This window comes from Rhizorhabdus antheiae (assembly GCF_049889055.1).
GTDB lineage: Bacteria > Pseudomonadota > Alphaproteobacteria > Sphingomonadales > Sphingomonadaceae > Rhizorhabdus.
The window spans coordinates 226,886-284,556 of record NZ_JBLTWO010000001.1; the positions used below are offsets into that span (position 1 = coordinate 226,886).

49 protein-coding genes (2 of these 49 running past the window's edge) are annotated in these 57,671 nt (G+C 66.1%); 25 read left to right on the forward strand and 24 right to left on the reverse strand.

What is annotated here, in order from left to right; genetic code table 11:
- Positions 1-1,060, reverse strand: partial view of a DUF885 domain-containing protein gene (locus ACNI3R_RS01000; RefSeq protein WP_426179151.1) — the 5' portion only. 674 nt of this gene lie to the left of the window's left edge; only the first 1,060 of its 1,734 coding nucleotides appear in the window; the start codon lies at positions 1,058-1,060; its stop codon lies off the left edge, out of view.
- A 73-nt stretch (positions 1,061-1,133) separates the two neighbouring features.
- On the opposite strand from ACNI3R_RS01000, the gene ACNI3R_RS01005 reads away from it, so the two are divergent.
- From ACNI3R_RS01005 to ACNI3R_RS01015, 3 genes are read left to right on the forward strand one after another with little or no spacing between them, the layout of a single operon-like run.
- Entirely contained in the window at positions 1,134-2,696 is a 1,563-nt protein-coding gene (locus ACNI3R_RS01005) for a peptide ABC transporter substrate-binding protein (protein ID WP_426179153.1), read from the forward strand.
- Positions 2,693-4,189: an ABC transporter substrate-binding protein gene (locus ACNI3R_RS01010; RefSeq protein ID WP_426179154.1), complete on the forward strand. Its 1,497-nt coding sequence runs from the start codon at positions 2,693-2,695 to the stop codon at positions 4,187-4,189. Before ACNI3R_RS01005 ends, ACNI3R_RS01010 begins: the two co-directional genes overlap by 4 nt.
- Positions 4,190-4,223: 34 nt before the next feature.
- Complete coding sequence (locus ACNI3R_RS01015; RefSeq protein ID WP_426179156.1) at positions 4,224-4,658, forward strand: DUF4112 domain-containing protein; 435 nt, start codon at positions 4,224-4,226, stop codon at positions 4,656-4,658.
- A 61-nt stretch (positions 4,659-4,719) separates the two neighbouring features.
- Here the strand turns inward: ACNI3R_RS01015 and ACNI3R_RS01020 are convergent, their stop codons facing one another.
- The 4 genes from ACNI3R_RS01020 to ACNI3R_RS01035 form a co-directional block, all read right to left on the reverse strand.
- Positions 4,720-4,899, reverse strand: coding sequence for a CsbD family protein (locus ACNI3R_RS01020; protein WP_426179158.1), 180 nt, complete (start codon positions 4,897-4,899; stop codon positions 4,720-4,722).
- Between the two features lie 105 nt (positions 4,900-5,004).
- The gene (locus ACNI3R_RS01025) at positions 5,005-5,745 is read right to left on the reverse strand and encodes a DsbA family protein (RefSeq protein ID WP_426179159.1); all 741 of its coding nucleotides are present in this window, start codon (positions 5,743-5,745) and stop codon (positions 5,005-5,007) included.
- A 14-nt stretch (positions 5,746-5,759) separates the two neighbouring features.
- Entirely contained in the window at positions 5,760-7,133 is a 1,374-nt protein-coding gene (locus ACNI3R_RS01030; RefSeq protein WP_426179160.1) for a M48 family metalloprotease, read from the reverse strand.
- Between the two features lie 82 nt (positions 7,134-7,215).
- A complete protein-coding gene (locus ACNI3R_RS01035; RefSeq protein ID WP_426179162.1) occupies positions 7,216-9,930 on the reverse strand; it encodes an Rne/Rng family ribonuclease in 2,715 nt (904 codons plus the stop codon).
- Positions 9,931-10,408: 478 nt separating this feature from the next.
- Between ACNI3R_RS01035 and ACNI3R_RS01040 the strand changes: the two genes are divergently transcribed.
- The 9 genes from ACNI3R_RS01040 (at position 10,409) to ACNI3R_RS01080 (ending at position 23,107) form a co-directional block, all read left to right on the forward strand.
- A complete protein-coding gene (locus tag ACNI3R_RS01040; RefSeq protein WP_426179164.1) occupies positions 10,409-11,641 on the forward strand; it encodes an N-acetylmuramoyl-L-alanine amidase in 1,233 nt (410 codons plus the stop codon).
- Positions 11,642-11,712: 71 nt separating this feature from the next.
- Positions 11,713-14,187 carry a penicillin-binding protein 1A gene (locus tag ACNI3R_RS01045; RefSeq protein ID WP_426179165.1) on the forward strand — a complete coding sequence of 825 codons (2,475 nt, stop codon included), beginning with the start codon at positions 11,713-11,715 and terminating at the stop codon, positions 14,185-14,187.
- Positions 14,188-14,290: 103 nt separating this feature from the next.
- On the forward strand, positions 14,291-15,418 hold the full coding sequence (gene prfB, locus ACNI3R_RS01050) for a peptide chain release factor 2 (protein WP_426179167.1): 1,128 nt from the start codon (positions 14,291-14,293) through the stop codon (positions 15,416-15,418).
- A 129-nt stretch (positions 15,419-15,547) separates the two neighbouring features.
- Positions 15,548-15,832: a hypothetical protein gene (locus tag ACNI3R_RS01055; RefSeq protein ID WP_426179169.1), complete on the forward strand. Its 285-nt coding sequence runs from the start codon at positions 15,548-15,550 to the stop codon at positions 15,830-15,832.
- 383 nt (positions 15,833-16,215) lie between these two features.
- The gene (locus ACNI3R_RS01060; RefSeq protein WP_426179170.1) at positions 16,216-17,373 is read left to right on the forward strand and encodes an efflux RND transporter periplasmic adaptor subunit; all 1,158 of its coding nucleotides are present in this window, start codon (positions 16,216-16,218) and stop codon (positions 17,371-17,373) included.
- Positions 17,374-17,383: 10 nt separating this feature from the next.
- Positions 17,384-20,530, forward strand: coding sequence for an efflux RND transporter permease subunit (locus ACNI3R_RS01065; protein WP_426179172.1), 3,147 nt, complete (start codon positions 17,384-17,386; stop codon positions 20,528-20,530).
- Positions 20,530-22,002, forward strand: coding sequence for an efflux transporter outer membrane subunit (locus ACNI3R_RS01070; RefSeq protein WP_426179173.1), 1,473 nt, complete (start codon positions 20,530-20,532; stop codon positions 22,000-22,002). Before ACNI3R_RS01065 ends, ACNI3R_RS01070 begins: the two co-directional genes overlap by 1 nt.
- A gap of 217 nt (positions 22,003-22,219) precedes the next feature.
- On the forward strand, positions 22,220-22,639 hold the full coding sequence (locus ACNI3R_RS01075) for a hypothetical protein (RefSeq protein WP_426179175.1): 420 nt from the start codon (positions 22,220-22,222) through the stop codon (positions 22,637-22,639).
- A 72-nt stretch (positions 22,640-22,711) separates the two neighbouring features.
- On the forward strand, positions 22,712-23,107 hold the full coding sequence (locus tag ACNI3R_RS01080) for an EF-hand domain-containing protein (RefSeq protein WP_426179176.1): 396 nt from the start codon (positions 22,712-22,714) through the stop codon (positions 23,105-23,107).
- A 45-nt stretch (positions 23,108-23,152) separates the two neighbouring features.
- On the opposite strand, the gene ACNI3R_RS01085 is transcribed toward ACNI3R_RS01080, so the two are convergent.
- Positions 23,153-25,246: a malate synthase G gene (locus ACNI3R_RS01085; protein WP_426180236.1), complete on the reverse strand. Its 2,094-nt coding sequence runs from the start codon at positions 25,244-25,246 to the stop codon at positions 23,153-23,155.
- 120 nt (positions 25,247-25,366) lie between these two features.
- Between ACNI3R_RS01085 and ACNI3R_RS01090 the strand changes: the two genes are divergently transcribed.
- A complete protein-coding gene (locus ACNI3R_RS01090) occupies positions 25,367-26,026 on the forward strand; it encodes a hypothetical protein (RefSeq protein WP_426179178.1) in 660 nt (219 codons plus the stop codon).
- Here the strand turns inward: ACNI3R_RS01090 and ACNI3R_RS01095 are convergent.
- From ACNI3R_RS01095 to ACNI3R_RS01110, 4 genes are all read right to left on the reverse strand, one after another.
- A complete protein-coding gene (locus ACNI3R_RS01095; protein ID WP_426179180.1) occupies positions 26,010-27,389 on the reverse strand; it encodes an alginate export family protein in 1,380 nt (459 codons plus the stop codon). The two genes, ACNI3R_RS01090 and ACNI3R_RS01095, sit on opposite strands and share 17 nt — an antisense overlap.
- A gap of 119 nt (positions 27,390-27,508) precedes the next feature.
- A complete protein-coding gene (locus ACNI3R_RS01100) occupies positions 27,509-28,093 on the reverse strand; it encodes a Smr/MutS family protein (RefSeq protein ID WP_426179182.1) in 585 nt (194 codons plus the stop codon).
- Entirely contained in the window at positions 28,071-29,315 is a 1,245-nt protein-coding gene (gene mltA / locus ACNI3R_RS01105) for a murein transglycosylase A (RefSeq protein ID WP_426179183.1), read from the reverse strand. Before mltA ends, ACNI3R_RS01100 begins: the two co-directional genes overlap by 23 nt.
- Entirely contained in the window at positions 29,312-29,962 is a 651-nt protein-coding gene (locus ACNI3R_RS01110) for a Tim44/TimA family putative adaptor protein (RefSeq protein ID WP_426179184.1), read from the reverse strand. Before ACNI3R_RS01110 ends, mltA begins: the two co-directional genes overlap by 4 nt.
- 226 nt (positions 29,963-30,188) lie before the next feature.
- Between ACNI3R_RS01110 and secB the strand changes: the two genes are divergently transcribed.
- The 3 genes from secB (at position 30,189) to trpS (ending at position 33,386) form a co-directional block, all read left to right on the forward strand.
- On the forward strand, positions 30,189-30,689 hold the full coding sequence (gene secB, locus ACNI3R_RS01115) for a protein-export chaperone SecB (protein ID WP_426179186.1): 501 nt from the start codon (positions 30,189-30,191) through the stop codon (positions 30,687-30,689).
- 66 nt (positions 30,690-30,755) lie between these two features.
- Positions 30,756-32,333: a murein biosynthesis integral membrane protein MurJ gene (murJ, locus tag ACNI3R_RS01120; protein WP_426179188.1), complete on the forward strand. Its 1,578-nt coding sequence runs from the start codon at positions 30,756-30,758 to the stop codon at positions 32,331-32,333.
- 57 nt (positions 32,334-32,390) lie between these two features.
- Positions 32,391-33,386 carry a tryptophan--tRNA ligase gene (gene trpS / locus ACNI3R_RS01125; protein WP_426179190.1) on the forward strand — a complete coding sequence of 332 codons (996 nt, stop codon included), beginning with the start codon at positions 32,391-32,393 and terminating at the stop codon, positions 33,384-33,386.
- Positions 33,387-33,425: 39 nt separating this feature from the next.
- Here trpS and topA read toward each other — a convergent pair whose 3' ends face one another.
- The 3 genes from topA to plsY form a co-directional block, all read right to left on the reverse strand.
- Positions 33,426-36,002 (reverse strand): type I DNA topoisomerase, encoded by a 2,577-nt coding sequence (topA, locus tag ACNI3R_RS01130; RefSeq protein WP_426179192.1) that lies wholly within the window; start codon positions 36,000-36,002, stop codon positions 33,426-33,428.
- A gap of 114 nt (positions 36,003-36,116) precedes the next feature.
- The gene (gene dprA / locus ACNI3R_RS01135; protein WP_426180237.1) at positions 36,117-37,211 is read right to left on the reverse strand and encodes a DNA-processing protein DprA; all 1,095 of its coding nucleotides are present in this window, start codon (positions 37,209-37,211) and stop codon (positions 36,117-36,119) included.
- 1 nt (position 37,212) lies between these two features.
- A complete protein-coding gene (plsY, locus tag ACNI3R_RS01140) occupies positions 37,213-37,800 on the reverse strand; it encodes a glycerol-3-phosphate 1-O-acyltransferase PlsY (RefSeq protein WP_426179194.1) in 588 nt (195 codons plus the stop codon).
- Positions 37,801-37,919: 119 nt separating this feature from the next.
- Between plsY and murI the strand changes: the two genes are divergently transcribed.
- Together murI and hemA are read left to right on the forward strand one after the other, a co-directional pair.
- On the forward strand, positions 37,920-38,714 hold the full coding sequence (murI, locus tag ACNI3R_RS01145) for a glutamate racemase (protein ID WP_426179196.1): 795 nt from the start codon (positions 37,920-37,922) through the stop codon (positions 38,712-38,714).
- Between the two features lie 128 nt (positions 38,715-38,842).
- Positions 38,843-40,057, forward strand: a complete 1,215-nt coding sequence (gene hemA, locus ACNI3R_RS01150; protein ID WP_426179197.1) for a 5-aminolevulinate synthase — start codon at positions 38,843-38,845, stop codon at positions 40,055-40,057.
- A gap of 25 nt (positions 40,058-40,082) precedes the next feature.
- On the opposite strand, the gene ACNI3R_RS01155 is transcribed toward hemA, so the two are convergent.
- Positions 40,083-41,633 (reverse strand): methyl-accepting chemotaxis protein, encoded by a 1,551-nt coding sequence (locus ACNI3R_RS01155; RefSeq protein ID WP_426179199.1) that lies wholly within the window; start codon positions 41,631-41,633, stop codon positions 40,083-40,085.
- Between the two features lie 276 nt (positions 41,634-41,909).
- Here ACNI3R_RS01155 and rimP point away from each other — a divergent pair, with 276 nt between their 5' ends.
- The 6 genes from rimP to rbfA all read left to right on the forward strand — a co-directional run bounded on the left by rimP (position 41,910) and on the right by rbfA (position 48,132).
- Positions 41,910-42,434 carry a ribosome maturation protein RimP gene (gene rimP, locus ACNI3R_RS01160; RefSeq protein ID WP_426179200.1) on the forward strand — a complete coding sequence of 175 codons (525 nt, stop codon included), beginning with the start codon at positions 41,910-41,912 and terminating at the stop codon, positions 42,432-42,434.
- 6 nt (positions 42,435-42,440) lie between these two features.
- Positions 42,441-44,039, forward strand: coding sequence for a transcription termination factor NusA (gene nusA / locus ACNI3R_RS01165; protein ID WP_426179202.1), 1,599 nt, complete (start codon positions 42,441-42,443; stop codon positions 44,037-44,039).
- 6 nt (positions 44,040-44,045) lie between these two features.
- Entirely contained in the window at positions 44,046-44,276 is a 231-nt protein-coding gene (locus ACNI3R_RS01170; protein ID WP_426179203.1) for a tautomerase family protein, read from the forward strand.
- Entirely contained in the window at positions 44,263-45,000 is a 738-nt protein-coding gene (locus ACNI3R_RS01175) for a DUF448 domain-containing protein (RefSeq protein ID WP_426180239.1), read from the forward strand. Before ACNI3R_RS01170 ends, ACNI3R_RS01175 begins: the two co-directional genes overlap by 14 nt.
- 28 nt (positions 45,001-45,028) lie before the next feature.
- Entirely contained in the window at positions 45,029-47,614 is a 2,586-nt protein-coding gene (gene infB / locus ACNI3R_RS01180; RefSeq protein ID WP_426179205.1) for a translation initiation factor IF-2, read from the forward strand.
- Positions 47,615-47,721: 107 nt separating this feature from the next.
- Entirely contained in the window at positions 47,722-48,132 is a 411-nt protein-coding gene (gene rbfA, locus ACNI3R_RS01185) for a 30S ribosome-binding factor RbfA (protein WP_426179207.1), read from the forward strand.
- A gap of 119 nt (positions 48,133-48,251) precedes the next feature.
- On the opposite strand, the gene ACNI3R_RS01190 is transcribed toward rbfA, so the two are convergent.
- A complete protein-coding gene (locus tag ACNI3R_RS01190) occupies positions 48,252-48,908 on the reverse strand; it encodes an HPP family protein (protein ID WP_426179208.1) in 657 nt (218 codons plus the stop codon).
- 205 nt (positions 48,909-49,113) lie between these two features.
- Between ACNI3R_RS01190 and ACNI3R_RS01195 the strand changes: the two genes are divergently transcribed.
- A complete protein-coding gene (locus tag ACNI3R_RS01195) occupies positions 49,114-49,713 on the forward strand; it encodes a thymidine kinase (protein WP_426179210.1) in 600 nt (199 codons plus the stop codon).
- A 28-nt stretch (positions 49,714-49,741) separates the two neighbouring features.
- Here ACNI3R_RS01195 and ACNI3R_RS01200 read toward each other — a convergent pair whose 3' ends face one another.
- The 9 genes from ACNI3R_RS01200 to ACNI3R_RS01240 form a co-directional block, all read right to left on the reverse strand.
- Positions 49,742-50,767 carry a sensor histidine kinase gene (locus tag ACNI3R_RS01200; RefSeq protein WP_426179211.1) on the reverse strand — a complete coding sequence of 342 codons (1,026 nt, stop codon included), beginning with the start codon at positions 50,765-50,767 and terminating at the stop codon, positions 49,742-49,744.
- A 146-nt stretch (positions 50,768-50,913) separates the two neighbouring features.
- Complete coding sequence (gene pnp, locus ACNI3R_RS01205; protein WP_426179212.1) at positions 50,914-53,238, reverse strand: polyribonucleotide nucleotidyltransferase; 2,325 nt, start codon at positions 53,236-53,238, stop codon at positions 50,914-50,916.
- Between the two features lie 197 nt (positions 53,239-53,435).
- Positions 53,436-53,705, reverse strand: a complete 270-nt coding sequence (rpsO, locus tag ACNI3R_RS01210; protein WP_426179213.1) for a 30S ribosomal protein S15 — start codon at positions 53,703-53,705, stop codon at positions 53,436-53,438.
- Positions 53,702-54,622, reverse strand: coding sequence for a tRNA pseudouridine(55) synthase TruB (gene truB, locus ACNI3R_RS01215; RefSeq protein WP_426179214.1), 921 nt, complete (start codon positions 54,620-54,622; stop codon positions 53,702-53,704). Before truB ends, rpsO begins: the two co-directional genes overlap by 4 nt.
- Before the next feature lie 67 nt (positions 54,623-54,689).
- Positions 54,690-55,652 (reverse strand): MBL fold metallo-hydrolase, encoded by a 963-nt coding sequence (locus ACNI3R_RS01220; protein ID WP_426179215.1) that lies wholly within the window; start codon positions 55,650-55,652, stop codon positions 54,690-54,692.
- 12 nt (positions 55,653-55,664) lie between these two features.
- Positions 55,665-56,000 (reverse strand): STAS domain-containing protein, encoded by a 336-nt coding sequence (locus ACNI3R_RS01225; protein WP_426179217.1) that lies wholly within the window; start codon positions 55,998-56,000, stop codon positions 55,665-55,667.
- A 69-nt stretch (positions 56,001-56,069) separates the two neighbouring features.
- Positions 56,070-56,681 carry an arylesterase gene (locus tag ACNI3R_RS01230; protein ID WP_426179219.1) on the reverse strand — a complete coding sequence of 204 codons (612 nt, stop codon included), beginning with the start codon at positions 56,679-56,681 and terminating at the stop codon, positions 56,070-56,072.
- Between the two features lie 103 nt (positions 56,682-56,784).
- Positions 56,785-57,393, reverse strand: coding sequence for a M23 family metallopeptidase (locus ACNI3R_RS01235; RefSeq protein ID WP_426179221.1), 609 nt, complete (start codon positions 57,391-57,393; stop codon positions 56,785-56,787).
- A gap of 7 nt (positions 57,394-57,400) precedes the next feature.
- Positions 57,401-57,671, reverse strand: partial view of a L,D-transpeptidase family protein gene (locus ACNI3R_RS01240; protein WP_426179223.1) — the 3' end only. It continues 719 nt past the right edge of the window; the window shows 271 of its 990 coding nt (coding positions 720-990); the start codon falls outside the window, past its right edge; its stop codon occupies positions 57,401-57,403.

Sequence of the window (57,671 nt, forward strand, 5' to 3'; positions counted from 1 at the left end):
AACGTCCGCGCGGCATCCGACCGAACCACTGGGCCGCCTTGCCGTCGAACTGCTTGGAGATCCACGCCGCCCGATCGAGCAAGGCCTGCGGCGTCTTCACATAGAATTGGGGATCGGTGCGCAGGAAACGCAGGAAGGCCGGGAGGTCCCCCTCGAACTTCACCTCCTTCATGATGTCGAGCATCTGCGCACGGATCTTCGCGACCTCGGCCAGGCCGATCGCATGGATTTCCTCGGGGCTTAGATCGACCGTGGCATAGGCGCGGATCTGCGCGCGATAATAAGCTTTGCCTTCAGGCCACGCTTCGGCCGCCAGCCCTTCGCGCAGCTTCGGCAGATAGTCCTTGCGCATGAACGTCAGCAGCTTCGCATAGGCAGGGATGATCGACGTCGTGATGATCGTCTCCGCCTCGGCGCGCAGCGCATCCTGCCGCGCCTGCGCGATCGACGCCGGCAAACTCCTGAACGGCGTGAACCACAAAGTGTCGCGCGGCGATTTCGCCTCTGCGATCAGCGCGATCGACTGGTCGCGGCCGGCCATGGTGATCCGGGGTGGGGTGAAGCCGCGCTTGAGACCGGCGCGCATATTCTCGCTATTCTGATCGAAATAGCGGGGGATGTCGCGCATCAGTGAGAGCATCGCCTGCGCATCGGCCTCGGTCCGGATCGGCTGTCGCGCGACATAGCCGAGATCGGCCCAGAAGCTGCTGTCGGAGTTCAGCGGCTTTTCGAAGTCGCGGAAGCGCTGGGTGTCGAGCAGCGTCTGCACCTGGACGCGGTAGACTCCGTAATCCTCCTGCTTGTCGGGGGACAGCGTGGCGGGGTCGATCGCATCGAGCGCGCGGATCGTGTCGGTCCAGGTCGCCAGCCGCTCGCGCTGAGTCGCCGGGCTTTCGTCGGGCAGATGGCTGGGAATGCCGCCCTTGTTCGACTCCGCGCTCTGGAAGCTCTTCTGCCGCCATGTCCATTCCCTGCCGCTCAAGGCGTCGAAGCGGTCGTCGGCGGGGTTGGCGTGGAGCGGGGTCGCCAACAGCAGTGCGCAGCCCAGCAGCAATCTCATCCCTACTCTCCCAGGCGGCCAAGCGCTTCATCTTGGCGGCGATCCTGCGCATTTGCAAAGAAGGGTTGAGCCGGTGGGCCGGATCGGTCCACATCGGGCGGAGATGCGCTGGCTAACGATCTTTCTCCTGCTTCTGCTCGCCGCCTGCGGCCAAGCCAATCGATCCGCCCCGCCCGGCGAGCGTATCGTTCGGCTGGCCGACGACGAGGTCAAAAGCCTGGATCCCCAGAGGAGCACCGACCTGGCGACGCTGCGCGTAGCGACCGACCAGTTCGAGGGGCTGACCCGCATCGACGGGCACGGCCGGGCCGAGCCGGGCCTCGCGAAAAGCTGGTCGGTTTCGGGCGACGGGCTCGACTGGACGTTCGACCTGCGGCCCGGCCTGCGCTTCTCCGACGGCATGCCGATCGACGCCACCGTGCTGGCGGGCAGCTTCGCACGGTTGCGCGACCCGGCGGTCGCCTCGCCGGGCGCGGCGCTGTTCGACGCGGTGGACGGTATCGCGGCGGATGGACCGAACCGGGTCCATGTTCGTCTCAGGAACCCCCTGCCGTCACTGCCCGAGCTCATGGCGCTTCCGGCGGTGGCCGCACTGCCGCTACACAGGATCGCGGCGCGCGGCGAGGACTGGACATCGGACCGGCCTCTCGTGACCTCGGGCGCCTATCGGCTGGTCGAATGGCAGCTCAACGAACGGCTGCGGCTCGAACGAAACCCCTATTGGCATTCGGGCCGCGCCCCGATCGCCTCGGTCGAATGGCGGCCCGTGACCGATCGGCTGACCGCGCTGCGCAGCTTCGCCGCAGGCGAGGCCGACACCACCAACGAGTTGCCGCAGACCCGCCTGCACTGGATCGAGGAACGGCGACCCGGCACCGCGCGTATCGCCCCCTATAATGGAAGCTATTATTTCGTCTTCAACACCACGCGCGCGCCGTTCGACGACGTTCGGGTGCGCCGTGCACTGTCGCTGGCGATCGACCGGCGCTGGATCGCGCAGCGCTTGATCGGGCTGGGCACCCAGCCCGCCTGGGGCGTGGTCCCACCCGCCGTTGCCGGGCCGGTCGGTGCGCTCGCTCCGCCCGACGCGGCATGGAGCGCGGAGCGGCGCATGGCCGAAGCGCGACGACTGCTCGCGCAAGCCGGCTATGGACCACGGCGCCCGCTCGTCTTCGACATCCGCTTCAACAGCGACGTCGACCACCGCCGCGTCGCGGTGGCGATGGCGGCGATGTGGCGCCCGCTGGGGGTGACCGCGCACCTGCTGAACAGCGAAGCGTCACTGCATTTCGCCGGACTGCGCCGTCGCGACTTCGCTTTCGCCCGCTCCGGCTGGATAGGCGACATCGCCGCCCCGGAAAATTACCTCGCGATCCACCGCTCGGACGCCGGTGCGGTCAACTATTCGGGCTATGCCAATCCGGCCTTCGACCGCGCGCTCGACCAGGCGATGGCAACGGCGGATGCGTCGAAGCGCGCCATCGCGATGCGAAGGGCCGAAGCTATATTGATTGCCGATGCGCCGCTGCTGCCGCTCTATCATTATGTCAGCCGCTCGCTGGTTGCCCCGCGCGTCGGGGGATGGCACGACAATGCGCCTAATGTTCACCCCTCGCGCACTCTGGTCCTGAAATGACGCGCCGGCTGCCTGCCCTTCTCGTGTTGGCGCTTATCCTGTCGGGCTGCGACCGCAATACCCAGGACGAGAGGATCGACGTCAGCGTGATCGGTCCGCCCGCCAGGTTGCGCGATCCTGCGATCGGCATCGAACGGCTTCCCGACATCGCCCTGACCGGTGCTGTATCGCAGGGGCTCGTCAGCCTGGATGCGGCCGGGCAAGTCGTGCCGGGCATCGCCCAGCGCTGGGCGATCTCCGACGACGGGCTCTACTACACCTTTCGCATCGCCGACGAGATCATCGACGCCGACCGTGTCGCGGCACAGCTGCGCCGCCAGTTTCGCCGCCTCGACGAGACCGATCCCTCCGCCATATCGGATGCCGTAAGGGAAGTCGTCGCGGTCACCCCCGAGGTGATCGAGATCCGCCTGTCCGCGCCGCGCCCCGATCTTCTGGCTCTGCTCGCCGGCCCCGATTTCGCCCTGACGAAGAAGAGCGGCGGCACCGGCCCGCTGCTGATGGTCGGTAAGCCCGGCCGCATGGTGATCCTGCGACCGGCGGAAGCCACGGCAGGTCCGGAGCGCGATGGTGAAGAAGCCGACGCTCCCGATCCCCGCCGGATCCATCTGCGCGGAGAGCGCGCCGCACTCGCGGTCGCGCGCTATGCCGATGGCGGCGCCACGCTGGTCACAGGCGGGACCTTCGTCGACATAATGTTGCCGGCCATTGCCAAAATCTCTCCGCGTGATCTGCAGTTCGATCCCGCTAATGGCCTGTTCGGCTTTCGCGTCGGACGCGCCTCGCCGCCGATGATGGCTGCAGAAATCCGGCAGGCCCTGTCGATGTCGCTAGACCGCGACGCGATCGGTACCGCGCTCGGCATCGCCGGGTGGCGGCCCTCGCTCGACATCCTCCCGCCGGGATTGACCGACGTGGCACAGCCCAGCCGCCCCTTCTGGGCGCAGGCCTTCGCCGACGTGCGCGGCGCGGACCAGCGGGCTCTGGCCGCACGGGCGGCAAGCGCCCGTCAGATCGTGGCGAACTGGCAGAAGCGCGCTGGGGCGACGGGTCCGTTGCGGCTCTCCGTCGACCTGCCCGCGGGCCCAGGTGCGAGAATAGTCTTCGCCGAACTTGCCAGGCAATGGCGCGCCATCGGCGTCGAAATGGTGCGCGCAGGCCCCGGTCAGCCTGCCGATCTGCGGCTGATCGACGAGGTCGCCCCGGTCGACCAGGCAGACTGGTATCTCGCCCATTTCCGCTGCGCGCGCGGGCGCCCCTGTAGCGAGGAAGCCGATACCGCGCTCGACGAAGCCCGCCGCGCCACCGACCCCGCCGCCCGCGCGCGCTTCGTGGCGGAGGCGGAGCAGCGGCTGACCGCGCTGGGTCCCTTCATCCCCCTCGCTCAACCGGTGCGGTGGTCGCTGGCAGCGCAAGGTCTGAACGGCTTTCAGACCAATTCACGGGCCGTTCACCCGCTTGCGCCGCTTATGGGGAACCAGCGGCGCCGATGAGCGCTGTGACGGCATGACAACGGGAAGAGACAGGATGCGGACCACCTCCGCCACGTTCGAAGAGCTTCAGAAGCGGGTGCCCGGCATGGGCTCCGACCCCGCCTCGGTCCGCCGCCGGATCGAAGCGATGGAGGGATTGCTCGAACGCATGTTCGTGGTCCCCGGTATCAACCGTCCCGTGGGGCTGGACGTGATGCTCGATCTGATTCCGGTGGTGGGGCCCGCGATCGCCGCCGTGATGGGCAGTTGGCTCGCTTGGGAGGCGCGCAATCTCGGCATGTCGAAATGGCAGATGACCCGCATGTTCGGCAATGTCGGCATCGATCTGCTGCTCGGCGCCATACCGTTCGTCGGCGCTATCCCCGATTTCTTCTTTCGGTCGAACAGCCGCAACCTGAAGATGATCAAGCGGCACCTGGAAAAGCATCACCCCGCCCATGTCACCATCGACGGTGTCGTGAACCGCTGATCCGGCCGCTGTTGGGTAATATCCGAAAAAGGGAAGGCGGCCCCGCAGGGCCGCCCTCGCTTCAGACTCGGTTGATCGCACCCTTCACGTCGCCCTTGGCTTTTTGCAGATCGCCCTTGGTTTCCTGCGCATCGCCCTCGGCAGTGATATCGGGCCGGTCGAGCGCCTCGCCGACGGCGCGCTTCGCCTTGCCGATCAGTTCGTTGGTGTGACCCTTGATCTTGTCGCTCATCTCACCCATCGCAACTCTCCACCAGACCGCGAACCATTTCAGCGGTCCGAGGTAGAACGCCCGAACCGGTTTCGGGCTCCAATGCGCTGGAAAATGAGCGAGCGAGCGCCCCCTTCAGGCTTTTGCGCGGGCGTCCGCAATCGCTTTTTTCAAGGCGTCATAGCCCACCGCGCCCTTCAGCATCTGACCGTTGACGACGAAGGTCGGCGTCGCCAGCGAGTCGTCGATCCGCCCGGCGAGGGTGAGATTGTTACGCAGTTCCGCAGTCACTGCGTCGCTCTCGACATCCTTCTGAACCTTCGCCAGATCGAGTTTCATCGACCGCAGCACCTGAGAGACCTTGTCCCCATCAGGGCGCCCGGCGGCGAACATCTTCTCGTGAAACTCGCGGAAAGCGCCCTGCTGCGCGGCTGCCAGACTGGCCTTGGCAGCGATCTCGCTGCCCGGACCGAGAATCGGGATCTCGCGCCAGACGACCCTGAGCTTGGGATCGTCGGCGAGCAGGCGGTCGACATCGGGAACGCTGGTCCGGCAATAGCCACAGGCATAATCGCTGAACATCACCAGGGTGACATCGCCCTTCGGATTGCCGGCCCAGGCCGATGCGAAGGGGGTTTCCAGCGCAGCTTTGTTCGCCGCATAGGCACCTTCGCTCTGCTTCTCGCGGTAACGCTCGATCGCCTGTGGAATGATCTCGGGATGTTCGAGGATATAATCGCGCACGATCGCCTCGACATCGGCCTTGCGCGATATGCGCGGCGATGCGCCCGATTGCGCATACCAGAGCGAGGCCGCGCCGACGGCGATGACGGCGCCGGTCACGATCGAAACGGCAATGCGGCTGTTGTTCTGCATGGTGATCCCGAAGCTCAGCGCTTGCGGTCACGCGCCGATGCGCGCGCCGCAAGGGCGATGTCCTCGGCCCGGATATAGTCCGACGTGCCGCGCGGCAACCGCGACATGGCCGCTTCCGCGCTAGCGACCGCCAGTCCCATATTACCGGTCAGCGCATAGCGCTCGGCCGTGGCGAGCTGTGCGCGTGGCTCGTCGCCCAATCGGGCATAGGCCATGCCGAGCGTGTACCAGGCGAAAGGATTGTCCCGATCGCGTGCGACGGCAACCTTCAGCACATCGCGCGCTTCGTCGAGATTGGCGCGATCCTCGGTCGCGAGCAGGGCATGGCCGAGCAGCGAGGCAATCAGCGGCGAGGCGCGCGAGCCCTGCACCGCCATCCGCAACGGTCCGATCGCTTCCTTGGGCTTGCCGGACTCAAGCAGGATCTGCCCCTGCAATTCGCGAAAATAGGGGTCGGCGGGTGCCATGGCGACCAGCTTGTCGACCTCCTGAAGCGCCTTGTCGGGATAGGCGCCGCGATGCCAGGCATAGGCCCGCGCATAATGCGCCGCCATGCTCTGGTCGCTTTCGGGATATTTGCGCAGCGCCGACGTGGGATCGTCCATATAACCGATCAGCTTGGCCTTGATCCGCAGGAAGCGCGCCTCGAGCGCGGGATCGGTTCGCTTCTCATAAGCTGGGGACTTCAAAACGTCGGCCTTCAGCGTCGCCTCGCGGTCGCCCGACAGGGGGTGGGTCTGCATGAAAGGGTCGACCTGGGCATAGGTCGAGGCGTAGCGATACTCCTCCTGCTTCAGCTTCAGGAAGAAGCTGAGCATTCCCTTTCCCGAGATATTGGCCTTCTCGAGGAAACTGACACCGGCGGCATCGGCGCTGGCCTCCTGAACGCGGTTGAAGGCGAGATATTTGCCCATGGCCGCTTGCTGGCCCGCCATCATCACGCCCATGCCCGCCTCGCCCGCGCCGGCGACGGCAGCGGCCGCGCCGATCAGCAACGACAGGATGGAAATGCCGGTGGCACCCTTGGCGCCTTCACCGTTACGGATGATGTGGCCACCGGTGATGTGGCCGAGTTCGTGCGCAATGACGCCCTGGATTTCGTTGGTGTTGTCGGCCCGCTCGATCAGGCCGCTGTGAATATACACCGCCTGTCCGCCGGCGACGAAGGCGTTGATCTCCTTGTCGCCGATCAGGATGATGTCGACATTGCCCGGCTGGAGCCCGGCGGCGGCGATGATCGGTGCCGCGATGTCCTTGAGATAGGCCTCGGTTTCAGCGTCGCGCAGGATCGACTGGGCAGCGACCGGCTGGGCGGTCAGCGACAGGGCGAGCGCCGCAATCAGCAGACTCCGTAACAGGCCGAACAGCGATCCTTGCCGATGCTTCATGCCTATTGTCTCTCCGGGCGCGGGCCTTAACCCGGCGTGAAGCGTGGAGGCGGGCTCCGCATAGGAAGCCCGCCCCGCACGATCAGGCGCCGAACGTCCGCTGCCACCAGCCGCGGCGCGGCGGCGACGAGGGCTCGTCCTCGGCCTCGGCGGCAGGCGCGCTTTCGGTCTGCTCCTCCTGGACCCGTGCCGACGGCACAGGCTCGGATGCCGGTGCGACAGCAGCGGCCTCCTCGCTGGGCGCGTCGACCACCGCTTCGGCGGTCAGTTCGGCATTTGCCGGGGTGCTCTTGGCCTTGGCACGGCTGCGACGCTTGGGCGCAGGCTTCGTCTCGGCCTCGACAGGCGCATCGGCAGTATCGGCAACGGCTTCCTCCGTAGCCGGTGCTTCAGCGTCAGCCTTCTTGCGGCGACCGCCACGGCGCGGCTTGGGCGCGGCTTCGATCGCTTCCGGTGCCGGAGCATCTTCGGCAGCGACCTCGACCGGTGCTTCGGCCACCGCCTCGGCAGCTACCGCTTCGACGACCTGAGGAGCGGCGTCGGCCTTGCGGGCACGCGGCCGACGACGGGCCTTGGGCTTGGCCTCCTCGGCGGGGCCGTCGGCAGTCTCCACGGCCGGAACCTCGGCTGCGGGTGCTTCGACAACTGCTCCATCCGAGCCTTCCGATGCGGTTGCCCCTTCGACGACCGTCTCGCCTTCGGTCGAGGCAGTGGCATCGTCGCCACCCCGACGTCGACCGGACCGGCGACCGCGACGACGGCGGCGCGGCTCGGCGGCCTCTTCGTCGGCGCCATCCTCGGCCATATTCGCCGGCCGCTCGTCGCCATCGGTCGGTTCGGAAGCCTCGCCTTCCTCACCCTCGCGGGTGCCGTCGGCCTGTCCCTCCTGATCGCGACCACGACCGCCGCGACGACGGCGGCGACGACGGCGACGACGACCGCCGTCGCCCCGCTCGCCTTCGTCCTGACCGTCGCCCTCGGCTTCGGCCTCTTCTTCTTCGACTTCGACCTCGTCCTCTTCCTCTTCGATATCGTCATCGATCTCGATCGGCAGCGGCGTGGGCAGGCGCGGCGCGTGGCTCGGCGGCGGGCCGCCGGCTTCTACGCTCATCCGTGCGCCCTCCAGCGTGCCGTCGGACAGGATTTCGATGATGACGCCGTAGCGCTCCTCGATCTCCGCCAGTTCGGCGCGCTTCCGGTTGAGCACGTAGAAGGCCGCTTCCTGGCTGGCGCGCAGCAGCAGACGCGAACCACGGCCGCGGGCGGCCTCGTCCTCGAGCATGCGCAGCGCGGACAGGCCGGCCGACGAGGCAGTACGGATCAGGCCGGTGCCTTCGCAATGCGGGCACTGGCGGGTCGACGCCTCGAGCACGCCGGTGCGCAGGCGCTGGCGGCTCATCTCGAACAGGCCGAAGCTGGAGATACGGCCGACCTGAATGCGGGCGCGATCGTTCTTCAGCGCCTCCTTCATCGCCTTCTCGACCTTACGGATGTTCGATCCGTTCTCCATGTCGATGAAGTCGATGACGATCAGCCCGGCCATGTCGCGCAGACGGAGCTGGCGGGCGATCTCATGAGCGGCTTCGAGGTTCGTGGCGGTCGCCGTCTGCTCGATATTATGCTCGCGGGTGGACCGGCCCGAGTTGATGTCGATCGACACCAGCGCTTCGGTCGGATTGATGACCAGATAGCCGCCCGACTTCAGCTGGACGACCGGCTGGTACATCGCCGCAAGCTGGTCCTCGACGCCGAAGCGCTGGAACAGCGGCACCGCGTCCGCATAAAGCCCGACCTTCTTGGCGTGGCTGGGCATCAGCAGCTTCATGAAGGCGCGCGCCTGGCGATAACCTTCCTCGCCCTCGACGATCACCTCATCAATGTCGCGGTTGTAGATGTCGCGGATCGCGCGCTTGATCAGGTCGCTGTCGCCATAGATCAGCGCCGGCGCCTGCGACCCCAGCGTGTTCTCTCGAATCTCGTCCCACAGGCGGGCGAGATAGTCGAAGTCGCGCTTGATCTCGGTCTTGGTGCGCTGGAGACCGGCGGTGCGGACGATGCAGCCCATCGTGCGCGGCAGCGCGAGTTCGGTCATGATCGACTTGAGCCGCTTGCGGTCGGCAGCGTTCGAAATCTTGCGGCTGATGCCCCCGCCATGGCTGGTGTTGGGCATCAACACGCAATAGCGGCCGGCCAGCGAGAGATAGGTGGTCAGGGCCGCGCCCTTGTTGCCACGCTCTTCCTTGACGACCTGGACGAGCAGGACCTGCCGGCGGCGGATAACGTCCTGGATCTTGTAGCGGCGGCGCAGGTTCATGCGGCGCTGGCGGAGATTCTCCACGGCGCCATCGTCCGATCCGCCGCCGACCGACTCGCGGCGGGGGCGCGGCGCGTCCTCATCATCGCCCTCGCCGCCTTCGGCATGGGCGCCCTCGTCATCCTGATCGGCGTCTTCGTCGGCTTCGTCGCCATCATCGGATTCGCGGGCACGCAGCGCCTCTTCCTCGGCGGCGTGCTCGGCTTCCTCGCGCAGGAGCGCTTCGCGGTCCTCTTTCGGGATCTGATAATAATCGGGATGGATTTCGGAAAAGGCCAGGAAGCCGTGGCGGTTGCCGCCATAATCGACAAAGGCTGCCTGGAGCGACGGCTCGACGCGCGTCACCTTGGCGAGATAGATATTTCCTTTGAGCTGCTTGCGCTCGGCCGACTCGAAGTCGAATTCCTCAATACGGTTCCCTTGTACGACCGCCACGCGGGTTTCCTCCCGGTGGCGAGCGTCGATAAGCATGCGGGTTGTCATCAAAAGCTCTCCGAACGCGGCGGCCCGTCCAGTGATGGTGGCCGCTCGCGCGATGTGCAAAGGACGGAATGCGGGCCGGCGCGGCAAACCGCATCGTCACCGAAAATTCCGCCGAAGTTGAAAACTGGATATGTGCAGCCGTCGCAAAGTCATCTCCGGCGCGATGCGCCGGAAGGCAGGCTCCGTTCCGAAAGCCGGCGAAGGGCCGGCAGTCTTCGGAACGGGGCGAATAATGACTCATACGATCGTCAACCTGTTACGCCGCCGCCGAAAGGCAGCGGAAAAGCCGGTTCGGCAAGGAGATCCCAACGATATGCGAGGATCGGCCGACGTCCGGACGAAAACTGCTAGCATCCGGCGGCGTTCTCGGCAAGGCATCAGCATGACTGGACAAGCATGGCCTCGCTTTGGTTAAACTATTGCGGCCGTTGTGAAGCTGTTGGCCTGTTCGGGCCCAAACGTCGTGCGTGGGACCATTTTGCCGGGATTTGTCATCAGCCAGCGTCTCATCATCGCTCTGACCGCACTTCTGCTCCTGTTTTCGGGAGCGGCGCATGCGGCCTCGACGGTAACCGCGATCGATATCGCCGAGACCAGCCTCACGCTGCGCTTCGATGCGCCGGTGGCGACGGCGTCGGCCTTCGTCTTGACCGGACCGCAACGAATCGCTGTGGACCTGCCCGGCGCTCGGATGGGACGCGTCACCGCCTCGGGCGGGCTGATCGCGGCGACCCGCCATGGCCAATATGATCCGGATACGGCGCGCGTGGTGTTCGAGCTGACCAAGGCGGCCGTCGTCGGTGACGCGACCTTCTCGGAAGACCACCGCGCTCTGACCCTGACGCTGAAGCCCGTCAGCGAAAGCCTGTTCGCCCGCGCCGTCCGCAAGGGCCGCCAGCTGTTCGGGCTCGACGATCGCGCGGCCTCGGCGCGCGGCGCGCAGAGCGGCGGCATTACCGTTCCGCTCGACCCGCCCAAGCCGCTGCCCGTTCCAGCCGTGTCGGGTGCCCGTGGGACCAAACGGCCGCTGGTGGTGATCGATGCGGGCCATGGCGGCCATGATCCGGGCTCGCAATCGGCGGACGGCCGCACCAAGGAAAAGGACGTGGCGCTCGGCATCGCGCGCGCCATCCGCGACGAGCTGGTCGCGTCAGGCCGGGTCCGCGTCGCCCTGACGCGCAGCGACGACCGCTTCCTCGTGCTCGGCGAGCGACGCGAGATCGCGCGGCGGCTGAAGGCCGACCTGTTCATCTCGGTCCATGCCGACAGCGCGGCCAACGCGGCCGCTCGCGGCGCCAGCATCTATACCCTGTCCGAGGTGGCGTCGGACCGGGTGGCGGCCCAGCTCGCGGCCAAGGAAAATCGTGCCGACATCCTCAACGGCGTCGATCTCGGCGGCGAGAATAACGAGGTGTCCTCGATCCTGCTCGACCTGGCTCAACGTGAGACGATGAACATCTCGTCGCAATTCGCGACGCTGTTGCAGCGGGAAATGGCGTCCACCGTCCATTTCAAGGATGAGGCACACCGCTTCGCCGGCCTGATCGTGCTCAAGGCGCCGGACGTACCCTCCGTGCTGCTGGAGACCGGCTATATCTCGAACGATGGCGACCTCGCTTTGCTGCTGTCGCCGCAATATCGGCGGAACATCGCGATCGGCGTGCGCAAGGCGGTGGAGATCCATTTCGCCAAGCGGCTGACCGGCGAATGACGCCCCGCGCCCCGGTCCCGGCCGCCCGGTGGCCCGCTTCCAAAGCCCCACAAACCTGCTAGAGCGCGCCAGTGCCGAAGCTTCCTGCCTTTCACAATCCCTTTCCCGGATGGCGTGACCAGGTCCGCCACCTGCGCGGATATCGCAGCTGGCGCTGGTCCGGCTATCTCCTTTGGTCGGCCGCGCTCGCCTGGCTCCTGATCTGGTTCTTCTTCGCGCGCGGCCTGCCCTCGGCGGACGCGCTGCTGGCTTATCAGCCGCCGCTGCCGACCAATGTGCGCGGCTATGACGGTGAACCGATCGCGGACTTCGCGCGCGAGCGCCGGGTGCAGCTTTCCTATCAGGAATTTCCGCCGATCCTGGTCGATGCCTTCATCTCGGCCGAGGACAAGACCTTCTTCAGCCACCCCGGCATCGATTTCGGCGGCCTCGCGGGGGCCGTCTGGGACTATACGTCGAAGCTCGGCAGCGGCCGACGCGCGCGGGGCGGCTCGACCATCACCCAGCAGGTCGCGAAGAACCTGATCGTCGGCGACGATTATTCGATCGCACGCAAGGTGCGCGAGGCGATCCTCGCCTTTCGGATCGAGGCGGCGCTGTCGAAGCAGCAGATCCTCGAACTTTACCTCAACCAGATCTTCCTGGGGCGGAACGCCTATGGTGTGCAGTCGGCCAGCCGCGCCTATTTCCGCAAGGATGTCGGCGACCTGACCTTGCCCGAGGTCGCCTATCTCGCGATCCTGCCCAAGGCCCCGTCCAACTACACCGTCGAACGCCATGCCGACCGTGCGCTCGATCGGCGCAATTATGTGCTGCGGCAGATGGAGACCAACGGCTTCATCACCGCACAGCAGCGCGCCGATGCATCGGCCGCCCCGCTCGGCATCGTCCCCCGCTACGCGCCCAAGGCCGGCGTTACCGGCTATTTCATGGAGGAGGTCCGCCGCGCACTGATCGAACGCTATGGCGAGGACGCCGATAACGGTCCGAACGGGGTCTATTCGGGCGGCCTCTGGGTCCGCACCTCCTATGACGCCAAGGTGCAGGACGCGGCCGAGAATGCGCTGCGCGACGGGCTGGTCCGCTTCGAGGCCGCGCAGGGCTGGCGCGGACGCATCGCCAAGATCGATGTGACCGAGGACTGGCAGCGCGCTCTTTCGAACGCCAATGTCGGCGCGGGCTATGCCAATTGGCGCCCTGCCGTCGTCCTGTCCAAACAGGGTTCGCAGGCGGAGCTTGGCTTCGAGGACGGGACGAAGGGCATCTTACCGAGTTCGGGCGCCACCATGCCGCGCGCAGGCGTCGGCGGCCGGGCATTCGATTTCCTCAAGGTCGGCGACGTGATCGTAGCGCGCCAGGAAGGCAGCGGCTGGACCCTGCGCAGCATCCCCTCGATCTCGGGCGGAATGGTGATCCAGAACCCCCACACCGGCCAGATATTGGCAATGCAGGGCGGCTTCGATGCGCGGGGCTCCTCGTTCAATCGCGCGACCCAGGCGATGCGGCAGCCGGGCTCCACGTTCAAGCCGTTCGTCTATGCCGCCGCGCTCGACAATGGCATGACGCCGGCCTCGATCATCATCGACGGCCCCTTCTGCGTCTTTCAGTCGGCGCGGCTCGGGCAAAAGTGTTTCCGTAATTTCTCGGGCCAGAATGCCGGCGAGCAGACGATGCGCTGGGGCGTCGAGCAGTCGCGCAACCTCATGACCGTCCGCACTGCCAGCCAGATCGGCATGGACAAGGTCGTCAAGACCGCCAAGGTGATGGGCGTCGGCGATTATCCGCCCTATCTCGCTTATGCGCTCGGCGCGGGCGAGACGACCGTGCTCAAGATGGTCAACGCCTATTCGATGTTCGCCAATCAGGGCCGCGCGCTCAGCCCGACGCTGATCGACTATGTCCAGGACCGCAACGGCAAGATCATCTGGCGCGCCGACAAGCGCGCCTGCGAGGGCTGCAACCTGCCCCGCTATGAGGGTCGGCCGATGCCCCGCCCGGCGTTGCGCGCCAAGCAGGTGATCGACCCGATGACCGCCTATCAGATGCTCCACATCATGGAGGGCGTCGTCGAGCGCGGAACCGCGACGGTGCTGCGCGACCTGGGACGCCCGATGTTCGGCAAGACCGGCACCTCGTCCGGCCCGACCAATGTCTGGTTCGTCGGCGGCTCGGCCGACATGGTCGGCGGGCTCTACCTCGGCTACGACACGCCGCGCTCGATGGGCAGCTATGCCCAGGGCGGAACGATCGCCGCACCGATCTTCCGCAGCTTCGCCGGCAAGGCGATGGCGGGCATGCCGGTCGTACCCTTCCAGGCGCCCCCCGGCATCCGCATGATCCGGATCGACCGCAAGACCGGCCGCCGCATCTTCGGCGCCTGGCCCGACGGCAGCTATTATAGTTCGGTCATCTGGGAAGCGTTCAAGCCGGAAAGCGAACCGCGCCGCACGATACGCCGCGACGAGATCGCCAGCCGCGCCGCGCAGCAGCCGGCGCGGGCAACCACCGACAGCGAGTTCTTGCAAAGTCAGGACGGCATCTACTAGGGCCGTTCGTCCGGCGGGTCGCCGCCATCGGGAGAATCGACTCCCGCTCCGTTTCGCGCCGGCGACGGTGCCGATCGGGTCCGCACAAGATTTGGAGTGTCCTATGCGCGCCGAAGCGCAAGCCAGTGTCGAGCAGATCAACCAGGCGATGGCGCTTGTCCGCCGCTTCCTGGACTGGGACCGCGCGCTGCGCCGGCTCGACGAGCTCAATGCCCGCGTCGAGGACCCTAAGCTGTGGGACGATGCCAAGGCCGCGCAGGAGGTCATGCGTGAACGCCGCCGGCTCGACGAGGCGATCTCTGCGGTCAAGGCGATCGAACTGGAGCGCGACGACACGATCGAGCTTATGGACATGGCCGAAGCCGAGGGCGACCAGGCGCTGGTCGACGATGGCGTCGCCGCACTGGCCGCACTGGCCGAGCGGGCGGAGAAGGACAAGATCGGCGCGCTGCTTGCCGGCGAGGCCGACGGCAACAACACCTATATCGAGGTCAATTCCGGCGCCGGCGGCACCGAGAGCCAGGATTGGGCCGGGATGCTCCAGCGCATGTATTCGCGCTGGGCCGAGCGCCATGGCTACAAGGTCGAACTGGTCGACTTCCACGCGGGCGAACAGGCGGGCATCAAGTCCGCGACGCTGCTGGTGCGCGGCGAGAATGCCTATGGCTATGCCAAGACCGAGAGCGGCGTACACCGGCTCGTGCGGATCAGCCCCTATGACTCGGCCGCGCGCCGTCACACCAGCTTCGCCAGCGTTTGGGTCTATCCGGAGGTCGACGACGATATCGACATCGAGGTTCTCGAAAAGGACCTGAAGATCGACACCTATCGCTCGTCGGGCGCGGGCGGCCAGCACGTCAACACGACCGATTCGGCGGTGCGCATCACCCACGTCCCCACCGGCATCATCGTCGCCTGCCAGAACCAGCGCTCGCAGCACAAGAACAAGGCCGAGGCGATGAAGCAGCTGAAGGCGCGCCTGTACGAGCAGGAGCTGCAGAAGCGCGAGGCCGAGGCGATGGCCGGCTATGCCGCCAAGACCGAGATCGGCTGGGGCCACCAGATCCGCTCTTATGTGCTGCAGCCCTATCAGATGGTGAAGGACCTGCGCACCGGCGTCACCTCCACGGCACCATCCGACGTGCTCGACGGCGATCTCGACAAATTCATGGCGGCAGCCCTGTCGCAGCGGGTGACCGGCGAGAGCGTCGAGGTCGAGGACGTCGACTGATCCGGGCTTTCTCCGTCTAAAGCCATCATATGAAGCTGTACGGCAGATGAAGAAGCCGTTCAGCGTGGCTCAGGCTGTTCCTCGCTAACTTTCCCTTGTCCGAAGGAGATGGGCGAGAGGAGAGCAGAGATGAGAATGGGAACGATCTTTGCCGCGATTGGTCTGGCCGTCGCGGCGCTGGGTGCCAGTGCCCCGGCACAAGCACATGACCGCTGGGATGACCGGCGCGCGAGCCATGACCGCCGCTGGGACGGCGACCGGCGCTGGGACCATGATCGCCGCTGGGATCGGGATCGGCGGTGGAAGCATGACCGGCGCTGGGTCAACGAGCGCCGCTGGTACCGCGATCGCGGCTATCGCGCCCGCTGCTGGAACGAATGGCATCGCGGCCGCCCCGTCCGCGTCTGCCGTTAAATGATGGCGCCCCTTCTCTCAGGAGGAGGGGCATCCAGCCATTGTCCAACCCTGGCTTCAAACATGCCGCCGACAGCCCTTCGGCAAGAATCCGTTTTCAGCACCGATCGAAACAAGCCGCTCGACCGATCGACTGCCGGAACGATCCCGACGCCTGTCCGGTACTCGGACAGAAGCGATTTCTCTGCAGAATTCAGGATCAAATCGGCCTTGGGATCGGGTTGCGCCGCAACATTGCCCTGTACAGCTGGCCCTAGGGGAAGCTAGTTTGCGTCCGGAAACGCGTGTTTCCTGTTGTATTGGCAATCATATACCAATTGTGTCGCAGGACCGGCACAGCTAGCAGGATGACCGTGCCGGCTGCTTTTCACGAAGGTTGCACCATGACGATTTCTCGGGTGGCCAGCATGGGCTGGCTCCTCCTGACCGGGGCGTTTCTTGTCACCGGATGCTCCAAGGAGAAGCCGACACCCCCGCCCCCCGAGGCGGGCTACGTCGTCATGAAGACCGAGCCGGTGCCGCTGTTCATCGAACTGCCGGGCCGCACGTCCGCCTATGAGATGTCCGAAGTCCGCCCGCAGGTGACGGGCGTCATCAAGGCGCGGCTGTTCACCGAAGGCTCGATCGTCCGGGCGGGGCAGACGCTCTACCAGATCGATCCGAGCATCTATCGCGCCGCCGTGAACCAGGCCTCGGCCAATCTCGACAGCGCGCGTGCGCTGCGCGAAGCCGCCGAAGCCAAGGCCAAGCGGTTCGAGCCGCTCGCGCGGATGGAAGCGGTGAGCAAGCAGGACTATGCCGATGCACTCGCCGCGGCGCGGCAGGCAGCCGCATCCGTCGCGCAAAATTCGGCCCAGCTGGAAACGGCACGGGTCAATCTGCGCTTCACCGACGTGCCCGCCCCCATCAGCGGCCGGATCGGCCGATCGCTGGCGACGACCGGCGCGCTGGTGACCGCCAGCCAGGCGGACCCGCTGACCACGATCCAGCGGCTCGATCCGATGTTTGTCGACATCCAGCAGTCCAGCGCCGACCTGCTCGCATTGCGCCGCCAACTGGCGAGCGGCGGCGCGGCGCCCTCCTCCGCGAATGTGTCGCTCACGCTGGAGGATGGTAGCCAATATGCCCGCAAGGGCCGGGTCGAGTTTGCCGAAGCGATGGTCGATCCGCAGACCGGAACGGTGACGCTGCGCGCCCGCTTCCCCAACCCGGACGGGCTGCTGCTGCCGGGCATGTTCGTCCGCGCGCGTTTCTCCCAGCTGACCGCTACCAAGGCCATCCTGGTGCCACAGGCCGGCGTGGCCCGCAGCCCGAAGGGGGAGGCGACGGTCATCCTCGTCGGCGCCGACGGCAAGGCGGTGCTGCAGACGATCAGCGCGGATCGTACCGTAGGCGACAAATGGCTGGTTACGGCCGGCTTGAAGCCGGGCGACAAGGTGGTGGTCGAAGGCCTGGGCAAGATCCGTCCCGGCCAACCGATCCGGCCCGTCCCAGCCGGATCGCCGCCATTGCGCAAGGCGCCGCCGGCGAAGGCCGGGTGAGCCGCAGCCGATGATATCCCGCATCTTCATCGATCGCCCGATCTTCGCGTGGGTCGTCGCGATCGTCATCATGCTGCTCGGCGCGGGCGGGCTGCTGAGCCTGCCCATTTCGCAATATCCGAACGTCGCCCCGCCTTCGATCAACATCCGCGCCAATTATCCGGGCGCCTCGGCCGAAACGGTCGAATCGAACATCACCCAGATCATCGAGCAGCAGCTGTCGGGCATCGACGGTCTGCTTTATTTCTCGTCCTCGTCGAGTTCGACCGGCCGGGCCGACATCACCGTCACTTTCGACAAGGGCGTCGACCCGGACATTGCGCAAGTCCAGGTCCAGAACCGCGTCCAGCAGGCGCTGCCCCGCCTGCCGGCCCAGGTGCAGCAGCAGGGCCTGGTCGTCACCAAGTCGAACAGCGACTTTCTGATGGTCGTCAGCGTGTTCGACGAGAGCGACCGCAGCACCAACCGCGACGTCGCCGACTATCTCGTCTCGAATCTGCAGGACGGCATCGGCCGCATTCAGGGCGTCGGTGACGTCAATGTGTTCGGTTCCTCCTATGCGATGCGTATCTGGCTCGACCCGTATAAGCTCGCCTCGGTGGGCCTGACCACGGCCGACGTGACGACGGCGATCGAAGGGCAGAATGCGCAGGTCGCGGCCGGACAGATCGGCGGCGTTCCCTCACCCGACGACCAGATGCTCAACGCGATCGTCACCTCGCGGTCCCGCCTGACCACGGTCGACGAGTTCAAGGCGATCATCGTCAAGATCCAGAGCGACGGATCGAAGGTCCTGCTGAAGGATGTGGCGCGCGTCGAGCTCGGCAGCGAATTTTATAACGTGGTGGGCCGCATCAATCGCCATCCGGGCGTTGGTCTGGCCGTGCTGCTCGCGCCGGGCGCGGACGCGCTGAAGACGTCCGAACTGGTGCGAGCCTATGTCGATACAGCGTCGAAGAGCTTCCCGCCTTATTACAAGCACACCTTCCTGAACGACGCGACCGCCTTCATCAAATTGTCGATCGAGGAGGTGGTGAAAACCCTTCTCGAGGCGGTCATTCTGGTCGTCATCGTCATGTTCGTCTTCCTGCAGAGCTGGCGCGCGACCCTGATCCCCGCGATCGCGGTGCCGGTCGTCCTGCTCGGGACCTTCGGCGTGCTGGCGGTGGCGGGCTTCTCGGTGAACACGCTCACCCTGTTCGGTCTGGTGCTGGCGATCGGCCTGCTCGTCGACGACGCGATCGTCGTCGTCGAGAATGTCGAGCGCGTGATGGAGGAAGACCCCGACATCAGCCCGCGCGAAGCTACGATCAAGTCGATGTCGGAGATCAACACCGCACTGATCGCGATCGCGCTGGTGCTGTCCGCCGTGTTCCTGCCCATGGCCTTCTTCGGCGGATCGACCGGCGTGATCTACCGCCAGTTCTCGGTCACGATCGTCGCGTCGATGGTGCTGTCGGTCGTGGTCGCGCTCGTCCTTTCGCCCGCCCTCGCGGCGACCCTGCTCAAGCGGCCCAATCATGAGGATCGCGCGCGCCGCACCGGCATCGTCGGCCGCGCTTATGGCTATGGCGATCGGTTCAATAGCTGGTTCAGGGATTTCACCGAGCGCTATGTCGGCCTGGTAAAGCGGCTTTTCGGCCATGTCCGTCGCGCCCTGATCGTCTTCGTGCTGCTGCTGATCGCGCTGGGCGTGGTATTCTTCCAGCTGCCCACCGGCTTCGTGCCGACCGAGGACCAGGGCAATGCGCAGCTGCAATTCTCGCTCGCTCCCGGCGCGACGCTCAACCGCACAATCGAAGTCGCCAAGCAGATCGAGCAGCGACTGAGCCAGACCGAGCCTGAAACGATCGTCAATTACGGTCTGATCAGCGGCTCGAGCTACAGCGGCCAGAGCCAGAATGTCGGGCGCGGCTTCATCGCGCTTGCCCCGTGGGACGAGCGCAAGGGCAGTGAGAACAGCGCCCAGTCGATCGCGACCCGCGTCACGCGCAACCTGTCGGACGTCCGCGACGCGCAGATCTTCGTGCTCACACCGCCGGCCATTCCCGGCCTCGGGCAGACGTCGGGCTTCTCGATGGAATTGCTCAACAGCGGCAATCTGAGCCGCGAGGAGTTCAAGGCGCGCAAGGACCAGCTGCTGGCGGCCGCCGCCGCCGATCCCGACCTCGCCAATGTCCGCCTGAATTCGCTCGAAGACACGGCGACGCTGGCCGTAGACATAGACTCCGAGAAGGTCGGTGCCCTCGGCATCACCCAGGCCAGCGTCAACCAGACGCTTTCGGCGGCCTGGGGCGGGCAATATGTCAACGACTTCGTTGATCGCGGCCGCGTGAAGCGCGTCTTTATCCAGGGCGATGCGCAATATCGCAGCAAGCCCGAGGATCTCGCCGCGTGGCATGTTCGCTCCGTCACCGGGCAGATGGTCCCCTTCTCGGCCTTCGCGACGGTCCGCTGGGCGCAGACCCCGAACGTGCTGACGCGGTTCAACGGCATTTCGAACTTCACGCTGCAAGGCCAGGGCGCACCGGGCAAGAGTTCGGGTGACGCCATGAAGCGGATCGAGGAACTGGCGGCGAAAGTCCCGGGCGTGTCGGTCGACTGGTCCGGGCTCAGCTATCAGGAACGCATCTCGGGCGGACAGGCGCCGCTCCTCTATGCGCTGTCGGTGCTGGTCGTCTTCCTTTGCCTTGCCGCACTATACGAGAGTTGGTCGGTCCCCACCGCCGTCATCCTCGTGATTCCGCTTGGCCTGATCGGGGCTACGCTCGCAGTGCTGCTGCGCGGGCTGGAAAACGATATCTTCTTCCAGGTCGGCCTGGTCACCACCATGGGATTGAGCGCCAAGAACGCGATCCTGATCGTCGAATTTGCGATCGCCGCCGAGAAGGAAGGAAAGACCGCGCTGGAGGCGGCGATCGAGGCGTCGCGCATCCGCCTGCGACCGATCCTGATGACGAGCTTCGCCTTCATGTTCGGCGTGGTGCCGCTCGCCATCTCGACCGGCGCCGGCGCGCAGGCGCGCATCGCCATCGGTACGGCAGTGCTGGGCGGCATGTTCACCGCGACTCTGCTTGCGGTTTTCTACGTTCCGCTCTTCTATGTGCTGATCCGGCGAATCTTCCCGGACAAGGCGGGACATGGGGCGAGCGCTTGATGCGAAAAAGTCTGACGTCGATCATCCTGTTGGCGACGACAAGCGCCTGCACGCTGGCCCCGACTTATAAGCGCCCGGTTGCCGCCGTTCCTGCGGCCCTGCCCGATCCGACCGCAGCGGCCGAGGGCGAGCGGCCAGCGGCGCTCAGCTATCGCGACGTGTTCCGCGACGAGAAGCTGGTTGCGCTGATCGACCAGGCTCTGGCCAACAACCAGAATCTCAAGGCCGCCTACGCCAACGCCCGTGCCGCGCGCGCGCAGGTAACTGTCACGCGCTCCTCGCTCTTCCCGCAGATCGACGTCTCGACTGACGTCACTAAGGCAGACAGCTCGAACGAGATTCAGGTGGGTGGCAATGCGAGCGTTGGCACGCGCGGTCGCAGCACCGGCGGCGCTATCGCCACCTTCCGCACCGACGCGCAGGCAAGCTGGGAACTCGACCTGTTCGGCCGCATACAGAGCCTGTCGAACGCCGCTCTCAACGAATATCTGGCAACCGACGCCGCCCGGCGTGGCGTCCGGCTGAGCGTGGTCGCAGGTGTGGCGAACGCCTATCTCACTTTGGCGACCGATCGTTCCCTGCTCGAGGTCGCCAAGGAAACCAGCGCGGCGGCTGCCAAGAGTGTCGATCTCACCCGCTCGCTGCTCGAAGGCGGCGTCGCTGCGCGCACCGATCTGCGCCAGGCGGAGACGGTGCTCGCACAGGCCCAGTCCGATCAGGCCAATCTCGAAACGCTGATCGAGCAGGATCGCAACGCGCTACAGCTGCTGGTCGGAGCGCCGGTGCCGGATGCGCTGCTGCCGACGTCGATCGAGGCGGTCGATACGCAGATCGCCGAGGTCCCGGCGGGCCTCGACTCCTCGATTCTGCTGCGCCGCCCAGACGTGGTTCAGGCCGAATATACGCTTCGGGCGGCCAATGCCCGCATCGGCGCAGCGCGGGCGGCTTTCCTGCCGCGCATCGCACTTACCGCGCTGACCGGCTTTGCCAGCACCGCGCTCACAGACCTCTTCTTACGCGGCGCGCGCACCTGGAGCGTCGCGCCTTCTGCCACGCTGCCGATCTTCACCGGCGGCGCGAATGTCGGCAATCTGCGCGTCAGCAATGCCCAGCGCGATCAGGCGCTCGCCCAATATCAGACCGCGATCCAGACGGCGTTCCGCGACGTCTCCAACGCGCTTGCGCGGCGGGCAACGATCGACGAGCAATATGCCGCGAGCAGCAAGCTCGATGCCGCCGCGCAGGACTCGCTGACCCTGGCCGATGCCCGCTATCGCAACGGGATCGATCCCTATCTCACCCTGCTCGACGCGCGGCGAACCGCCTATGGCGCAGCCCGCACCTTGGCGCAGACGCGGCTGCTCAAGGCGCAGAATCTGGTCGCCCTGTATCAGACGCTTGGCGGGGACGAGCTGATCGACGCGACGCCAGGCCAGAAAAGCCAGTTGGCCATGGGCCGCGCGGCAAACTGATTCGGCCAGCCGCCTGCTGCTGCTGTCGCTTGCCCCCAATGTACTGCGCCGGGTCGCACCCGAGCTGAAGAGCTTTCCGCTGCTGTCGATATCCGACGAGCCAGCGCCCAAGGTCGCAGCGACGTCGAGTGCCCCGCGCCGTCAGGTGAAAAAGATCAACCCGCCCACTCCGCCGACCACGCCGGAAATCCCCAAGCTGCCGTCGAACATCATCTGGATGACGTCCGAACAGTTTCGCGCCACCGACATCTCCAAATTCTCGCCGCGCGAAGCGAAGGATGCGTCGGGCACGGGTGGAGAATCGACAGCAGCTGCGGAGGTCATCGAGGAAGGGCCCAACGGACAGAAGCTGTACCCCGCCGACTGGTATCGGGAGCCCACGATCGCCGAAATGGCATTCTATCGGAAGGACAAACGCCAAGCCAGCTGGGCCATGATCGCTTGTCGAACCGCCCCGCAGTTCCGAGTGGAGGATTGTCAGGAGATCGCCGAGTTCCCAAAAGGCTCGGGCCTCGCCAGCGCGCTGCGCCAGGCATCCTGGCAGTTTCGAATTCGCCCGCCCAGGATTGGCGGAAAGCCGCAAGTCGGCGCTTGGATCAAGATTCTGTACGATTATCAATATGGCGTGATGAAATAGGCGGAGGCAACCGTTCAGCACATGGTCAGTTGATCTGGGACAATGACCCACCGAGACAATGGGACCATAGCTATGACCAGGTTGTTCTTCGTTGCTTTGCTTTCCGCTACCGCCGTCACCCCCGCCATGGCCCAATTGCAGTTGGGGGAGCGTCCGATCGCGCGAGCCGATGTCGCAAAGGTGGCCAAGGCGCAATTCGCCGAGATGGACGCCAACAAGGACGGCTATGTCAGCCCGGCCGAGTTCGAAGCTTACCGGGAAAAGCAGAATGCCCGCCCCGATCAGGGCCGGGGCCTGACCCATATCGGCCGCAGCTGGTTCGACAAATGCGACACCGACGGCGACGGTCGCGTCAGCCTGTCCGAAGCGCAGGCTCGACCGCTCGGTCTGTTCGATATGGCCGATACCGACCGCGACGGCACGGCGAGCCTCGCCGAACAGCAGATCGCATCGATCTTCATCCGATGAGAGCAACGACGGCCGGCAAAAGCCGACCGTCGCGAGAAGCCGGGCTCAGCCGGCCGCCTTGACCTTCAGGCGGAAGGCGTGGAGCAGCGGTTCGGTATAGCCATTGGGCTGCGCGACCCCCTCGAACACCAGGGCGCGTGCGGCTTGGTAGGCCAGGCTCTCCGCCTCGCGACCCGCCATCGGCTGGTAGAGCGGGTCGGCCGCATTCTGCGCATCGACCTTGGCCGCCATTCGCGACAGCGCCGCGTCGATTTCCTCGGCGGACGCGACGCCATACAGCAGCCAGTTGGCCATATGCTGCGAGGAGATGCGCAGCGTCGCGCGGTCCTCCATCAGACCGACATCGTGGATGTCGGGTACCTTGGAGCAGCCCACACCCTGGTCGACCCAGCGCACCACATAGCCGAGAATGCCCTGCGCATTATTGTCCAGCTCGGCCCGAATGTCCTCAGGCGTCCAGTTGTGGCCATGGGCAACGGGGACCGACAGCAACCGGTCGAGGCTGGCGACGGGCTCGGCACGGCGCTCTTCCTGCCGGGCGAATACGTCGACCTCGTGATAATGGGTCGCGTGGAGCGTCGCCGCCGTCGGAGACGGCACCCAGGCGGTGTTGGCGCCGGTGCGCGGGTGGCCGATCTTCTGAGCGAGCATGTCGCCCATCCGGTCGGGCGCGGCCCACATGCCCTTGCCGATCTGCGCCTTGCCCGACAGGCCGCAGGCGAGGCCGATCTGGACGTTGCGATCCTCATAGGCGGCGATCCAGTCGCTCGTCTTCATGTCGCCCTTACGGATCATCGGGCCGGCACGCATCGAAGTGTGCATCTCGTCGCCGGTGCGATCGAGAAAGCCCGTGTTGATGAACATGATCCGATCCTTCACCGCCTCGATGCAGGCGGCGAGGTTTGCCGAGGTGCGGCGCTCCTCGTCCATCACGCCGACCTTGAGCGTGTGGCGGTCGAGACCGAGCAGATCCTCGATCGCGTCGAACAGCCGGTTGGTGAAACCGGCCTCCTCCGGACCATGCATCTTCGGCTTGACGATGTAGATCGACCCTGTCGCGCTGTTGCGATGGCGACCCAAGCCGCGGACGTCGTGCAACGCGATCAGGCTGGTGACGATGCCGTCGAGAATGCCTTCGGGCGCCTCGCGTCCGTCGGGGAGCAGCACTGCCGGGGTCGTCATCAGATGCCCGACATTGCGCACGAAGACGAGGCTGCGCCCCGGCAGAGTGAAGGCCGTGCCATCGGGCGCGACATAATGCCGGTCCTCGGCGAGGCGACGGGTGATCGTGCGGCCGCCCTTGTCGAAGCTCTCCTCCAGATCGCCCTTCATCAGGCCGAGCCAGTTGGAATAGGCCAGAACCTTATCCTGCGCATCGACCGCCGCGACCGAATCCTCGAGGTCGCAAATCGTTGTCAGCGCGGATTCCAGGATCACGTCGGCGAGGCCGGCCGGATCGTCGCGCCCGATCGGGTGGACGCGGTCGATCACCAGTTCGATGTGCAGGCCGTTGTGGCGCAGCAGCAGGTTGTCGCCCGCGCGGCCGACGAGCTGCGCCGGGTCGGCGAGCGCCGGCGCGGCGCCGGTCCAGTCGGCCCAGCTGCCGTCGGCCAACGGCAGCGCGCGGTCGAGAAACGCCTTGGCCCAGGCGATGACCTTGGCGCCACGTTCGGGATCATAGCCCGGACCCGCCGGCGACCCCGGAATGGCGTCGGTGCCGTAAAGCGCGTCGTACAGGCTGCCCCAGCGTGCATTGGCGGCGTTCAGCAGGAAGCGGGCGTTGAGGATCGGCACCACCAGCTGCGGACCGGCGGTCGTCGCCAGTTCGGCGTCGACATTGCGGGTACCGACAGCGAAGGGGGCCGGCTCCGGAACAAGATAGCCGATGGACGAGAGGAAGGCCTTATAGGCGTCCATGTCGATCGGCTGGCCGGCCCGTTCGCCATGCCAGGCGTCGATCTGCGCCTGCAGCGCGTCGCGGTGGGCGAGAAGCGCTCGATTTTCGGGAGCGAAGCGCGCGAATATATCGGCGGTCCCTGCCCAGAAGGCGCCGGGCGCAATCCCCGTCCCCGGCAGGACCCTATCCTCAAGGAAGCGGACGAGCTCATCCGCGATCTTCAGACCTGCCCTGTCCACCATCGTCGTCATGTCAGCCTCGCCATCGAAAGAGATGGCACACCGAGTAGCGCAGACGGCGATTGGAAACTATTGGGATAATATGCGCGACATTCATTCTTTTCAGGAATGAATTAACCACCCATGCGCCCGGTCCTGAACCAGCGGCGCGAAGAGCCGAAGCGCATCAGATCGCACCCGCAGTGGCGGCAGACCGCGTGGCTGATCCCGTTGATTTCGGTGCGGCTGCCGCCGACTGCCGAATGCCGGCCATTTTCGCAGGCCAGGGCACTGGCCTTTTCGGGCGGGGCAGAGATCGGCATGCTGGAGAATGAAACGAGCGACATGGCGGACATCCTTTCCACCGGGTTGGCGTGGATGCTCTCTGGGAGGGCCGTTTTGCCGGCTTATTTCACCGCTGAAACCTGTGCCGTCATTTTCCGCCAGCCAGCCAATGCGAATCGCGCGCCCCGTTCGGCGGCTGCGGCAGGTCGCGCGTGGGGCCACGATCCAGTCCAACCCCATCTACCGACCCGTCGGCATTGCCGCGCCGCTGACCGGTGGGAAACCGGTGGTGCGGACCAATGCGCCATCGCGTCCCGTCATCGGGTTGCTGCGGAGAACACCTACGCAGCACCCTTCGTGGCCGAAAAGCTGGCCAATCTCGATTCGCGTCAAGGGGCCGACCGAAGCGCTGCGGTTCCCGGCCAGGCCCAATTGCCGGGCGGTGGCGAACAGCGACGGCCAGTGTCGTCTGGAGGCGACACGGCCTTTCCGCCGCTCGGGATCAGATCGACAGGATGAGATCGAGATAGAAAACCTTGGCGTCGCCGGTCGCGGGCGCATTGGGAGCGTTCTTGAGCAGCGAGGATTTGGCGAGCCATGCGGCGCCAGTGTCGATCTGGACGCGCTCCGGCACGATCCAGTAGCGGATGCGCGCCTCGGTCTGATAACCCGCGAAGCTGCCCGATCGGCCCTGTGCATCGACGACGCCGGTCTGGGAGAAGCTGTCGCGGCGGCTCTCGGTCCATGCCGCCCGTACCATGACGAAGGCATCCCAAGTCTTGCTTGGCGCGATCTCGAACCGGACGCCTGGCGAGACGATGTTGGCGCGGCCGAGCGGACCATAGAGGCTCGTCGGACCGAACTCGAAGCGCCGCGCACCGTAGAGCGTGTCGAAGCGGCCGAATTTTCCCGGCTTGCGCTCGTCGCCCGATGCGACATCCATATGGACCGACAACCGCGACTTGAGCCTGTCGGTAAAGCCGTAACCGACCTCTGCATGGGCAAACCAGGCCTCGACATCGAGGTCGCTGAGGTCGGTGACTCCGGTGGTCCGCCGCGTCTTGCCGAACTGATATGCCGCCTCGACATCATGGTCCCACTTGCCCTTGGCGGGCTTGCGGAAAGCGCGCGCGCCCACAGTCCACAGGCGACGGTTCCGCGTCAGCCTGCCGGGGCTGTCCTTCTCCCGAAGACCGAAGCCATAGGCCTCGCCGACGCCGCCGAGCATCTTCGGCATGGTCAGATGCGCACCGAAGAACTGAAGGTCGGTCGTCTCCTGATCCCATTCGACACCCTCGTCACGGATGCCATCGGCATCCTCGGGCAGACGGATCTGCGGCATCGACCAGAGGAGCTGTACACGATACTGACCGGCCGTAGTCCAGTCGGCGAAAACGCCGGTATAGGCATTGGTCGTATTGCGGAAACGCTGGCGCGACACGAGACGTCGCGAACCGATGTCGAGCGTGAAGCGCCCGGCCATGATCTTGCCATGGCCGCTCTTGGTACCCTTGCTGTGATCGCCGAGCTTCACGCCCGCATAAGCCTGGATCAGTTCGAGGGCATTGACCTCGCTGGTGCCGGCGCTCGACAAGCGGTCCTGACCGTAAGTCCGCGCATCCCAGATTTCACCGCCCACAAAGACATCGCCGCCATCATATTCGGCGGCGAGCGTCGTCTTGAGCGACAGCATCTCGTCGCTATTGGCGCGGCCACGACGAAACTGTCCACCGAACGCCTCGAAGCGCGTCCGCATCCCCGCGGTGATGGTCAGATTGTCCGGCGCGCCCAGTGCGGTGGCCAGCGGGCCTCGCTCGGCGGCGGCAGGCGTGGAAAGCAGCGCGAGCAGCAGGGCGGGCGGCAGGAAACGGAAGGTCTTCAAAATTGTGGTCCCCGGTTCGAAAAGCTGCGTCCGACCTAGACGATAAAGTTTAACCACCGCTCTTCGCCATGCGACAACGTCGCCCTTCTGCCTAAGACTTTGGTATAGACAATTTTAGCCTAGGGCAGCGGTTCGCGTGCGCGCCGCAGGATCACATAGAGAGCGCCGGCGCCCCCATGGCGGGGATGCGCGTTGCGCACGGCGGCGATCCGGCTCGCGTGGCGCGAGCTTTCGAGCCACTGGCCGATCGAGGCGCGGATGAGACCACGGCGCGGCCTGCCATCCCAGTCGCGGTCGCCCTGTTTCGGGGGTTTGCCGGTGATCACGAGCAGAACGCGCACCCCCTCGGCGATCGACTGATCAAGGATCCGATCGAGCAGGCGCTGGGCGCTGTCGAGCGTGTGCCCGTGCAGGTCGACCGTCCAGTCGGGATCGGTGACGCCGCGGCGCAGGCGGCGGTCCCATCCGCCATCGAGCGTGTCGGCGAGCGGCTTCTGCTGCGTCAGTGGAGTAGCTGCCGGCACCCGCAGAGGCGGAACCCGGCCGCGTTGCGCACGGGGCACGGGGGCGTCGGGCCCTGCGGGAGCAGGCGGAGCTGAGACAGCCTTGTTCTGCGCCCTCGGCGCGCGTCCGGGCAGCGGCTTTACTGTTGCGGTGACGCGCTGCCAGAGCGCGACTTCGTCAGGATCGAGCCGCCTGCTCACGCCGGTCCGCCAGGCGGGCCGCAGCGATGCGCGGAATGAGCAGCCATGCCTGGCCGCGCCCGCTCATCCCGCCCGCAATTATACGGGCCTGATCACCCGCGCCCCAGAAAGTGTCGAACCGGTTGGCGCCCTTGATCGCGCCGCCAGTGTCCTGCGCGATCCACAGGCCGTTCGCCTCGGGCCGATCGAGCTGCAGGATCACGGGCGCGCCGAGAGGGACGAAAGCAGGATCTGCAGCCACCGTGACGCGGCCCGTTACCGGCACGTTGAGCGCGCCGATCGGGCCCGGCCCGGTCAGTTCGCGGAAGAAGACCCAGCTCTTGTTCTCGCGCATGATCGCGCGGCCTTCCTCGGGGTTGGCGCGCAGCCAGGCCATCACGCCCTGCATCGACAACTGCCCCGGCCCGAGCAGACCCCGGTCGCGCATGAGCTTGCCGATACCGACATAGTCGCGCCCATTCTGCCCGTCATAGCCGATCCGCATGACCGAGCCGTCGGGCAGGCGCAGGCGGCCCGATCCCTGGACCTGGAGGAAGAAGAATTCGACCGGGTCGGCCGCCCAGCCGATCTCGAGCGCCTTGCCGCTCAGCGCGCCATCCTCGATCGCGCCGCGATCGGGATAAGGCACCAGCTTGCCGCCCTGAACGCGGCCGCGAATCTTCTTGCCCTTCATCTCGGGAAAGAAGTCCCCCAGATCGCCTTCGACGAGATCGGACGGTCGCTTGTAGACCGGGACCTCATAGCCAAGTTGCGGCGTGCGCGATCCGGCGATCTCCGGCTCATAATAGCCGGTGGCATAAGCCTTGCCGCCACCGACCTGGATCACGCTCAGTTGATTGGCGAAGAAGGAGGAGGCGTCGCTGTCGGGCCATCCGGTGGCGCGGGAGCAAGGCTCGCTCCAGTCACCCGACTGGGTGAGGCCGCTCTGGTCGCTGCGCCGCTGCAACGCGGGACAGGACAAGCGAAAAGCCACGAGCGCTGCCCTGGCCGCATCCGCATTGATCCCGAAACTGGCGAAGGCCGGACCGGGAAGCAGGCCGCTCTCGACCGCCGTGCGCGGCGCCGACGGCGCAGGCGTTCCGGTAGAGGGCGCTGGTGTTGGCCGGGGCGCTGGTTCGCCAGCCGGGGGGACCGGCTGGTTGGGAAGATGCGGCTTGGGAACGACTGTACAGGCCGACAAGGCAGCCAGCGCGGAGAACCCCGCGACGAGGCGGCGGATCACGCGGCCTCGTCGGTTTCGACCAGCATCCAGTTCGGATCGTCGGCGCGAACATGCCGGCTGAAGGCCCACACGTCATGCGTCGGCACGGCGTCGGACAGCGATCCGGCGAGCACATTGCCTTCCGCATCGCGCGTCACGGCAGCGATATCGGCGTCGAAACGGACCGTGACGTGCGCCATCTGTCCGTTCATCCGCGCCTGCTCGATGACGGCATTCTCGATCGAGACGAGCCGGTTGTCGAGCGTCTCGCCCGCGACCTTGCGCTCCTCGATCGCAGCGGAGAACGCCTCGAACACATCGTCCTCGACCAGTCGGCGCAGTGTATCGACATCGCCACGCCAATAGGCTTCGAGAATCATCCGGTACGCCGAGCGCGCGCCTTCGAGGAAATGCGCCGGATCGAAGCTGCCATCGGCGGCCTGGATCGCACGCACACCCGCTTCGGCGCGCGGCTCGACAGCTGCCGGACGGGCGGCCGGGGCGGGCGAGAGGTTGTCGGGAAGCGAACGCCCGGCGCCGATCGGCGCGGGTGTAACTTCCGCTGGCCGGGCGATGGTCTGCTCATGACCGGTGCGACGGCCGAGCACGCTCCACAGGCGGAACGCCACGAAGAGGAACACCATCGCTAGAATGACAATCGTCGTCACCGGGCCTCCAATACGCTACCAGAACGCATAACATAGGGACAAAGGGTCCAAGTTTCAAATGACTCGACCCTGCTGACCTTTCGGGTAGCAGCACCGGCCCGTGACCGACCGGCAGCGGGGGCAACCGCGCCATTGCTCCCCCCCGCCCTGCCTGCTAGTCGCGAAGCGCATTGCCGGGCGCAGGCGGCCCCTGCTCCGGCTCAACGAACCTATGGAAAGACGTGCAATGAGCGAAGAGACGGGCGCCACCGAAATGCTGGGCAACGGCCAGGACAATCTGCCGCAGGTCGCGATGATCGCCCAATATGTGAAGGACCTCTCGTTCGAAAATCCGAGCGCGCCGGGCATCTATCAGGCGCCCGAGCAGCCGCAGATCGACGTGCAGTTCAACATCGGCTCGCAGCTGGCCGGCGAAGACGTCTACGAAGTCGCGCTCAAGATCGAGATCAAGGCGACCCAGGGCGAGCTGACCTCCTATGTCGTCGACCTCGTCTATGCGGGCCTGTTCGGCATCCGCAACGTGCCCGAGGAACATATCCCGGTCTTCCTTTTCGCCGAAGCCCCGCGCCTGCTTTTCCCCTTCGCCCGCCGCGTCGCTGCCGATGCGATTCGCGACGGCAACTTCCCGTCGCTGGTGCTCGAGCCGATCGATTTCGGAGCGCTCTACATGCAGCAGGCCCAGCAGCAGCAGGAACTGGCCGAAGCCCAGCCGGCCGGGGAAGCCTGAAACCCGGATGGACCCGTCTGACCGCCTTTCCCGCGCCGCCGGGAAAAGCGGTCGCGGACTGATCGCATGAGCCTGCTCAAAGCCAGCGCGACCATCGGCGGACTGACTCTGGTCAGCCGGATCGCCGGTTTTGTCCGCGACATGCTGATGGCCCGCTTCGTCGGCGCCGGCTTCGCATCGGACGCCTTCCTGATCGCCTGGCGGCTGCCGAACCTGTTCCGCGCGCTCTTCGCCGAGGGGGCCTTTTCGGCCGCCTTCGTGCCGATGTTCAACCGCACGGTGGCCGAAGCCGAGAAGGACAAGCCCGGCGAAGGCCTCGCGATCGCGCTGCGCTTTGCCGAGGACGTGCTGTCGGTCCTGCTGCCTATCCTGATCGTCTTCACCGTCATCATGATGTTCGCAGCCGGGCCGATCGTGTGGACGATGACCGGCGGCTTTCCCGATGGCGGCCCCGAGAAATTCGCGTTGGCGACGGAATATACGCGGATCACCTTTCCCTATCTGATGCTGATCTCGCTGGTGTCGTTGCTCGGCGGCATCCTCAATTCGCTGAACCGTTTCTGGGTCAACGCCGCCGCGCCGATCCTGCTCAACCTGTGCCTGATTGCCGGCCTGCTCTTCTTTCGCGGGCATAGCGACGTCGAGACGGCGCGGACCCAGGCGATCGCCGTCACGGTGTCGGGTGCCCTGCAGCTCGGCTGGCTGGTTCTCGCCTGCTGGCAGGCTGGCGTCCGCCTGCGCGTTCGGCTCCCACGCCTCAGCCCGGAGGTGAAACGGCTGCTCAAGCTGATCGGCCCGGCCGCCCTCGGCGCTGGCGCGGTGCAGTTCAACCTGCTGATCTCGACCACCCTTGCCGCGCGCTTCCTGCCCGAGGGCTCGGTTTCCTATCTCTATTATGCGGACCGGCTGAATCAGCTGCCGCTGGGGCTTATCGGCATCGGCGTCGGCACGGCCATGCTCCCCAGTCTGTCGCGTCAGCTCGGCGGAGGAGATCGACAGGCCGCGCTCGATACGCAGAATCGCGCGATCGAACTGGTGCTGCTGCTCACCCTGCCGGCGACCGCCGCGCTGATGGTGTCGGCCACCCCGCTGATCCGGGCGCTGCTCCAGCACGGCGCGTTCACCCCCGCCGACACGATCGCCAGCGCCCGCGCACTCGCCGCCTTCTCGCTCGGCCTGCCCGCCTATGTGCTGATCAAGGTGCTGACCCCCGGCTTCTACGCGCGGGCCGACACCAGGACGCCGGTGCGCATCGCGCTGGTCGCGATGCTCGTGAACCTCGTCCTCAACCTCGTACTGATCTGGCCGCTCGCGCATGTCGGGCTGGCCGTGTCCACCGCGATCTCGGCCTGGGTGAACGCCGGGCTGCTCTATGTGACGCTGCGCCGGCGCGACCATTTCGCGGTGGACGATCGCCTGCGCCGCACGGGCATCCGGCTGATCGCCGCGACGCTCGCCATGGCCGCCCTGCTGTTCTTTCTGAACCCCTGGATCGATCCCTGGACCGGTCGCAGCCTGCTCGAACGCAGCGTGGCGCTGGCCGTGATGATCGCCGCGGCAGCCATCGTCTATTTCGGTCTGGTCTTCGGTCTGGGCGCCTATTCCGTCGCCACGCTGAAGGGGCAGTTGCGCCGCCGTCGATAAGGTCGGCGGGACGGCACGCTTGACTCGGTCGGGCGTCGCCCCAATAGCCCGGCTATCATGACCCACAAGCGCACAGTCTCGGGCATCCAGCCCACCGGCAACCTTCACCTCGGCAATTATCTCGGCGCGATCAAGCGCTGGGTGCAGATGCAGGACGAGGGCGAATGCCTGTTCTTCCTGGCGGACCTGCATGCGATCACCGTGCACAACGACCCGGCGACACTCGCCTCCAACATCCGCGAGATGGCGGCGGCGCTGGTCGCGTGCGGCATCGATCCCGACAAGGCGATCCTGTTCCGCCAGCGTGACGTGCCTGCCCATGCCGAGCTGTGCTGGCTGCTCAACGGCACCGCCCGCATCGGCTGGCTGAATCGCATGACCCAGTTCAAGGAGAAGTCGGGCAAGAACCGCGAGGGCGCCTCGATCGGTCTCTACGCCTATCCGGTGCTGCAGGCGGCCGACGTGCTGCTCTATCAGGCGACCCATGTTCCGGTCGGCGAAGACCAGAAGCAGCATCTCGAACTGGCGCGCGACATCGCCACCAAGTTCAACACCGACTTCGGGGTCGAACTGTTCACCCTGCCCGAGCCCGTCATCGGCGGCCCGGCCGCGCGCGTGATGAGCCTGCGCGACGGATCGTCGAAGATGTCCAAGTCCGATCCGTCGGACATGAGCCGCATCAACCTGACCGACGATGCCGAGACGATCATGTCCAAGGTTCGCAAGGCGAAGACCGATCCCGAGCCGCTGCCCGACACGGTCGAAGGGCTGGAAGGCCGGCCCGAGGCGCGCAACCTCGTCGGCATCTACGCCGCCATGACCGACATGACCCCGGCGGAAGTGCTGGCACAGTTCGGCGGCCAGGGTTTCGGCGCGTTCAAGCCGGCACTGGGCGAAATGCTCGTCGAGAAGCTGGGACCGATCGCCGAGCGGCTGCGCGCGCTGAAGGCTAATCCGGCAGAGGTCGACGCGATTCTCGCCAAGGGGGCGGAGAAGGCCCGCACCCTGGCTTCGCCGACGCTCGCCAGCGCTTATCGGGCAATGGGCCTTTAACGATCAGCGGGAGGGCGCCCTACCAGCGCCCTCCGCACGTCAGGCCTTTGCGGCCGCTGTCTTCGCCGGAGCCTTTTTGGCGGCCGGCTTCTTTTCCGTAGCCGCCTTCTTGGGAGCAGCAGCCTTCTTCGGCGCGGCCTTCTTCTTGCCCTTGGCCGGCGGCCCCTTGGCGGCGCGCGCAGCCAGCAGTTCCAGTGCCGCCTCCAGCGTCATCTCGTCGGGATTCGCGGTTTTCGGCAGCGTCGCATTGGTCTCGCCGTCGGTCACATAGGGACCGAAGCGGCCCGCCATCAGCTTGACCTCGGCATTGGTCACCGGGCTGGTACCGAACTGTTTGAGCGGCTCGGCCTTGCCGCGCTGACGACCGCCGCCGGCTGCGGCCTCGGCCAGCTTGACGACCGCAGCGTTCATGCCGGTCTCGAACACCTCCGCCGTCGAGGCGAGGCGCGCATATTTGCCGTTGTGCGCCAGATAGGGACCGAAGCGACCGATCGAGGCGGTGATCGGTTCGCTGGTTTCGGGATGCGGCCCGATCAGGCGCGGCAGCGAGAGCAGCTTGAGCGCCCACTCCATGTCGAGCGCATCGGTGCCCACATCCTTCGGGATAGAGGACCGTTTGGCATCCTTGCCGTCGCCGAGCTGGATATAGGGACCGAAACGGCCCGCGCGGCGTGAGACCTCGAGCCCGCTCTCGGGATCGGTCCCAAGCACGACCGGGCCGCTATCGGCGCCCGCATCCTCGGCACCGGCCTGGGCGAAGCGACGCGTATATTTGCACTCCGGATAGTTGGAGCAGGCGATGAATGCTCCGAAGCGCCCGCCGCGCAGCGACAGCCGGCCCGCATCGCACGCCGGACATTGGCGGGGATCGCCGCCATCTTCCTTTTCCGGGAACAGATAGGGCGCCAGGAACTCGTCCAGCGCGGCCGTCACCTCGGACGGCTTCTGGTCCATCACCTCGACGGTCTTCGGCTTGAAGTCCTTCCAGAAGGCCTCCAGCACCGCCTGCCAGCCGGCGCGACCGCCCGAGACGTCGTCGAGGCTCTCCTCGAGATGGGCGGTATAGTCGTAGCTGACATAGCGCTCGAAGAAGCGCTCGAGAAAGCTGGTCACCAGCCGCCCGCTCTCGCTCGGCTGAAAGCGGTTCTTCTCGACCGTCACATATTCGCGGTCCTTGAGCGTCTGCAGGATCGAGGCATAGGTGGAGGGGCGCCCGATGCCGAGCTCCTCCATCTTCTTGACCAGGCTCGCTTCCGAATAGCGCGGCGGCGGCTGGGTGAAATGCTGCTCCGAATTGACCTTCTTCTTGGCCGGCGCATCGCCCTCCTTCATGCGGGGCAGGCGGCGGCTCTCGTCATCGGCCTCGTCGTCGCGACCTTCCTCGTAAAGCGCCAGATAGCCGGGAAAGAGGACGACCTGGCCAGTCGCGCGGATCGCGTGCTGGCCGGTGCCGTCGGTCATGTCGACCGTGGTCCGCTCCAGCCGCGCCGACGCCATCTGGCTGGCGAGCGCGCGCTTGAAGATCAGATCGTAGAGCCGGCCATGGTCGCCGCTGCCGGCACGATCGCGCGAGAAGTCGGTCGGGCGGATCGCTTCATGCGCTTCCTGCGCATTCTTCGCCTTGGCGGTATACTGGCGCGGCTTGTCGGGCACGTAGGACGCATCATAGCGATTGGCGATCGCGCCGCGCGCAGCGGTGATGGCGCTGCCGTCCATCTGGACGCCGTCGGTCCGCATGTAGGTGATCGCGCCATCCTCGTAGAGCGCCTGCGCCAGCCGCATCGTGTGGCTGGCCGAGAAGCCGAGCTTTCGCGCGGCCTCCTGCTGGAGGGTCGAGGTCGTGAAAGGCGGCGGCGGGTTGCGGGTCAGCGGCTTGGTCTCGACCGTTGCGACCGAGAAGCGCCCCGCCTCGACATCGGCCTTGGCGGCGCCGGCGTCCTTGCCGTTGCCGATCGTCAGCCGGTCGATCTTCTGCCCCTTCCAGCGCACGAGGCGCGCGATGAAGGGGATGCCGTCATGCTCCATGTCAGCGGTGATCGACCAATATTCCTGCGGGCGGAAAAGCTCGATCTCGCGCTCGCGGTCGACGACAAGACGCAGCGCCACCGACTGCACGCGTCCGGCGGACTTGGCGCCGGGCAATTTGCGCCACAGCACCGGCGACAGCGTGAACCCGACCAGATAATCGAGCGCGCGGCGCGCCCGATAGGCGTCGATCAGATCCTCGTCGAGTTCGCGGGGATTGGCCATCGCCTCGGTGACGGCAGGCTTGGTGATCGCGTTGAACGTCACGCGCTGGACGGTCTTCGGCAGGGCGCGGCGCTTGCCGAGCACCTCCTTCACATGCCAGCTGATCGCCTCGCCCTCGCGATCGGGGTCGGTCGCGAGGATCAGGACATCGGCGTTCTTCGCCTCGTCGGCGATCGCCTTCAGCTGCCGCGTCTTGTCGGCATAGGCCTCCCATTCCATCTCGAAGCCATTGTCTGGATCGACAGAGCCATCCTTGGCCGGAAGATCGCGGACATGTCCGTAGGAGGCGAGGACGCGGTGACCCGGACCGAGATATTTTTCGATGGTCTTGGCCTTGGCGGGCGATTCTACGACGACGAGCTTCATGGCGGTTACAGGCATTCCTTTTCGGAGCGCATAGACTGGTGGCCTACGCACGCGTACACGTACGAAGGTGGCTAGACGCTTCGCCCCTCGTCAAGGGTGGGCATCCCGGAACTGTCACGCGGTCAGGCTGACCTTGCCCCCGGCATGGCGTTCGAGCCGACCGGCCAGTTCCAGATCGAGCAGCACCACCTGAACCGCAGGCGCCGGGGCGCCGCACAGGCGGATGAGCTCATCGACCGGCAGCGGGACCGGGCCGAGCAGTCCCAGCACCGCGTCGCGATCCCCGTCGGCGATCTCCCGTGGGGGGCTCGACGCGAACAATGGCAAAGGCGGCACCGACACGCCACCGATCGGCGACAGCGACTCGATGATGTCGTCGGCCGACTGCACCAGCGTCGCGCCCTCGCGGATCAGCAGATTACAGCCCTGCGCGCGCGGATCGAGCGGCGAACCCGGCACCGCCATCACCTCACGGCCGAACTCTCCGGCGAGGCGCGCGGTGATCAGCGATCCCGACTTGGGGGCGGCCTCCACCACTACGGTCCCCTCGGCGAGGCCCGCGATGATCCGGTTGCGGTGCGGAAAGTGCCGCGCACGCGGCTCGACGCCGGGCGGCTGTTCGGCGATCAGCAGGCCGCGCTCGGCGATCTCCGCCTGGAGACGGTCATTCTCGGGCGGATAGACGATGTCGATGCCACCGGCGATCACGGCGGCGGTACCCTGCTCGAGCGACCCGACATGCGCCGCCGTGTCGATTCCCCGCGCAAGCCCCGAGACGACCAGCCATCCCCTGGACGAAAGTTCATGCGCCAGCATCCGGGCGAAGCGCATCGCGGCCCCGCTGGCATTGCGTGCGCCCACCATCGCCACCGCGCGGCGCTGGAGCAGGGCCGGATCGCCGCGAAGGACCAGCATGGCGGGCGCACCATCGCAGCGATCGAGCCAGGCCGGATAGAGCGGCTCGCCGCGAAACAGCTGCCGGGCCCCGATCCGCTCGACCTGCTCCATCTCGCGCAGGGCAGAAGCCGCATCGGCGATCGGCGGCATCGCACCGCCATTGCGCCGGACGAGATCGGGCAGCGCCTCGATCGCGGCGAGAGCGTTGCCGAAACGGGCAATCAACTGGGCATGCGCGACCGGGCCGACGCGCGGTGTCCGGATCAGGCGAAGACGGGCCAGCCGCTCGTCGTGGTCGAACCCGCCGGACAGATCAGCTCCTCCCGACCTTGGGCTCGGTGCCGTCGAGCAGACGGGCGATATTGCCGCGATGCTTCCACACCACCAGCAGCGTCATGGCGAGCATCACCAGCACCGCGTCCGACTGACCGCCTACCGCAGCTGCGATCGGCGCTGCGACCGCGCCCGAAAGGCCACCGACCGAGGACCGCCGGCTGACCGCGAGCATGGCGAGCCACACCAGCGCGAAAGCCAGACCCGCCGGCCACCAGATGGCGAGCGAAACGCCGAGCATCGTCGCGACGCCCTTGCCGCCGGCGAATTTCAGCCAGACCGGATAGAGATGCCCCAGAAAGGCTGCCCCGCCAGCCCATAGAGCTGCCTCCGGCTGGATCGCAGCAGCGATCAGCACCGCAACCGCGCCCTTGCCGCCGTCGAGCAGGAGGGTCGCTGCCGCCAGTCCCTTGCGACCGGTGCGCAGCACGTTGGTGGCGCCGATGTTGCCCGAACCGATCTGGCGGAGATCGCCGGCGCCGCCCAGCCGCGTCAGCACGACGCCGAACGGGATGGAGCCGAGAAGATAGCCGCCCAACAGCAGCAGCAAGGTCGTCGTCGAAAACATCTAGGAACCTGTTCCCCCACATGGTTTGTGCGCAGCATAGTCGATGAGGGTGACGGCGCAACCGATGCGGCGGGCTTACCCCGTTGCGATGGCCGGCCGCGCCCCTTAAGTGGAGCGCGATGGCCGATGAACGCCCGATCCTCATGTTCGATTCCGGGGTGGGCGGACTGTCCGTGCTCGCCCCGACCCGCGCGCTCCTCCCGCAGGCTTCCTATGTCTATGTCGCCGACAATGGCGGCTTTCCCTATGGCATAAGGAGCGAGGCAGAGATCGCGGCGCGCGTTCCCGCACTGCTCGGCCGGCTGGTCGAACGCTATCGCCCGCGCCTCGTCACGATCGCCTGCAACACTGCCTCCACCATCGCGCTTGCGGCGGTCCGATCGGCGCTCGATCTTCCGGTCGTCGGCACGGTGCCCGCGATCAAGCCCGCGGCGGAGCAGTCGCTGAGCCGGGCCTTCGGCGTGCTCGGCACCGATGCAACCGTGCGCCAGCCCTATGTCGACGACCTGTCGGCCCGCTTCGCTTCGGACTGTCTGGTCCTGCGCCACGGATCGGCGAAGCTGGTGCAACTGGCCGAAGCCAAGCTGCGCGGCGAGCCAACCGATCCCGCCGACTATCGGGCGGTGCTGGCGGAACTGCTCGACCAGCCCGGCGGCGACCGGATCGATACGATCGTGCTGGCCTGCACCCATTTCCCGCTGGTGGCCGAGGAACTCGCGGCCGCCGCGCCGCGCCCGCTGCGCTTCGTCGACGGCGGACCCGGCATTGCCCGGCGGGTCGCGCATCTGACGGAGGGGCAGGCCTGGCCCGATACACCCTCGGGCGAGGCGGTGTTCACCGCACCGATCGAGCCATCGGCGGCGTTGCGCTCGGCGCTGGCCGATCGGGGGCTCGACCGCATCTCGATCCTGTGATCGAGAATGCGCGCCTCTGTGATCGGGAATATTAGGAATTGTTCGCACTGGTATTTGCTCGCCCATCACCGTAAAAGGCAGCGTGATTAGCCCTTTGGCGAAGGCCGGGGCGCTGGGGAGCAGGGCTCTTGGATTATCAGCGCGTATTCACCCAGGCGATCGACCGTCTGCATGCGGAAGGCCGCTACCGCGTATTCATCGATATCCTGCGCAACAAGGGCATGTTCCCGAATGCGCGCTGCTTCGCAGGCCATAACGGACCGAAGCCGGTCACCGTCTGGTGCTCGAACGACTATCTCGCCATGGGACAGCATCCCTCGGTGATCGCCGCGATGGAAGAGGCGTTGCATGATGTCGGTGCCGGATCGGGCGGCACCCGCAACATAGGCGGCAATACCCATTATCACGTCGATCTCGAAGCCGAGCTGGCCGACCTGCACGGCAAGGAAGGCGCGCTGCTCTTCACCTCGGGCTATGTCTCGAACGAGGCGACGCTGTCGACCCTGGCGAAGGTCCTGCCGGGCTGCATCATCTTCTCGGATGAACTCAACCATGCCTCGATGATTGCGGGCATCCGCAATTCGGGCTGCGAGAAGCGGGTCTTCCGCCACAACGACCTCCCCCATCTCGAAGAACTGCTGGCCGCCGAGGATCCCGATGCGCCCAAGCTGATCGCTTTCGAAAGCGTCTACTCGATGGACGGCGACGTTGCTCCGCTTCACGCGATCTGCGACCTCGCCGACAAATATAACGCGCTGACCTATCTGGACGAAGTCCATGCCGTCGGCATGTACGGCCCACGCGGCGGTGGCATTTCTGACCGCGACGAAGCCGCCAGCCGCATCACCGTGATCGAAGGCACGCTGGGCAAAGCGTTCGGCGTGATGGGTGGCTATATCGCGGCGGATCAGATGATCATCGACGTGATCCGCAGCTATGCGCCGGGCTTCATCTTCACGACCTCGCTGTCGCCGGTGCTGGTCGCAGGTGCCCTCGCCAGCGTCCGCCATCTCAAGGCCTCCTCGGAGGAGCGCGACGGACAGCAGGCGGCGGCGGCTACGCTCAAGACGATGTTCGCCGACGCCGGTCTTCCGGTGATGCAGACTTCGACTCACATCGTTCCGCTGATGGTCGGCGATCCGGTCAAGGCCAAGAAGATCTCCGACATCCTCCTCGCCGAATATGGCGTCTATGTGCAGCCGATCAATTATCCGACCGTGCCGCGCGGTACCGAGCGGCTGCGCTTCACGCCGGGTCCGGCGCACAGCGAGTCGATGATGCGCGAACTGACCCAGGCGCTGCTCGAGATCTGGGACCGGATGGAGATGCGGCTGGCGGCCTGATCCGCCGCCCGGCCTTCGGCCCGGATCAGGCGGTGCGCAGCTGCGATACGAAGCGTTCGGTTACGCGCTGCAGTTGGCGCGACTGATCGAGCAGATTGCCGGCTGCGCCCCGCACCTGACCCGACAATTGTCCCGCTTCGCTGGCCACCGCTGCGACATGGTTGACGCGGGCAGCCATTGCGTCGGCATCCTCAGCCGTGTGGCGCGCATTGGCTTCGAGCAGTTGAGCGGTGTCGCGCTGCGCCGACAGCATCTCACGAATGCGCGTAGCGGCGACACTGAGATCTTCGACCACGTCGAGCACATCCCCGAGCGAGCTTTCCGCCACGCGCGCGCCGGCATGGACGCGGTCGATCAGCGCACTGATTTCCTCGGTCGCGCGTGACGCCTGGGTGGCGAGGCTCTTGACCTCGGTCGCGACCACCGCGAACCCCTGCCCCGCCTCGCCGGCGCGAGCCGCCTCGATCGTCGCATTGAGCGCGAGCAAATTGGTGTTCGACGCGATCGCCTGAATCTTGCCGGTGAACTCTCCTATGTCGGTTGCCCGCGCGGACAGCGACCGGACCGCCTTGTCGCCGGTGGCCGAGTTCGCCCGCGCCCGCGCGCTCAGCTGAGCCTGCTGGTCCACGCTCGCGGCGATGCCGGAGATCGAATGGGAAAGGTCGCCGACGCTCTGCGCGACGGTCCGCGCCGCATCCGACGCGCGCGCGGCCTGCAGTGCGACGGCGGCGCTCTGCTCGCTGCTGTCATTGGCCAGATCGCTGAGCGCGCCAGCGGCGCTCTCAAGCTGCAGGGCAGCCGCGCCCAGCGAGGTGACGACACCATGGACCGAGGATTCGAACTCGCCGGCCAGCGCGACCAGCTCCTGCCGCCGCGCCTCCTGCATCTCCTGCTCGCGCTCCTCGCGGCGCCGCCGTTCGGCCGCCGTGCGCAAATCGGCCGCTGCGACCGCCGCCAGCGCGCGCTCTGCCGCCTCCTGCGCCGCCCGCGCCTCGGCCGCAGCAGCTTCCGCTTCGCGTGCCAGCCGCTCGCTCTCGTGGCGGGCCTGTCCCTGACGGATCAGCAAGTCGCCCAGTTGCATGCCGATATGGCTGAGCAGGGCGCATTGCAGCACGACCGCCGCGCCATGGACAAACACCCGCATCAGATCGCCGCCGCCGTAAAACACCCATTGCGGCGCGAGAAAGTCGAGGACGAGGTGGTGTACCGCGACGAGCCCGGAGGCGAGTAGGATCGGCCGCCAGTCACATAATATGGTCAGGCTGGCGAGCGCGACGAAGAAATACATGTGCATGTCCATCTGCCACTGATGGCCGGACAGGCTATAGACCAGGATCGCGGGCTGCGCGGCCGCGAGCACCCCGACGGCCATTCGGCTCCGCGCATCATGTTTGCCCTGCAGCGCCGCGCGCATCGGCAGCACATTGAGGGCAGCCGACAGGAGGATGGCCATCGGCAACGGCGTCAGAAATCCCGCGGCCATCGCCAGCGCCAGCAGCACGGTGAAGGCCACGCCGCTCCAGCTGATGAGCTTCATCCCGCGCTGGCGAAGGACATCGAGTTCGACAATACGCATCGGATCTCCGGAAACAGCCGCCTACGCCGCGAATCGCTGGACGCGCGACATCGGTCGGAAATCTCGCTTCCGTCCGTAGGTTTACGGGGTTAGCGAATGGCTAACGATGCGACGAACCGACGCAGCGTCGGGATTTTTTCTGTCCCGGACGTCGCATATTGCCGCGCCCGCCGCTTTGGCCTATACCCCTGTCACCTCTCGACATTGGAAACTCTGCCGAGGCCGGATGCGGAAGCACCCGGCGCAAGGCCGGCTGCGTTTCGAACAGGAGCATGGATGGCGGACATCGCCGAGCTGAAGACGTTGATCGAACCCGAGGCAAAGGCCCTGGGTCTCGAACTCGTGCGTGTCGCCTTTTTTGGCGGCAAGAGCGATCCGACACTGCAGATCATGGCGGAGCGGCCCGACACCCGTCAGCTGGATATTTCCGACTGCGAGGCCCTTTCACGGCGTATTTCCGAGAAGTTCGACGAGCTCGACCCGATCGAGGAAGCCTATCGTCTGGAGGTCAGCTCCCCCGGCATAGATCGTCCGCTCACCCGGGTTCAGGACTGGATCGACTGGGCGGGATTCGATGCACGGGTCAAGCTGTCGTCGCCACTCAACGGCCGCAAGCAGTTCGACGGCCGGATCGTTGTCAGCGATGGCGACTCGGTCACGCTGGATGTAAACAAAGTGGGTGAGGTCGCGGTGCCGCTGGCGCAGATCGCCGGCGCGAAGCTGATCCTGACCGATGCTCTCATCAAGGCCACCGCGCCGCTCTCGACCGAGGGCGCGGACAAGATTCAACTGGAAGGATAAGTCGTCATGGCCACCGCCATTTCCGCGAACCGGGCAGAGCTTCTCGCGATTGCCGATGCCGTCGCCCGGGAAAAGCTGATCGATCGCGAAATCGTGATCGAGGCGATGGAGGACGCGATCCAGCGCGCCGCCCGCGCGCGCTACGGCGCCGAGAATGACATTCGCGCCAAGATCGACTCCAAGACCGGCGACATGCGCCTGTGGCGCGTCGTCGAGGTGGTCGAGCAGGTCGACGACTTCTTCAAGCAGGTGTCGGTGCCCGACGCGCAGAAGCTGCAAAAGGGTGCGGCCATCGGCGATTTCATCGTCGACCCGCTGCCCCCGATCGAATTCGGCCGCATCGCCGCGCAGGCCGCGAAGCAGGTAATCTTCCAGAAGGTCCGCGATGCCGAACGCGAGCGTCAATATGACGAGTTCAAGGACCGCGCCGGCGAGATCATCACCGGTGTCGTCAAGCGGGTCGAGTTCGGCCATGTCGTGGTCGATCTGGGCCGCGCCGAAGGCGTCATCCGCCGCGATCAGCAGATCCCGCGCGAAGTCGTCCGCGTCGGTGACCGCGTCCGCAGCCTGATCCTGAGCGTCCGCCGCGAAAATCGCGGGCCGCAGATCTTCCTGAGCCGCGCACACCCCGACTTCATGAAGAAGCTGTTCGCGCAGGAAGTGCCCGAAATCTACGACGGCATCATCGAGATCAAGGCCGCCGCCCGCGATCCGGGCAGCCGCGCCAAGATCGGCGTGATCAGCCATGACGGTTCGATCGACCCGGTCGGTGCCTGCGTCGGCATGAAGGGCAGCCGCGTGCAGGCCGTCGTGCAGGAAATGCAGGGCGAGAAGATCGACATCATCCCCTGGTCGCCCGACACCGCCACCTTCGTCGTCAACGCGCTGCAGCCTGCCCAGGTCTCGCGCGTCGTCATCGACGAAGAGGAAGAGCGCATCGAAGTGGTGGTTCCCGACGACCAGCTGAGCCTCGCCATCGGCCGCCGTGGCCAGAATGTCCGCCTCGCCAGCCAGCTGACGGGCAAGGCGATCGACATTCTGACCGAGGCCGACGCCAGCGAGAAGCGCCAGAAGGAGTTCATCCAGAACTCCGAGATGTTCCAGAACGAGCTCGACGTCGACGAGACGCTTGCCCAGCTGCTGGTCGCCGAAGGCTTCGGCGCGCTGGAAGAGGTCGCCTATGTCGAACTCGACGAACTCGCCTCGATCGAGGGCTTCGACGAGGAGCTGGGTGCCGAGCTGCAGAGCCGCGCGCAGGAAGCGCTGGAGCGCCGCGAAGCCGCCGCCCGCGAAGAGCGCCGCACGCTTGGCGTCGAGGATGCGCTGGCCGAGCTGCCCTATCTGACCGAAGCGATGCTGGTCACGCTGGGCAAGGCAGGGATCAGGACGCTCGACGATCTGGCGGATCTCGCCACCGACGAGCTCATCCAGAAGAAGCGCGCCGACCAGCGCCGCCGCCAGAACGACCGCGGCGACCGGAGCGATCGCGGAGGTAACGAGGAAGGCAATAAGGGTGGCGTTCTGGCCGAATATGGCCTGAGCGAGGATCAGGGCAATGAGATCATCATGGCCGCCCGCGCCCACTGGTTCACCGACGAGGCCTGATCGCCCATGCCCTTCGTCGACATCCGCATCGCCGGCACAGCCAGCCGCGTCCAGAAAGCCGCCATCGTCGCAGACGTGACGGCCAGCCTTGGCGCGCATCTCGGCAAGCCGGCGAGCGCGGTGCAGGTGACCATCACCGAAGTGTCGACGGAGAATTATGGCGCAGGCGGCGTTCTCATTGCCGATCGCCCGGCAAGTCCAGCGCAGGAGGTCGCTTCTGCGAATGGCCCACGATGACCATGCTCCGCTAATCGTCGATACCGACGCACCTCGCCGTACCGGCGGGGGCAGCAAGACCGCGCCTGAGCGCAAATGCATTTTGTCGGGCGAGCGCGATCCGCGCGACACCCTGATTCGCCTTGCCCTCTCGCCGGATGGTCTGGTGCTGCCCGACCTGCGGGCAAAGGCGCCCGGCCGCGGGGCCTGGATCGGCGTCGACCGGCCCACGCTCGAGACAGCGCTCGCCAAGGGCAAGCTCAAGGGCGCACTGTCGCGGGCGTTCAAGACCGGCGAGATCACCATAGCGCCAGAATTGCCCGCTCTGATCGAAGACGGCCTGCTGCGGGCTGCGCTCGACCGGCTGGGTCTGGAAATGCGGTCCGGCGCGGTACTGACCGGCAGCGACCGGATCGGCGAAGCCGCGCGACGCGGCCAGCTGGGGCTGCTTATCCACGCCTCGGACGCGTCCGAAGACGGCAATCGGAAACTCGATCAAGCCTTTCGCGTCGGGCTCGACGCCGAGGGTGAAGACCTGCGCGGGGTAGTAATTCCGGCGGATCGCACCATATTGTCGATGGCGCTTGGGCGCGACAATGTGGTACATATTGGTGTGACTGTGCCGGCATCCGCCGCGCGCGTCGCAGACGCTTTGAGCCGCTGGTGCGGTTTCATTGGACGTTCGGAAAGCGCTACAGCCTTGCGGAAGCTATCCGCAGGGTCCATCCGCGCTACGGAATTTTGAAGTTCGAAGTGAAGGGTTCGGTTACCAGATGAGCGATAACGACAAGCCGAAACTGGGAATGCGCGCGCCGCTGGGCCTCAAGCGCACGGTGGAGACGGGTCAGGTGAAGCAGAGCTTCAGCCATGGCCGTTCGAACACCGTTGTGGTCGAGGTGAAGCGCCGCCGCGTGCTCGGTCGGCCGGGCGAAGCCGAACCTCTGGTCGAAGAGGCAGCAGCACCCGCTCCTGCGCCGCAGGCGCCGGCGCGTGCGCCCGCTGCGGAAACGCCGCCCCCGCCCCGTCCCGTCGCTCCGCCGCCGGCCGCCCGCCCCGCACCCGCCCCGATCACGCGCGCCATGACGCCGCTGGAACGCCGTGAAATGCAGGAGCGGCTGCTGCGCGAGGCTGAAGAGGCCCGCATGGCTGCGCTCGAGGAAACGCGCCGCCGCGAGGAGCGGGCCAAGGCTGAGGCGACAGAGGAAGAGCGTCGCCGCGCCGAGGAAAACCGCCGCACCGAGGAGGAAGCCGGGAAGGCTCCCGTTCCGGCTTCGACCGACGCCGCTGCGGAACCGGCTCCCGCCCCTGCGGTTGCGGAAGAGCCGGCTGCTGACGCTCCCGCAGCAGCAGCGCCTGCAGAGCGCCCCGCCAGCAACGCGCCGCCGCCCCGCCGCTTTACGCCGGTTTCCCCGGCCAAGCGTCCGGAACCGCCGCGTCCTCAGCAGCGCGACCGTAAGGGCGACGACCGCCGCCAGTCGGGCAAGCTCACCGTCACCCGTGCGCTCGACGACGATAGCGGCGCCCGCGCGCGTTCGCTCGCCGCACTGAAGCGTGCGCGTGAAAAGGACAAGCGCGCCCACCAGGCGGGCACCGTCCAGCAGAAGCAGGTGCGCGACGTCGCGGTGCCCGAGACGATCACCGTTGGCGAACTCGCCAACCGTATGGCCGAGCGCGGCGCGGATCTGGTCAAGGCGCTGTTCAAGATGGGCATGCCCGTCACGGTGAACCAGTCGATCGACCAGGACACCGCCGAGCTGCTGGTCACCGAGTTCGGCCACAACATCAAGCGCGTGTCGGATTCCGACGTCGACCTCGTAACCTCCGACGACGTGGATTCGGAAGATACGCTGGTGACGCGCCCGCCGGTCGTTACGATCATGGGCCATGTCGATCATGGCAAGACCAGCCTGCTCGACGCTCTGCGCGGCACCGATGTCGCTTCGGGCGAGGCCGGCGGCATCACCCAGCATATCGGCGCCTATCAGGTGCAGGTGAAGAGCGGCAACAAGATCACCTTCCTCGACACGCCAGGCCACGAAGCCTTCAGCGACATGCGTGCCCGCGGCGCCAACATCACCGACATCGTGGTGATCGTGGTCGCCGGGGACGACGGCCTGCGTCCGCAGACGATCGAGGCGATCAGCCACACCCGCGCGGCGGGCGTTCCGATGATCATCGCGATCAACAAGATGGACAAGCCGGGCTCCAACCCGCAGCGCGTTCGCGAGGCATTGCTGCAGCATGACGTGCAGGTCGAGAGCATGGGCGGCGACGTCCAGGAAGTCGAGGTCTCCGCGCTCAAGAAGACCGGTCTGGACGAACTGATCGACAAGATCGAGCTTCAGTCCGAAGTGCTCGAGCTCAAGGCCAACCCAGACCGCGCCGCAGAGGGCACGGTCGTCGAGGCGACCCTCGACAAGGGCCGTGGCGCCGTCGCCACGATCCTGGTCGGACGCGGCACGCTCAAGGTCGGCGACATCTTCGTCGTCGGCGCCGAGAGCGGCAAGGTGCGCGCGCTGATCGACGACAAGGGGCGCAATGTGAAGGAGGCGGGTCCGTCCCAGCCGGTCGAAATTCTCGGCCTGTCGGGCGTGCCCAGCGCCGGCGACCAGTTGTCGGTCGTCGAGAACGAAGCCCGCGCCCGCGAGGTCGCGGCCTATCGCGCCAGCGTCATCCAGCAGAAGCGCACCACGGCAGCTCCGGCCAGCCTGGAATCGATGTTCTCGGCGCTGCGCGAACAGAAGGCCCAGCAATATCCGGTCGTGGTCAAGGCCGATGCCCAGGGCTCGGTCGAAGCCATTGTCGGATCGCTCAACAAGATCTCGACCGATCTCATTCAGGTGCGCATCCTGCACGCCGGGGTCGGCGGCATCACCGAGAGCGATGTCACGCTGGCGGCCGCATCGCGCGCGCCGATCATCGGCTTCAATGTCCGCGCCAATGCGAAGGCCCGCGAGATCGCTACGCGCGACGGCGTCGCCCTCAAATATTACGACGTCATATACGATCTTCTCGACGAGATCCGCGCCGCCATGGCCGGCCAGCTCGGTCCGGAATATCTGGAGCATGTCGTCGGCCGCGCCGAAATCCGTGAGGTCTTCTCGGCAGGCAAGCATGGCAAGGCAGCCGGCCTGCTGGTTCTGGAGGGTTATATCCGCCAGAAGCTGCGCGCCCGCATCCTGCGCGACGACGTCATCATCTACAACGGCTCGATCTCGTCGCTGCGTCGCTTCAAGGACGACGTGCCGGAAGTTCGCGCCGGTCTGGAATGCGGCATCACGCTGGAAGCCACGACCGATATCAAGCCGGGCGACATCGTCGAGACCTTCGAGGTCGAGGAACGCGCGCGGACGCTCTGACGAGCATTTCGCCGCTGGACGTCAAAGCCAGGGGCCGGGCGTGGTCATGCCGCGCCCGGCCCTTCGCCTGACGGTAGCTGCGTAGCATTGCACGGAAAGGTTCACCCATGCGTCGCAACGAGACCCAAGAAGGCCGTTCGGTCCGCCTGCTCCGCGTCGGCGAGCAGGTGCGCCATGCGCTGTCCGAAATATTGACCCGCGGCGAGGTTCATGACGATATCCTTGCCCGGCATATGGTTTCTGTCACCGAAGTGCGCATGTCGCCCGACCTGCGCCACGCCACCGTCTTCGTGAAGCCCCTGCTGGGCACCGACGAGGAGGCCGTGATCAAGGCGCTCCGTACCAACACCGCCTTCCTCCAGAGCGAGGTCGCGCGCCGCGTGAACACCAAATATGCGGCCAAGCTGAAATTCCTCGCCGACGAGAGCTTCGACGAAGGCAGCCACATCGACAGCCTGCTGCGCGCTCCCACCGTCGCCCGCGATCTGGAACGGGACGACGATCAAAGCGAGGATTGACGGCTAGAGCGTTTTCGAACCAGATGGAATCATCTGGTGACTCGGAAAACGCGGTAAAACAATAATCTAGAGCGATCCGTCCGATGCAATCGGAACGGATTTCGCTCTAGGTAGGCCTGTTATCGCGCCCCACGCCTGCGGTTCAGCGCGCGCTGCTCGGCCGCATGGAGCAGCTGCTCGAGATCGTCGACATTGACGTCGAGAATGTCGGGATAGTCGTCGATCGCAGCGATCAGATCGTCGCGACCGAACTCCAGAAGATTGTGCATCACGACGGGCGCTGAGGGCGCTGCGTGCGGATAGCTATGTCCTGAAAAGCGATGGTAGCACCACGCAGTCAGGAACAGCAGCGCCGTTCCTATCGCCACCGGCATCGCGACAAAGCCATAACCACTGGCCGCCACCGCCGGGCCGCCGAGCACCGCCGTCAGGGCCACGGCCCCACCCGGCGGATGAAGGCAGCGCAGCAGCGCCATGGCGCAGATCGCGCCGCCCACTGCCAGCCCTGCCGCCCACCAGGGATCGAGCCCCAGCCGCGCCACGGTGACCCCGACCAGCGCGGACAGAATATTGCCCCCGAACAGCGCCCATGGCTGTGCCAGCGGGCTCGCCGGGACCGCGAAGACGAGCACCGCCGCCGCCCCGACAGGCGCGATCAGCAGCGGGCCATGGCCCGTGCCGATCAGCCGGTGCAGCATCCAGGCGAGGGCTGCGATCCCGATGACAGCCCCCAGCCCGGCCAGGGCGCGGTCGTTGGTCGCCCGATCCCTCACCATGCGCGAGAGCAGCACATGCCGCCGGGGCGAGAATGTGGGAGGTTTCTCTCCTGGAGCCGTGATCATACTCCGCCCTATCCACGCAAAGCCTGCCGGCGGCCAGCAAAGACTCTTTGCGCCGCCGCAATCCGCGCTACTGTCGCCGCTGTTGGGGTTGGACGGTCCATGTGATTGCCGCAGGGAACGGGCGCGCTAGGATGGGGACATGGCGAAGCTTTATTTCTATTATGCCGCGATGAACGCCGGCAAATCGGCGACCCTGCTGCAGGCCGATTTCAACTATCGCGAGCGCGGGATGCGGACCTTGCTGTTCACCGCCGCCTTCGACGATCGCTTCGAGCCGGGCAAGATCACCTCGCGGATCGGCCTGGCCGCCCATGCCACCGCGATCGACGAGGACACCGATTTGTTCGAGGAGGTCGGGATCGAGCTGGCTGAAAGCCCGGTCCATGCGGTTCTGGTCGACGAAGCGCAGTGGCTGACGCGCGCGCAGGTCTTTCAGCTTGCGGCGGTATGCGACGAACTCAACATTCCCGTGGTCGCCTATGGGCTGCGCACCGACTTTCAGGCGAAGCTCTTCCCCGGCAGCGCGGCGCTGCTCGCCATCGCCGACACACTGGTCGAACTCAAAGCGATCTGCGCGTGCGGACGCAAGGCGACGATGAACCTGCGGATCGACGACCAGGGCTATCCGGTCAAGCAGGGCGAACAGATCGAAGTGGGCGGCAATGAGCGCTATGTCGCCCTGTGCCGCCGCCATTATGCCGAACAGATGGGCCTGCGTCGGGGCGCCCTGATCGATTGAGAACGGGTCGGACAGGCCCGCCCGTGCGTCAGGCGGGGTCGCCCTGGGGCAGTTTGAGCAAGGCCGTGGTCACGCGCCCGGCGAACAGGTCGAAACTTCCGCCGAGCTGACGCGCGAGCGCCTGAGCCAGTTTAAGGCCAAGACTGTTCGTCTGCTCCAGACTGAAGCCCGTCGGAAGGCCCGCGCCGTCATCCGTCACGCGCACTTCCAACATACCGTCGGTCGTCCGTTGCGCGGTGATCTCGACGCACCCTTGCTCACGGTCGCCGAAGCCATGTTCGAGCGCGTTGCTCACCGCTTCGGCAATGATCAGGGCCATCGGCACGGCAGCATCCGGCTCGAGCGCGAAGTCCTCCTCTACGAGCACCTGACAGCAGATTCCCGGCTTGCCGCTGGCATCGATCAGATCCGGGCCCAGCTGGTCGAGAAAGTCGCGAATGTGCAACTGATCGCCATGGGGATCATAGAGTTGCCGATGGATGCGCCCGATGAGGCCAAGCCGGCGTGACGCTTCATCGAGTGCGGCCCGCGCCGCTTCATCGCTGATGCTCTTCTTCTGAAGCGCGATGAGCCCGCTGACGACCTGAAGATTGTTCGAGACGCGGTGCTGCAACTCGCGAAACAGCACCTCACCCCGCTCGGCCAGCTTGCGACTGCGCTCCCGTTCCGCCGCCAGTCGCCGATTCATCCGCTGCAGCCAGTCGATAAGGGCGACGTCGATCAGCACGACCAGCGCATAGAAGGCCATGGCGAACATGACCCCGCCGGAGAATTTCGCCGAGAAGGTCGGGGGAATGAAGCAATACCAGGATGCGAAACCGCACAGCACGGCCGCGAGCACCCCTGGCGCTATGCCGAACAGGAAAGTCGACAGGATGACGCCGGGAAAGAAGGTGACGAAGGGATAGCCCGCCGGCATGACGGGATCGGCCACCCAGCGAATGACGAAGCACAGAGCGCAGATGGCCAGCACGGCCCCATAGCGCAGCACCGGTCGATTTCGACCGAGTGGCAACCGTTCGAGAAAGGACGCGCTGTCGTCCTTCAAGGCCATTTCTCCGTCGAAATTCCCGCCTGCCTACTACGCATGTTGGCCGCTATCGGGCAACATGCTTGAATAGCGCCAAGGCTTAGCCCCCAGTCTCAACGAAAAAGGGGAGCCGCGAGGCCCCCCTCTCCCATTTCAGCAGAACCGTGCGATCAATCGTCGTCGCGGGTCAGGAAGGCCGGTGCGAACTCGGGATCGCCGCCCTCGCTGCCACCTTCCGAACGCTCGCGGCGCGGACCACGGTCGCGGCGCGGGCCACGGTCGCCGCCACCACCTTCGCGGCGGCGATCGCCGTCACGGCGCGGGCCACGATCGCCCCGGTCACCACGGTCGCTGCGCTCGCCACGCGGGCGCTCCTCGCGGGGCGGACGCGTGTCGGGCAGTTCCTCGCCGGTCTCCTGGTCGACGACGCGCATCGACAGGCGGACCTTGCCGCGATTGTCGATCTCGAGAACCTTGACCTTGACTTCCTGGCCTTCGGACAGAACGTCGGCGACCTTCTCGACCCGCTCGTTCTTGATCTCGGAGACGTGGACGAGACCGTCCTTGCCGCCCATGAAGTTGACGAACGCACCGAAGTCGACGAGGTTGACGACCTTGCCGTTGTAGATCTTGCCCACTTCCGGCTCGGCGACGATGCCGATGATCCAGTTCTTTGCGGCTTCGATCTGCGCGGTGTCGGACGACGAAATCTTGACGGTGCCGTCATCGTCGATGTCGACCTTCGCACCGGTGGTGGCGACGATCTCACGGATGATCTTGCCACCGGTGCCGATGATGTCGCGGATCTTGTCCTTGGGAACCGACATCGTCTCGATCCGCGGCGCGTGCGCCGACAACTCGGTCCGGGTGTGGTCGAGGGCCTTGGCCATCTCACCCAGGATATGCGCGCGGCCTTCCTTGGCCTGATGCAGGGCGGCGGTGAAGATCTCCTCGGTGATGCCGGCGATCTTGATGTCCATCTGCATCGTGGTGATGCCTTCGGACGTGCCCGCCACCTTGAAGTCCATGTCGCCGAGATGATCCTCGTCGCCCAGGATGTCGCTGAGAACCGCGAATTCCTTGCCTTCCAGGATCAGGCCCATGGCGATGCCCGAAACCGGCCGCTTGATCGGCACGCCGGCATCCATCATCGCGAGGCTGCCACCGCACACCGTCGCCATCGACGACGAGCCGTTCGACTCGGTGATGTCCGAGGTCAGACGGATCGTGTAGGGGAACTCTTCCTTGGTCGGCAGCACGCCGTGCAGCGCGCGCCATGCCAGCTTGCCATGGCCGACTTCGCGGCGGCCCGGCGCGCCGAAGCGACCGACTTCACCGACCGAATAGGGCGGGAAGTTGTAGTGCAGCATGAAATGCTCGTAGCGCAGGCCGTTCAGGCCATCGATCATCTGCTCTGCATCCTTGGTGCCGAGGGTGCAGGTCGAAATGCTCTGCGTCTCGCCACGGGTGAACAGCGCCGAACCATGAGCGCGCGGCAGGAAGTGCGCTTCCGCGACGATCGGACGGACCGTGCGGGTGTCGCGGCCGTCGATGCGGCGGCCTTCCTTCAGGATCGCCGTGCGGACGATCTCGGCTTCCAGCTTCTTGACGAGCTTCATCGCCGCCATCTGGTCCTGCGGAGTCGCCTCTGCAAAGGCTTCCTTCGCCTTGGCGCGGGCCGCGTTCAGCGCGTTCGAACGCTCGGACTTGTTGGTCAGCTTGTAGGCTGCCTCGATGTCCTTGCCGATCAGCTTCTTGAGCTTGGTCTTGGCGGCCGAGAGATCGGCCTGCGGGGCCATTTCCCAAGGTTCCTTGGCCGACTTCTCGGCCAGCTTGATGATCGCCTTGATGACGTCCTTGCACGCCTTGTGCGCGAACATCACGGCGCCCAGCATGACCTCTTCTGACAGCTCCTTGGCTTCGGATTCGACCATCATGACGGCGTCATGGGTAGCTGCGACGACCAGGTCGAGTTCGCCCTCGGCGACCTGCGTGTCGGTCGGGTTCAGCAGATATTCGCCATCCTTGTAGCCGACGCGGGCGGCGCCGATCGGGCCCATGAAGGGAACACCCGAGATGGTGAGGGCGGCCGAGGCGGCGATCATCGCGAGGATGTCGGGCTCGTTCTCGCCGTCATAGCTCAGCACCTGAGCGATGACGTTGATCTCGTTGTAGAAGCCTTCCGGAAAGAGCGGACGGATCGGGCGGTCGATGAGGCGGGAGACCAGCGTCTCCTTCTCGGTCGCGCCACGCTCGCGCTTGAAGAAGCCGCCGGGAATGCGACCCGACGAGAAATACTTCTCCTGATAATGAACGGTCAGCGGGAAGAAGTCCTGCCCTTCCTTGACGCTGCGCGCCGCGGTCACGGCGCAGAGGACGACGGTCTCGCCGAGGGTCGCGAGCACCGCGCCGTCGGCCTGGCGGGCAACGCGGCCCGTTTCCAGCGTGAGGGTCTGGCCGCCCCACTGGATTTCAACTTTCTTCGTATCGAACATGTGGCTTCCTTGTCTCCGAACGCCCTATGCGCCCGGGGCCTATGAGGGCGACCGGAGCCCCGCTCCGCATCACCCGAGGGGCAGGCCGACTTCGACCTGCCATGGCGGGATCGTCTGCCCGCCGTCCTGCCCGGAACCGAATTGCTCCTGGCCGGAAAGAGAACGGCCCCGGAAACCGGGGCCGTTCCGAAACTTGCTTACTTGCGCAGGTTCAGCTTGCCGATGAGGGCAGTGTACCGGTCGACGTCCTTCCGCTTGAGATAGTCGAGAAGGCTGCGGCGCTTGTTGACCAGCATCAGCAGACCGCGGCGCGAGTGATTGTCCTTCGCGTGGGTCTTGAAATGCTCGGTCAGATTGGTGATGCGCTCGGTCAGGATCGCGACCTGGACCTCGGGGCTGCCGGTGTCGCCATCGGCACGGGCGTTGTCGGCAATGATCGCGGTCTTGCGCTCGGCGGTAACGGTCATTCTTCTTCCTTCGACATCAGATTGAAACCCCGCACGACGCGGACCTCGCGGTCCTCGACCTCCACCAGCGCAACGGGCATGTCGCCGTCTATCGCAAGATTGAGGCCGGAAGGTGCGGCGATCCCGACCAACTTGCGCCCCTCGCGGAGCGCCCTTGCCTGATCGGGGGTGACGGGAAGAGCCGGGATGTCGTCCAGCCCCGCCGTCAGCGGCAAGAGTATCTGTTCAAGGTGCCGGGCCTTAGCAAGTTCCTCCAGCTTGTCCAGCGGAATCGCCGGATCGAGCGTGAACGGACCGGCCTTGGTGCGGCGGAGCATGGTGACATGGCCGACCGTTCCCGCCGCCCGCGCGATGTCTCGCGCCAGGCTGCGAACATAGGTTCCCTTCGACACCACGCAGGAGAAGGTAGCCTCGGCGAGACCATCGCCCTCGCCGATCGGCGCGGCCGAAACCAGCTCCAGCCGGTGGATCGTAACCGCGCGGGTCTTCATCTCGACGGTCTCGCCGGCGCGGGCACGATCATAGGCACGCTCGCCATCGATCTTGAGCGCGGAATAGACCGGCGGCACCTGGTCGATCGGCCCACGAAAGCGGTCGAGGACCGCCTCGATGTCGGCGCGGGTCGGTCGGACGTCCGACGTCTCCGCCATCACGCCTTCAGCATCGAGCGTGTCGGTCTGGATCCCGAAACCGATGGTGAAGTCATAGGCCTTGTCGGCGTCGAGCATCCGCCCCGACAATTTGGTCGCCTCGCCCAGCGCGACCGGCAGCACCCCGGACGCCAGCGGGTCTAGCGTACCCCCATGGCCGACCTTGTACTTGCCATAACCACCGACGCGCAGCGCGCGCTTTACCGCCGAGACGATCTGGGTCGATCCGGGGCCGACCGGCTTGTCGATAATGATCCAGCCATGCATCGCGCGGCTCTATCCGCGCGGTCCCCGGCTGTCGAGCGCGGGTCGCGCGAAATCGAAGTGCCTGAAATCAGACCTGCAGTTCGAGCCCGTCATAGGAGCAGACGACTTCGAGCGGCTGCCGGTCCTTGCGGCTCAGCGCCTCATATTGGATCGTCTCCTCCAGCAGCGCATCGATATCGCGGTCGCTGCTGGTCGGCTCATGGTGGAACAAAGCGAGCTTGCGCGCACCGGCACCGTGGCAGAGATTGACCGCCATCACATTGGACGAATGGCCCCAGTCCGCCTTCAGCGTGATGCTCTCCGCCAGCGAATACATGGTGTCGCAGACGACCAGATCGGCGTCGCGGAAGAAGCCCTCGAAGGCGCGCTGGTCGTCCAGATCGTCCATGCGGTGCTCGGCATCGGTCGAGAAGACGAAGGTCTTGCCGCCGCGGTGGAATTTCCAGGCATAGGACACATGGCTGTGATCCTGCGGCATGAGTTCGACGTCGACGCCGTCGACCGTGTACCGCTCGCCTGGCGTCAGGACGCGGAATTCGATCTTCGCACGCAGCCAGTCGAAGGCGACCGGAAAGCTGATCTCCTCCTGCTGCCGGCGCAGCGCCTCCTCGCAATCGGCATGCCCCGAATGGATGACGATATGGGTGTTCGGATCGAAGGCCGGTCCGAAGAAGGGAAAGCCCATGATGTGGTCCCAGTGGAGGTGGGACATGAAGAAGTTGAACTTGCGGGCGCGCCCCTGTCCGAAGCGGCGGAAGGCGTCGTTGCCCAGCTCACGCAACCCCGAACCCATGTCGAGCACAAAGAAGCTCTCGTCGGCCCCTTCGATTTCAAGGCAGGTCGTGGCGCCGCCATAGGTACGCCCTTCCCCGAAGCTGAGTTCCTCGGTCACGAAACGCCGCGCCTCGGCCTCGTCGGCAAAGGCCCGGCCCTGCGCCCGCATCAGCGCATGGGCGATCTTCGCCTCGATCGCTGCCGCACGCGGTGCGACCGGCAGCGAACCGCGCGTCCCCCAAAAGCGGACCAACATCCCCCCCAACGCTTACTCTCCCCCGTCGTTCGGATCCTCGATGATGTCGAAGATGAGCTGATAGCGGCTGATCTCCAATATCTTCCGCAGGGCCGCCCCCGGCCGCGCGAGGATGATCTTGACGCCGCCGGCGACCGCATCCTTGCGCGCGATCGTCAGTGCCATGAGCGCGGATGCCGACATATGGCCGACCGCCGCCAGATCGATGATCAGCGGGACCGAGCGCGCCACCGCCTCGGACACGGCCTGCCGCAGATTTTCGAGAAACAGGTCGCGGTCGCCATCCTCGATATCGCCTCGCGGACTGGCGATCAGCCTCTGGCCAACAGCTGCGGCGGTCCACTCCATCGAAGCACTCCCCCGCTCCGTTACGGTTGCAAGCTTAAGGCCGTATCGCTCAGGCTGCAACGCCACTGATCATCCCTTCGCCAATGCCGACTTCACATGCGGCAGGATGCCCCGCACGATCACGCCGACTCCGCGCGCATTCGGGTGAATCGCATCCCCGATGTGCAACGATCGGTCGCCCACCACACCCTGGAGAAAGAACGGATAGAGCTTCACCATGTGCTTCGCCGCCAGCCGTCGATACATAGGGTTGAACTTTCCCGCATAATCCGGGCCGAGGTTGGGCGCGGCCACCATGCCGGCGAGCAACACGGGGATGCGCCGCCGACCCAGCTCGGTCAAAATCGCATCGAGATTGGCTTCAGCCTTGGCAGGATCGAGCCCGCGCAGCATGTCATTGGCGCCCAGCTCCACGATCACCAGATCCGGTTTTGCCTTGGCCGCCGACAGGACCCAGGCGAGGCGCGCCTTGCCCTGCGCAGTCGTATCGCCCGACACGCCGGCATTCTGCACGCGCGCCGCGGTGCCCGATCGCCGCAGTGCTGCCTCCAGCTGCGGCACGAATCCCTGCCCCGGTGGCAGACGGTAGCCAGCCGTCAGGCTGTCGCCGAAAGCGACGACCAGCTTGTCGGCGGCCTGCGCGGCCCCGGACAAAAGCAACGCCGCCAAGAAAGCGAACATGGATCGGTACAAACTCATATCTCCGATATTGGCAGATGCCCGGCATTTGTCGATCCACCGGACACGCTTCTTTACGATTCGACCGATGAGGCCCGCCGCCGCGTCAGTTACGGTCGACGAGCAGCGGATAAGGATTGATCGCCTTGCCCTGCCACCAGCCTTCGCCGGGGGCCATGACATTGACCGCGAAGTGGAGATGCGGTGCGTCCTCGCTGGCGTCGCCGGTGGAGCCAACCGTCGCGATCCGCTGCCCCTGCGCGACACGCTGCCCTTCGGCCAATCCCGGCGCATAGCTGTCGAGATGGGCATAATAATCGATCCATTGGCCGCCAGTGCGGCGGACATAAATGGTGCGGCCGCCCAATTTGCTGTCGAAGAGCTTTTCCACCGTCCCGGCGGCGGCTGCGATCACCGGCGTGCCGCGCGGTGCCATGATGTCGATCGCGTCGTGCACCCGCCCGTCTCCCCGCGCATCATCGAATGTGTCCGCCAATTGGTCCGCCGTCACGCCCTCGACCGGAATGAAAAGGCCGGTCGAGGAGCGTTGCGGCGCTGGGGAAGGTGAAGCCTGACGGACGGCGACAGTGACAGGCTGCTTGGCAGCCGGGGCGGTTTCCGGAGGTTCGCTTCGATCCGGCAGATTGAGTATGAGGACCCAGCCGACATAGCCGAGAACCACCACCGCCAGGACGATCGCGAGCTTGCGGATCATCGGCGGGTTACTCCTGGAAGATCGCCGGCGTGCCCGGCTTGACCATCACCGCGAGCCGCGCCGCGTCCCAGTTGGTCAGGCGAATGCAGCCATGGCTTTCGGTGCGGCCGATATTCTCGGGCCTGGGCGTGCCGTGGATGCCATAATGCTTCTTGTCGAGGTCGATCCACACGACACCCACGGGGCCGTTGGGCCCGGGCGGAAGGAGCGCCTTCTGGTCCTTGCTGTCGGCGTCCCAGAACAGCTTGGGGTTATAGTGGAACGGAGGGTTGTAGGCC

Bases quoted from the DNA above. Each gene is read 5' to 3' on its own strand.
- secB (WP_426179186.1), top strand. From the start codon at position 30,189: ATGAGCGAAGAGACGGGCGCCACCGAAATGCTGGGCAACGGCCAGGAC.
- ACNI3R_RS01060 (WP_426179170.1), top strand. From the start codon at position 16,216: ATGACGATTTCTCGGGTGGCCAGCATGGGCTGGCTCCTCCTGACCGGG.
- ACNI3R_RS01190 (WP_426179208.1), bottom strand. From the start codon at position 48,908: ATGGTGAGGGATCGGGCGACCAACGACCGCGCCCTGGCCGGGCTGGGG.
- prfB (WP_426179167.1), top strand. From the start codon at position 14,291: ATGCGCGCCGAAGCGCAAGCCAGTGTCGAGCAGATCAACCAGGCGATG.
- ACNI3R_RS01235 (WP_426179221.1), bottom strand. From the start codon at position 57,393: ATGATCCGCAAGCTCGCGATCGTCCTGGCGGTGGTGGTTCTCGGCTAT.
- nusA (WP_426179202.1), top strand. From the start codon at position 42,441: ATGGCCACCGCCATTTCCGCGAACCGGGCAGAGCTTCTCGCGATTGCC.
- ACNI3R_RS01175 (WP_426180239.1), top strand. From the start codon at position 44,263: ATGGCCCACGATGACCATGCTCCGCTAATCGTCGATACCGACGCACCT.
- murI (WP_426179196.1), top strand. From the start codon at position 37,920: ATGGCCGATGAACGCCCGATCCTCATGTTCGATTCCGGGGTGGGCGGA.
- ACNI3R_RS01090 (WP_426179178.1), top strand. From the start codon at position 25,367: ATGCGCCCGGTCCTGAACCAGCGGCGCGAAGAGCCGAAGCGCATCAGA.
- ACNI3R_RS01200 (WP_426179211.1), bottom strand. From the start codon at position 50,767: ATGGCCTTGAAGGACGACAGCGCGTCCTTTCTCGAACGGTTGCCACTC.
- rpsO (WP_426179213.1), bottom strand. From the start codon at position 53,705: ATGACCGTTACCGCCGAGCGCAAGACCGCGATCATTGCCGACAACGCC.
- ACNI3R_RS01085 (WP_426180236.1), bottom strand. From the start codon at position 25,246: ATGGTGGACAGGGCAGGTCTGAAGATCGCGGATGAGCTCGTCCGCTTC.
- rbfA (WP_426179207.1), top strand. From the start codon at position 47,722: ATGCGTCGCAACGAGACCCAAGAAGGCCGTTCGGTCCGCCTGCTCCGC.
- ACNI3R_RS01230 (WP_426179219.1), bottom strand. From the start codon at position 56,681: ATGTTCGCTTTCTTGGCGGCGTTGCTTTTGTCCGGGGCCGCGCAGGCC.
- pnp (WP_426179212.1), bottom strand. From the start codon at position 53,238: ATGTTCGATACGAAGAAAGTTGAAATCCAGTGGGGCGGCCAGACCCTC.
- ACNI3R_RS01055 (WP_426179169.1), top strand. From the start codon at position 15,548: ATGAGAATGGGAACGATCTTTGCCGCGATTGGTCTGGCCGTCGCGGCG.
- topA (WP_426179192.1), bottom strand. From the start codon at position 36,002: ATGAAGCTCGTCGTCGTAGAATCGCCCGCCAAGGCCAAGACCATCGAA.
- infB (WP_426179205.1), top strand. From the start codon at position 45,029: ATGAGCGATAACGACAAGCCGAAACTGGGAATGCGCGCGCCGCTGGGC.
- ACNI3R_RS01035 (WP_426179162.1), bottom strand. From the start codon at position 9,930: ATGACAACCCGCATGCTTATCGACGCTCGCCACCGGGAGGAAACCCGC.
- ACNI3R_RS01195 (WP_426179210.1), top strand. From the start codon at position 49,114: ATGGCGAAGCTTTATTTCTATTATGCCGCGATGAACGCCGGCAAATCG.
- ACNI3R_RS01070 (WP_426179173.1), top strand. From the start codon at position 20,530: ATGCGAAAAAGTCTGACGTCGATCATCCTGTTGGCGACGACAAGCGCC.
- ACNI3R_RS01030 (WP_426179160.1), bottom strand. From the start codon at position 7,133: ATGAAGCATCGGCAAGGATCGCTGTTCGGCCTGTTACGGAGTCTGCTG.
- ACNI3R_RS01225 (WP_426179217.1), bottom strand. From the start codon at position 56,000: ATGGAGTGGACCGCCGCAGCTGTTGGCCAGAGGCTGATCGCCAGTCCG.
- ACNI3R_RS01220 (WP_426179215.1), bottom strand. From the start codon at position 55,652: ATGTTGGTCCGCTTTTGGGGGACGCGCGGTTCGCTGCCGGTCGCACCG.
- ACNI3R_RS01065 (WP_426179172.1), top strand. From the start codon at position 17,384: ATGATATCCCGCATCTTCATCGATCGCCCGATCTTCGCGTGGGTCGTC.
- ACNI3R_RS01080 (WP_426179176.1), top strand. From the start codon at position 22,712: ATGACCAGGTTGTTCTTCGTTGCTTTGCTTTCCGCTACCGCCGTCACC.
- ACNI3R_RS01025 (WP_426179159.1), bottom strand. From the start codon at position 5,745: ATGCAGAACAACAGCCGCATTGCCGTTTCGATCGTGACCGGCGCCGTC.
- murJ (WP_426179188.1), top strand. From the start codon at position 30,756: ATGAGCCTGCTCAAAGCCAGCGCGACCATCGGCGGACTGACTCTGGTC.
- ACNI3R_RS01170 (WP_426179203.1), top strand. From the start codon at position 44,046: ATGCCCTTCGTCGACATCCGCATCGCCGGCACAGCCAGCCGCGTCCAG.
- truB (WP_426179214.1), bottom strand. From the start codon at position 54,622: ATGCATGGCTGGATCATTATCGACAAGCCGGTCGGCCCCGGATCGACC.
- rimP (WP_426179200.1), top strand. From the start codon at position 41,910: ATGGCGGACATCGCCGAGCTGAAGACGTTGATCGAACCCGAGGCAAAG.
- plsY (WP_426179194.1), bottom strand. From the start codon at position 37,800: ATGTTTTCGACGACGACCTTGCTGCTGCTGTTGGGCGGCTATCTTCTC.
- ACNI3R_RS01015 (WP_426179156.1), top strand. From the start codon at position 4,224: ATGCGGACCACCTCCGCCACGTTCGAAGAGCTTCAGAAGCGGGTGCCC.
- ACNI3R_RS01020 (WP_426179158.1), bottom strand. From the start codon at position 4,899: ATGGGTGAGATGAGCGACAAGATCAAGGGTCACACCAACGAACTGATC.
- ACNI3R_RS01075 (WP_426179175.1), top strand. From the start codon at position 22,220: ATGACGTCCGAACAGTTTCGCGCCACCGACATCTCCAAATTCTCGCCG.
- ACNI3R_RS01155 (WP_426179199.1), bottom strand. From the start codon at position 41,633: ATGCGTATTGTCGAACTCGATGTCCTTCGCCAGCGCGGGATGAAGCTC.
- trpS (WP_426179190.1), top strand. From the start codon at position 32,391: ATGACCCACAAGCGCACAGTCTCGGGCATCCAGCCCACCGGCAACCTT.
- ACNI3R_RS01010 (WP_426179154.1), top strand. From the start codon at position 2,693: ATGACGCGCCGGCTGCCTGCCCTTCTCGTGTTGGCGCTTATCCTGTCG.